51 protein-coding genes and 5 pseudogenes (2 of these 56 cut by a window edge) are annotated in these 55,631 nt (G+C 70.4%); 26 read left to right on the top strand and 30 right to left on the bottom strand.

Features of this window, described 5'->3' with window-relative positions:
* On the bottom strand, positions 1 to 435 hold the 5' portion of the coding sequence (locus tag AB0946_RS13970) for a TetR/AcrR family transcriptional regulator (RefSeq protein ID WP_366760808.1). The gene continues 132 nt to the left of window position 1, outside the view; the window shows 435 of its 567 coding nt (coding positions 1–435); the start codon lies at positions 433 to 435; its stop codon lies off the left edge, out of view.
* A 110-nt stretch (positions 436 to 545) separates the two neighbouring features.
* Here AB0946_RS13970 and AB0946_RS13965 point away from each other — a divergent pair, with 110 nt between their 5' ends.
* From AB0946_RS13965 to AB0946_RS13950, 4 genes and pseudogenes are all read left to right on the top strand, one after another.
* Complete coding sequence (locus AB0946_RS13965) at positions 546 to 1,559, top strand: NADP-dependent oxidoreductase (protein WP_366760807.1); 1,014 nt, start codon at positions 546 to 548, stop codon at positions 1,557 to 1,559.
* Between the two features lie 239 nt (positions 1,560 to 1,798).
* Positions 1,799 to 2,480, top strand: a pseudogene (locus tag AB0946_RS13960) (alpha/beta hydrolase).
* Positions 2,480 to 2,722 (top strand): annotated as a pseudogene (locus AB0946_RS13955) (PAS domain-containing protein); the annotation flags it as partial. The pseudogenes AB0946_RS13960 and AB0946_RS13955, both read left to right, overlap by 1 nt.
* A 4-nt stretch (positions 2,723 to 2,726) precedes the next feature.
* Positions 2,727 to 2,870: pseudogene (locus AB0946_RS13950) on the top strand (anti-anti-sigma factor); the annotation flags it as partial.
* 50 nt (positions 2,871 to 2,920) lie between these two features.
* Here the strand turns inward: AB0946_RS13950 and AB0946_RS13945 are convergent.
* The 3 genes from AB0946_RS13945 to AB0946_RS13935 are packed head-to-tail and all read right to left on the bottom strand — an operon-like array spanning position 2,921 to position 5,498.
* Positions 2,921 to 3,559, bottom strand: coding sequence for a 3-oxoacid CoA-transferase subunit B (locus AB0946_RS13945; protein WP_366761088.1), 639 nt, complete (start codon positions 3,557 to 3,559; stop codon positions 2,921 to 2,923).
* A 50-nt stretch (positions 3,560 to 3,609) separates the two neighbouring features.
* Positions 3,610 to 4,305 (bottom strand): 3-oxoacid CoA-transferase subunit A, encoded by a 696-nt coding sequence (locus AB0946_RS13940; RefSeq protein WP_366760806.1) that lies wholly within the window; start codon positions 4,303 to 4,305, stop codon positions 3,610 to 3,612.
* A complete protein-coding gene (locus AB0946_RS13935) occupies positions 4,302 to 5,498 on the bottom strand; it encodes a thiolase family protein (RefSeq protein WP_366760805.1) in 1,197 nt (398 codons plus the stop codon). The genes AB0946_RS13940 and AB0946_RS13935 overlap by 4 nt, the downstream gene beginning before the upstream one ends.
* Positions 5,499 to 5,569: 71 nt before the next feature.
* Between AB0946_RS13935 and AB0946_RS13930 the strand changes: the two genes are divergently transcribed.
* Positions 5,570 to 6,451 (top strand): LysR substrate-binding domain-containing protein, encoded by an 882-nt coding sequence (locus AB0946_RS13930; protein WP_366760804.1) that lies wholly within the window; start codon positions 5,570 to 5,572, stop codon positions 6,449 to 6,451.
* Between the two features lie 72 nt (positions 6,452 to 6,523).
* Here the strand turns inward: AB0946_RS13930 and AB0946_RS13925 are convergent, their stop codons facing one another.
* The 6 genes from AB0946_RS13925 to AB0946_RS13900 all read right to left on the bottom strand — a co-directional run bounded on the left by AB0946_RS13925 (position 6,524) and on the right by AB0946_RS13900 (position 12,814).
* Complete coding sequence (locus tag AB0946_RS13925) at positions 6,524 to 7,423, bottom strand: PfkB family carbohydrate kinase (protein ID WP_366760803.1); 900 nt, start codon at positions 7,421 to 7,423, stop codon at positions 6,524 to 6,526.
* A 114-nt stretch (positions 7,424 to 7,537) separates the two neighbouring features.
* Entirely contained in the window at positions 7,538 to 8,539 is a 1,002-nt protein-coding gene (locus AB0946_RS13920) for an SIS domain-containing protein (protein ID WP_366760802.1), read from the bottom strand.
* Between the two features lie 73 nt (positions 8,540 to 8,612).
* Positions 8,613 to 9,458 carry an ABC transporter permease gene (locus tag AB0946_RS13915; RefSeq protein WP_366760801.1) on the bottom strand — a complete coding sequence of 282 codons (846 nt, stop codon included), beginning with the start codon at positions 9,456 to 9,458 and terminating at the stop codon, positions 8,613 to 8,615.
* Positions 9,455 to 10,363: an ABC transporter permease gene (locus AB0946_RS13910; RefSeq protein WP_366760800.1), complete on the bottom strand. Its 909-nt coding sequence runs from the start codon at positions 10,361 to 10,363 to the stop codon at positions 9,455 to 9,457. The genes AB0946_RS13915 and AB0946_RS13910 overlap by 4 nt, the downstream gene beginning before the upstream one ends.
* Entirely contained in the window at positions 10,327 to 11,601 is a 1,275-nt protein-coding gene (locus tag AB0946_RS13905) for a spermidine/putrescine ABC transporter substrate-binding protein (protein ID WP_366760799.1), read from the bottom strand. The genes AB0946_RS13910 and AB0946_RS13905 overlap by 37 nt, the downstream gene beginning before the upstream one ends.
* Before the next feature lie 13 nt (positions 11,602 to 11,614).
* On the bottom strand, positions 11,615 to 12,814 hold the full coding sequence (locus AB0946_RS13900; protein ID WP_366760798.1) for an ABC transporter ATP-binding protein: 1,200 nt from the start codon (positions 12,812 to 12,814) through the stop codon (positions 11,615 to 11,617).
* Positions 12,815 to 13,048: 234 nt separating this feature from the next.
* Here AB0946_RS13900 and AB0946_RS13895 point away from each other — a divergent pair, with 234 nt between their 5' ends.
* Positions 13,049 to 14,152 carry a LacI family DNA-binding transcriptional regulator gene (locus tag AB0946_RS13895; RefSeq protein ID WP_366760796.1) on the top strand — a complete coding sequence of 368 codons (1,104 nt, stop codon included), beginning with the start codon at positions 13,049 to 13,051 and terminating at the stop codon, positions 14,150 to 14,152.
* Positions 14,153 to 14,588: 436 nt separating this feature from the next.
* Here the strand turns inward: AB0946_RS13895 and AB0946_RS13890 are convergent, their stop codons facing one another.
* Complete coding sequence (locus AB0946_RS13890) at positions 14,589 to 15,500, bottom strand: hypothetical protein (protein WP_366760795.1); 912 nt, start codon at positions 15,498 to 15,500, stop codon at positions 14,589 to 14,591.
* Between the two features lie 185 nt (positions 15,501 to 15,685).
* Here AB0946_RS13890 and AB0946_RS13885 point away from each other — a divergent pair, with 185 nt between their 5' ends.
* From AB0946_RS13885 to AB0946_RS13875, 3 genes are all read left to right on the top strand, one after another.
* Positions 15,686 to 17,644 (top strand): AAA family ATPase, encoded by a 1,959-nt coding sequence (locus AB0946_RS13885; RefSeq protein WP_366760794.1) that lies wholly within the window; start codon positions 15,686 to 15,688, stop codon positions 17,642 to 17,644.
* Entirely contained in the window at positions 17,566 to 17,940 is a 375-nt protein-coding gene (locus AB0946_RS13880; protein WP_366760792.1) for a helix-turn-helix transcriptional regulator, read from the top strand. Before AB0946_RS13885 ends, AB0946_RS13880 begins: the two co-directional genes overlap by 79 nt.
* A 209-nt stretch (positions 17,941 to 18,149) precedes the next feature.
* Positions 18,150 to 18,923: an HAD family hydrolase gene (locus tag AB0946_RS13875; protein ID WP_366760791.1), complete on the top strand. Its 774-nt coding sequence runs from the start codon at positions 18,150 to 18,152 to the stop codon at positions 18,921 to 18,923.
* 12 nt (positions 18,924 to 18,935) lie between these two features.
* Here AB0946_RS13875 and AB0946_RS13870 read toward each other — a convergent pair whose 3' ends face one another.
* Positions 18,936 to 20,369 (bottom strand): hypothetical protein, encoded by a 1,434-nt coding sequence (locus AB0946_RS13870; RefSeq protein WP_366760789.1) that lies wholly within the window; start codon positions 20,367 to 20,369, stop codon positions 18,936 to 18,938.
* A gap of 306 nt (positions 20,370 to 20,675) precedes the next feature.
* On the opposite strand from AB0946_RS13870, the pseudogene AB0946_RS13865 reads away from it, so the two are divergent.
* Positions 20,676 to 20,991: pseudogene (locus AB0946_RS13865) on the top strand (hypothetical protein); the annotation flags it as partial.
* 273 nt (positions 20,992 to 21,264) lie between these two features.
* On the opposite strand, the gene AB0946_RS13860 reads toward AB0946_RS13865, so the two are convergent.
* Positions 21,265 to 21,588 (bottom strand): WhiB family transcriptional regulator, encoded by a 324-nt coding sequence (locus tag AB0946_RS13860; RefSeq protein ID WP_366760788.1) that lies wholly within the window; start codon positions 21,586 to 21,588, stop codon positions 21,265 to 21,267.
* Between the two features lie 417 nt (positions 21,589 to 22,005).
* Between AB0946_RS13860 and AB0946_RS13855 the strand changes: the two genes are divergently transcribed.
* The 4 genes from AB0946_RS13855 (at position 22,006) to AB0946_RS13840 (ending at position 26,454) form a co-directional block, all read left to right on the top strand.
* Entirely contained in the window at positions 22,006 to 23,091 is a 1,086-nt protein-coding gene (locus AB0946_RS13855; protein ID WP_366760787.1) for an alkene reductase, read from the top strand.
* 169 nt (positions 23,092 to 23,260) lie between these two features.
* Entirely contained in the window at positions 23,261 to 23,773 is a 513-nt protein-coding gene (locus AB0946_RS13850) for a MarR family transcriptional regulator (RefSeq protein ID WP_366760786.1), read from the top strand.
* Between the two features lie 285 nt (positions 23,774 to 24,058).
* Positions 24,059 to 25,351 (top strand): hypothetical protein, encoded by a 1,293-nt coding sequence (locus AB0946_RS13845; protein ID WP_366760785.1) that lies wholly within the window; start codon positions 24,059 to 24,061, stop codon positions 25,349 to 25,351.
* A 182-nt stretch (positions 25,352 to 25,533) separates the two neighbouring features.
* Entirely contained in the window at positions 25,534 to 26,454 is a 921-nt protein-coding gene (locus AB0946_RS13840; RefSeq protein WP_366760784.1) for a Ku protein, read from the top strand.
* A gap of 322 nt (positions 26,455 to 26,776) precedes the next feature.
* On the opposite strand, the gene AB0946_RS13835 is transcribed toward AB0946_RS13840, so the two are convergent.
* Positions 26,777 to 27,259: a helix-turn-helix domain-containing protein gene (locus tag AB0946_RS13835; protein WP_366760783.1), complete on the bottom strand. Its 483-nt coding sequence runs from the start codon at positions 27,257 to 27,259 to the stop codon at positions 26,777 to 26,779.
* Positions 27,260 to 27,357: 98 nt separating this feature from the next.
* Here AB0946_RS13835 and AB0946_RS13830 point away from each other — a divergent pair, with 98 nt between their 5' ends.
* Positions 27,358 to 28,569 carry an MFS transporter gene (locus AB0946_RS13830; RefSeq protein ID WP_366760782.1) on the top strand — a complete coding sequence of 404 codons (1,212 nt, stop codon included), beginning with the start codon at positions 27,358 to 27,360 and terminating at the stop codon, positions 28,567 to 28,569.
* A gap of 101 nt (positions 28,570 to 28,670) precedes the next feature.
* Here the strand turns inward: AB0946_RS13830 and AB0946_RS13825 are convergent, their stop codons facing one another.
* Both AB0946_RS13825 and AB0946_RS13820 read right to left on the bottom strand, forming a co-directional pair.
* Complete coding sequence (locus tag AB0946_RS13825; protein ID WP_366760781.1) at positions 28,671 to 29,222, bottom strand: DUF4142 domain-containing protein; 552 nt, start codon at positions 29,220 to 29,222, stop codon at positions 28,671 to 28,673.
* A 649-nt stretch (positions 29,223 to 29,871) separates the two neighbouring features.
* The gene (locus AB0946_RS13820) at positions 29,872 to 30,510 is read right to left on the bottom strand and encodes a TetR/AcrR family transcriptional regulator (RefSeq protein ID WP_366760780.1); all 639 of its coding nucleotides are present in this window, start codon (positions 30,508 to 30,510) and stop codon (positions 29,872 to 29,874) included.
* 121 nt (positions 30,511 to 30,631) lie between these two features.
* On the opposite strand from AB0946_RS13820, the gene AB0946_RS13815 reads away from it, so the two are divergent.
* Positions 30,632 to 31,420, top strand: coding sequence for an SDR family NAD(P)-dependent oxidoreductase (locus tag AB0946_RS13815; RefSeq protein WP_366760779.1), 789 nt, complete (start codon positions 30,632 to 30,634; stop codon positions 31,418 to 31,420).
* A gap of 530 nt (positions 31,421 to 31,950) precedes the next feature.
* Positions 31,951 to 32,181 (top strand): 4-oxalocrotonate tautomerase family protein, encoded by a 231-nt coding sequence (locus tag AB0946_RS13810; protein WP_366760777.1) that lies wholly within the window; start codon positions 31,951 to 31,953, stop codon positions 32,179 to 32,181.
* A 12-nt stretch (positions 32,182 to 32,193) separates the two neighbouring features.
* Here the strand turns inward: AB0946_RS13810 and AB0946_RS13805 are convergent, their stop codons facing one another.
* Positions 32,194 to 32,571, bottom strand: a complete 378-nt coding sequence (locus AB0946_RS13805; RefSeq protein ID WP_366760776.1) for a Tn3 family transposase — start codon at positions 32,569 to 32,571, stop codon at positions 32,194 to 32,196.
* Between the two features lie 174 nt (positions 32,572 to 32,745).
* On the opposite strand from AB0946_RS13805, the gene AB0946_RS13800 reads away from it, so the two are divergent.
* Positions 32,746 to 33,636, top strand: coding sequence for an SDR family NAD(P)-dependent oxidoreductase (locus AB0946_RS13800; RefSeq protein ID WP_366760775.1), 891 nt, complete (start codon positions 32,746 to 32,748; stop codon positions 33,634 to 33,636).
* Between the two features lie 82 nt (positions 33,637 to 33,718).
* Entirely contained in the window at positions 33,719 to 34,297 is a 579-nt protein-coding gene (locus AB0946_RS13795; protein ID WP_366760774.1) for a TetR/AcrR family transcriptional regulator, read from the top strand.
* A gap of 73 nt (positions 34,298 to 34,370) precedes the next feature.
* On the opposite strand, the gene AB0946_RS13790 is transcribed toward AB0946_RS13795, so the two are convergent.
* Positions 34,371 to 34,547, bottom strand: coding sequence for a hypothetical protein (locus AB0946_RS13790; RefSeq protein WP_366761087.1), 177 nt, complete (start codon positions 34,545 to 34,547; stop codon positions 34,371 to 34,373).
* Between the two features lie 382 nt (positions 34,548 to 34,929).
* Here AB0946_RS13790 and AB0946_RS13785 point away from each other — a divergent pair, with 382 nt between their 5' ends.
* Positions 34,930 to 35,256, top strand: a complete 327-nt coding sequence (locus tag AB0946_RS13785; RefSeq protein ID WP_366760773.1) for a hypothetical protein — start codon at positions 34,930 to 34,932, stop codon at positions 35,254 to 35,256.
* A 545-nt stretch (positions 35,257 to 35,801) separates the two neighbouring features.
* Here the strand turns inward: AB0946_RS13785 and AB0946_RS13780 are convergent.
* Entirely contained in the window at positions 35,802 to 36,425 is a 624-nt protein-coding gene (locus tag AB0946_RS13780) for an NAD(P)-binding domain-containing protein (RefSeq protein ID WP_366760772.1), read from the bottom strand.
* Positions 36,426 to 36,458: 33 nt separating this feature from the next.
* Positions 36,459 to 37,193, bottom strand: a complete 735-nt coding sequence (locus AB0946_RS13775) for an SDR family oxidoreductase (protein ID WP_366760771.1) — start codon at positions 37,191 to 37,193, stop codon at positions 36,459 to 36,461.
* A gap of 144 nt (positions 37,194 to 37,337) precedes the next feature.
* On the opposite strand from AB0946_RS13775, the gene AB0946_RS13770 reads away from it, so the two are divergent.
* Positions 37,338 to 37,949 (top strand): helix-turn-helix domain-containing protein, encoded by a 612-nt coding sequence (locus AB0946_RS13770; RefSeq protein WP_366760770.1) that lies wholly within the window; start codon positions 37,338 to 37,340, stop codon positions 37,947 to 37,949.
* 811 nt (positions 37,950 to 38,760) lie between these two features.
* Here the strand turns inward: AB0946_RS13770 and AB0946_RS13765 are convergent.
* Positions 38,761 to 40,191 (bottom strand): selenium-binding protein SBP56-related protein, encoded by a 1,431-nt coding sequence (locus AB0946_RS13765; protein WP_366760769.1) that lies wholly within the window; start codon positions 40,189 to 40,191, stop codon positions 38,761 to 38,763.
* Between the two features lie 648 nt (positions 40,192 to 40,839).
* On the opposite strand from AB0946_RS13765, the pseudogene AB0946_RS13760 reads away from it, so the two are divergent.
* Positions 40,840 to 41,195: pseudogene (locus AB0946_RS13760) on the top strand (lamin tail domain-containing protein); the annotation flags it as partial.
* A 111-nt stretch (positions 41,196 to 41,306) separates the two neighbouring features.
* Here AB0946_RS13760 and AB0946_RS13755 read toward each other — a convergent pair.
* Together AB0946_RS13755 and AB0946_RS13750 are read right to left on the bottom strand one after the other, a co-directional pair.
* Positions 41,307 to 41,678, bottom strand: a complete 372-nt coding sequence (locus AB0946_RS13755; protein ID WP_366760768.1) for a nuclear transport factor 2 family protein — start codon at positions 41,676 to 41,678, stop codon at positions 41,307 to 41,309.
* 689 nt (positions 41,679 to 42,367) lie between these two features.
* Positions 42,368 to 43,345: an AraC family transcriptional regulator gene (locus AB0946_RS13750; protein ID WP_366760767.1), complete on the bottom strand. Its 978-nt coding sequence runs from the start codon at positions 43,343 to 43,345 to the stop codon at positions 42,368 to 42,370.
* Positions 43,346 to 43,408: 63 nt separating this feature from the next.
* On the opposite strand from AB0946_RS13750, the gene AB0946_RS13745 reads away from it, so the two are divergent.
* The gene (locus AB0946_RS13745) at positions 43,409 to 44,023 is read left to right on the top strand and encodes a type 1 glutamine amidotransferase domain-containing protein (RefSeq protein WP_366760766.1); all 615 of its coding nucleotides are present in this window, start codon (positions 43,409 to 43,411) and stop codon (positions 44,021 to 44,023) included.
* Positions 44,024 to 44,362: 339 nt separating this feature from the next.
* Positions 44,363 to 45,109, top strand: coding sequence for a response regulator transcription factor (locus tag AB0946_RS13740; protein ID WP_366760765.1), 747 nt, complete (start codon positions 44,363 to 44,365; stop codon positions 45,107 to 45,109).
* 284 nt (positions 45,110 to 45,393) lie between these two features.
* On the opposite strand, the gene AB0946_RS13735 is transcribed toward AB0946_RS13740, so the two are convergent.
* Positions 45,394 to 45,942, bottom strand: a complete 549-nt coding sequence (locus tag AB0946_RS13735) for a hypothetical protein (protein ID WP_366760764.1) — start codon at positions 45,940 to 45,942, stop codon at positions 45,394 to 45,396.
* Positions 45,943 to 46,504: 562 nt separating this feature from the next.
* On the opposite strand from AB0946_RS13735, the gene AB0946_RS13730 reads away from it, so the two are divergent.
* Positions 46,505 to 47,125, top strand: a complete 621-nt coding sequence (locus AB0946_RS13730) for a TetR family transcriptional regulator (protein WP_366760763.1) — start codon at positions 46,505 to 46,507, stop codon at positions 47,123 to 47,125.
* Between the two features lie 6 nt (positions 47,126 to 47,131).
* Here the strand turns inward: AB0946_RS13730 and AB0946_RS13725 are convergent, their stop codons facing one another.
* From AB0946_RS13725 to AB0946_RS13710, 4 genes are all read right to left on the bottom strand, one after another.
* Entirely contained in the window at positions 47,132 to 47,983 is an 852-nt protein-coding gene (locus AB0946_RS13725) for an LLM class flavin-dependent oxidoreductase (RefSeq protein ID WP_366760762.1), read from the bottom strand.
* 4 nt (positions 47,984 to 47,987) lie between these two features.
* A complete protein-coding gene (locus AB0946_RS13720; RefSeq protein WP_366760761.1) occupies positions 47,988 to 48,347 on the bottom strand; it encodes a hypothetical protein in 360 nt (119 codons plus the stop codon).
* Positions 48,348 to 48,611: 264 nt separating this feature from the next.
* Positions 48,612 to 50,507: a Na+/H+ antiporter NhaA gene (nhaA, locus tag AB0946_RS13715; RefSeq protein ID WP_366760759.1), complete on the bottom strand. Its 1,896-nt coding sequence runs from the start codon at positions 50,505 to 50,507 to the stop codon at positions 48,612 to 48,614.
* 1,061 nt (positions 50,508 to 51,568) lie between these two features.
* On the bottom strand, positions 51,569 to 52,033 hold the full coding sequence (locus tag AB0946_RS13710) for a MarR family transcriptional regulator (protein WP_366760758.1): 465 nt from the start codon (positions 52,031 to 52,033) through the stop codon (positions 51,569 to 51,571).
* 686 nt (positions 52,034 to 52,719) lie between these two features.
* Here AB0946_RS13710 and AB0946_RS13705 point away from each other — a divergent pair.
* Positions 52,720 to 53,700 (top strand): DJ-1/PfpI family protein, encoded by a 981-nt coding sequence (locus AB0946_RS13705; protein ID WP_366760757.1) that lies wholly within the window; start codon positions 52,720 to 52,722, stop codon positions 53,698 to 53,700.
* Positions 53,701 to 54,157: 457 nt separating this feature from the next.
* Here AB0946_RS13705 and AB0946_RS13700 read toward each other — a convergent pair whose 3' ends face one another.
* Both AB0946_RS13700 and AB0946_RS13695 read right to left on the bottom strand, forming a co-directional pair.
* Positions 54,158 to 55,048 carry an NAD(P)H-binding protein gene (locus tag AB0946_RS13700; RefSeq protein ID WP_366760756.1) on the bottom strand — a complete coding sequence of 297 codons (891 nt, stop codon included), beginning with the start codon at positions 55,046 to 55,048 and terminating at the stop codon, positions 54,158 to 54,160.
* A 169-nt stretch (positions 55,049 to 55,217) separates the two neighbouring features.
* A protein-coding gene (locus AB0946_RS13695; RefSeq protein WP_366760755.1) for a xanthine dehydrogenase family protein molybdopterin-binding subunit crosses the window boundary here: on the bottom strand, positions 55,218 to 55,631 show its 3' end. The gene runs 1,704 nt beyond the window's last position; 414 of the gene's 2,118 nt are visible here — the last part of the coding sequence; the start codon falls outside the window, past its right edge; the stop codon is at positions 55,218 to 55,220.

Raw genomic sequence — 55,631 nt, 5'->3', positions numbered from 1 at the left:
GGCACCGTCGACATCGGTCCGTGCCGCGCCTGCGGCCTGGGCGCGTGCGAGGAGCCGCGCCCCGGCCGCGCGCAGGGTGACGCACGAAGCATGGAGCGCGGACTCGGTGTCCTCGATGGCGGCTGCCATCAGCACGGTCACGCCACGGTACTCGGTGGTCCACGCGACGCAGTCGCGCAGCCACGAAAGGAGCGCGTCCCGGGGCGAGGCGGAGGCCTTGAGCGCGTCCGCCCGCGCCGTCAGCTCGTCGAAACTCGTGCGCAGCAGGGCGTCGAGCAGCGCCTCGCGCGTCGGGAAGTGCCGCAACAGCGTCGCGAGTCCGACATCGGCCCTGCGCGCGATGTCGCGCAGTGACACGTCGACACCGTGCTCGGCGATGGCGGTGCCCGCTGTCGCGAGCAGGTGGTCGCGGTTCTTCCTGGCGTCGGCCCGCATGTGTCCCTCTTGACTATCCGGATCAGTGGTCCATATATTCGGATCAGTGGTCCGTTTATGTGGACCGCTGATCCGGATAGCCTATCCCGCAGCGCGGGCAGGAGAAGACGATGCCGACACACACGATGAGGGCCGTCCGGCTCCACGAGCACGGCGGCCCCGAGGTGCTGCGTTACGACGAGGTGCCGATCCCCGTACCGGGGCCGGGCGAGGTGCTGGTCCGCGTGATCGCGGCCGGCGTCAATCCTCCGGACTGGTACCTGCGCGGCGGGCTGACCACGATGCCCGGCGAGACGGAGCCGTCGGTGAGCCTGCCGGTAATTCCGGGAACGGACGTCTCGGGCGTGGTGGAGGCCGTCGCCGCGGACGTGGACGGCCTCGCCGTGGGTGACGAGGTCTTCGGTCTCCTGCGCTTTCCCAGCTTCCGCGGCAGCGCGTACGCCGAGTACGTGGCCGCTCCCGCGTCGGACCTCGCACGCAAGCCGGCCGGCATCGACCACGTGCACGCCGCCGGGGCGCCCATGGCCGGGCTGACGGCGTGGCAGTTCCTGATCGAGGTGGGCCACGACCACCCCTCGCCCTTCCAGGCCGCACGGCACCGCCCGACGGCGCTCGACGCCGGCACGACGGTGCTCCTCAACGGCGCCGCGGGCGGTGTGGGCCACTTCGGCCTGCAGCTGGCGAAGTGGAAGGGCGCACGGGTCATCGCGGTGGCGTCGGGCGCACATGAGCCGTTCCTGCGAGAACTCGGCGCCGACCGGTTCATCGACTACACCAAGAGCCGTGCCGAGGAACTCGTGCACGACGTCGATCTCGTCCTCGACACCGTCGGCGGCCCCGGCAGCAGGCGTCTGCTGCGCACCCTCAGGCGCGGCGGCGCCCACTTCCCCGTGCTCCCCGGGGACTTCGACGAAGAGGAGACCGCGAAGCTGGGCGTCACGGTCTCCAGCGCCCAGGTCCGTTCCAACGGTGCGCAGCTCGCCGAACTGGGGCGCCTGCTCGACGAGGGCACGGTCCGCGTGGCGATCGACAGCACGTACGCTCTGGCGGACGCGCGGGCGGCGCACGAACGCGCCGCCCGGGGGCACATCCAGGGCAAGATCGTGCTCACGGTCGCTCGGTAGCGAGGGGCCCGCGGCAGAGGGCGGCTGCCCGGCGACCGGGGCACCCGTCCGGACGGCGAGCAGCGCCGCGCGACGCACCGCCGCCCCACAGGCCGGCCGGCCGCCCTCGGGCACCCCAGCGCCGAGCACGACCCGGTCGGATGGCCGGCCAAGTCCGACGAGTCGGGGGCTGGACGGGCCCGCCGAGCCCCTGTCGGAGACGTGGTGGAGGGGGCCGGGCCCGGGGCCGTGCGGGAGGGGTGGTCCGGCCCTGGGAGACTGAGGGGCGTGCCGTGGTGCCGGCCCACGGGTCCGGCTGTGACCAGAACATGTGGCGACTGACGCTGCCTGCCCTGGTCGAAGACTACCGGGTGGTGCTCTTCGACTACGTCGGTTCGGGCCGCTCGGACCTGTCCGCGTTCTCGGAGAACCGTTACGGCTCTCTGCACGGCTACGCCCGGGACGTGGTGGAGGTGTGCGAGGAACTCGACCTGCGGGACGCGGTGTTCGTGGGTCACTCGGTCAGCGCCATGATCGGGGTGCTGGCCGCGGACGCGGCTCCGGAGCGTATCGGGGCACTGGCGATGGTCGCTCCGTCTCCGCGGTACATCGACGACGGGAGTTACCGGGGCGGGTTCAGCGCGCAGGACATCGACGTAGGAACAGTTTCTGCGCCACCGACCCGGACATGGCGCGAGTCTTCGCCCGCACCACGTTCCTGTCGGACTCGCGGGACGACCCGAAAAGCGTGAGGGTGCCGACCCTGGTGCTCGAATGCAGCGAGGACGCCATCGCCCCCCCCGGGAGGTCGGTGCCTTCGTCCACCGGGCGATCCCGGGGTCGACGCTGGTGACCCTGGAGGCGACCGGGCACTGCCCCCACCTGTCCGCACCCGAAGCCACCAACGAGGCGATCCGGAGCTTCCTGGCCGGCCTGCGGTGATGTGCCGCACCGGGCAGCAGCCCGACCCCCACGACGCCGACGACGAGAGGGCGGCGGACGCGGCCTTCGCCGCATTGCTGGCGGACAGCGCCGAGGAGTTGTACGAGAAGGCGCCGTGCGGATACCTCTCCACACTGATGGACGGCACCATCGCCAAGATCAACGGCACCCTGCTGCGCTGGCTGGGCCTGGAGCGGGAGGCGGTGGTGGGCCGGACGCGCTACGCCGACCTGCTGACCGTCGACCGCCGCCCGCAGCCACGCCCAGGCCGCCCGGGCGGACATCGCGCTGGCGGCGGTACCCGCCAACACTCTGCGGGTGCTGCGGATCGTCGGCCTCGACCAGATCTTCGCTCTCCACCCCGACAGCGACACCGCCATCCGTTCCTGAGATCCCGGGCGGAGGGCACGGCCGGATGAGCGGCCGGCCGGTCGAGGAGATCAGTGCAGTTCGACGTCGAGGCGTGAGCGCAGCTCGTCGAGGGTGATGCCGTAGGTCTCCCGCACGTGGACGCCCCCGGGCCCGAGGTCGAAGGTGGCGACCTCGGTGTAGACCCGGCTGACGCAGCCGGTGCCGGTGAGCGGGTAGGTGCACCGCCGGACCAGTTTGGGCGCGCCGGACTTCGTGAAGAGCGACATCATCACGTAGACGTCCTTGGCGCCGATGGCGAGGTCCATCGCGCCGCCGACCGCGGGAATGTCGCCGGGCTCGCCGGTGTGCCAGTTGGCCAGGTCACCGTGCTCGGAGACCTGGTAGGCGCCCAGGACGCAGACGTCGAGGTGGCCGCCGCGCATCATGGCGAAGGAGTCGGCGTGGTGGAAGTACGCCGCTCCCGGAAGCTCGGTGACCGGGACCTTGCCGGCGTTGGTGAGGTCGGGGTCGATCCGGGCGCCCTCCGCTCTCGGGCCCATGCCGAGCATGCCGTTCTCGGTGTGCAGGACGACGCCGAGTTCCTCGGGCAGGTGGTCGGCGATCGCGGTGGGCCGGCCGATGCCGAGGTTGACGAACGCGCCGGCCGGGATGTCCCGTGCGATCACGGCGGCCACCTCGTCCATGCCGAGCGGACGGTCGGCGGTCATCGGTGCCCCGCCCGGGGACGCCGAGCCTGCCGCGGCGGTGGTGTCGGTGGTCATCGTGCCCCCTGGACGGTGTAGTGGCGGGTCCGGACCGGGACGACGCGGTCGACGTATATCGACGGCGTGACGACCGCCTCCGGATCGAGCGCGCCGAGCGGGACGACCTCGTCGACCTGGACGACCGTGGTGGTGGCGGCGGTCGCCATCACCGGGCCGAAGTTGCGGGCGGTCTTGCGGTAGACGAGGTTGCCCATCGGGTCGGACCGGTGCGCTGAGATGAGGGCGTAGTCGCCCTTGATCGGATACTCCAGCAGGTAGTCGCGTCCGTCGATGGTGCGCACCTCCTTGCCCTCGGCGAGCGGGGTGCCGACCGCGGTCGGACAGTAGAACGCGCCGATCCCGGCGCCGGCGGCCCGCATCCGCTCGGCCAGATTGCCCTGGGGAACCACCTCCAGTTCGATCTTCCCCTCGCGGTAGAGCGCGTCGAAGACGTAGGAGTCCGCCTGCCGCGGGAAGGAGCACACCACCTTGCGGACCCGGCCGGCCGCGAGCAGCGCCGCCAGCCCGACGTCGCCGTTCCCGGCGTTGTTGGAGACGATCGTGAGGTCCTTCGCGCCCTGCCGGACGAGGGCGTCGATGAGGTCGAACGGCATTCCGGCCAGGCCGAAGCCGCCGACCAGGACGGTGGAACCGTCCTCGATCCCGGCCACGGCCTCGTCGGTCGAGTCCAGCACGGTCGCGCGGCTCACTTCGACACCTCCGGGTTCTCCAGGACGACGGCCAGACCCTGGCCGACGCCGATGCAGATCGCGGCCACGCCGTACCGCTCGCGGCGTTCCCTCAGGACCGCGGCCAGGGTCCCGAGGATCCGGCCGCCGGAGGCGCCCAGCGGGTGCCCGAGCGCGATGGCCCCGCCGCGCTGGTTGACGATCCCGGGGTCGCGCAGGCCGTCCTTGAGCCAGGCGTCGACGCAGGCCAGCGACTGGACCGCGAAGGCCTCGTTGAGTTCCACCGCACCGACCTGGTCCCAGGTGATCCCGGCGCGGGCGAGCGCCCGGTTGGCGGCCTCGACCGGGGCGTAGCCGAATTCCCGGGGGTCCAGTGCCATCGCGCCCCTGCCGGCGATCCGGCCGAGCGGGTCGGTGCCGAGGGCCGCCGCCGCTGCCTCGCTGCCGAGGAGCAGCGCGGAGGCGCCGTCGGAGAGCGGGGAGGAGTTGCCCGCGGTGATGGTGCCGTCCGGCCGGAACGACGGCTTCAGCGCGGCCAGCTTCCCGGTGTCCGAGTCCGGGCGGATGCCCTCGTCGCGGACCACGTCGCCGACCGGGGTGACCAGCGCGTCGTAGAAACCGTCCTCCCACGCCCGGTGCGCGAGGCGGTGGGAGCGGACGGCGAACTCGTCCTGGCGTTCGCGGGAGATGCCGAAGCGCTCCTGGAGCTGCTCGTTGCACTCGCCCAGCGAGACGGTCCACTCCTTCGGCATCCGCGGGTTGACCAGCCGCCAGCCCAGGGTCGTCGACACCGCGGTGACGTCGCCCGCCGGGAAGGCACGCGACGGCTTGGGCAGCACCCACGGCGCCCGTGTCATCGACTCGACACCGCCCACGAGCACGACCTCGGCGTCGCCCGTCTCGATCGTGCGGGAGCCGGCCATCGCCGCGTCCAGGCTCGACCCGCACAGCCGGTTGACCGTCGTGCCGGGCACGCCGGCCGGCAGACCGGCCAGCAGCGCGGCCATCCGGCCGACGTTGCGGTTGTCCTCGCCCGCGCCGTTGGCGTTGCCCCACACGACCTCGTCGATCGCGGCGGGATCCAGCGCCGGTGCCCGCCCGAGCACACCGCCGATCGCCGTGGCGGCCAGGTCGTCGGGCCGGACGCCGGCCAGTGCTCCGTTGAACTTGCCGAACGGTGTCCGCGTGGCGGCGTAGAGGAATGCGCTCTTCATGGCTCGAAGGCTAGACGGCAGCTTCGATACCGTGAAGTATCGATATCACCCTCGATTGATATCCTGAACATATGGATCTGCGTCAGCTCCGCTATTTCCTCGCCGTCGCGGAGGAGCGCCACTTCGGGCGTGCGGCCGAGCGGCTCCACATGGCACAGCCACCGCTCTCGCAGGCGATCCGGCAGCTGGAGGGCGAGCTCGGCATCGCTCTGTTCCACCGCACCACACGCCGGGTCGACCTCACCGAGGCCGGCCGCGTCTACCTCGAACGGGTACGAGCGATCCTCACCGAGGTCGACCAGGCCGCCGACCACGCCCGCCGGGTCGCCGCCGGTTCGGTCGGCCACCTCACCCTGGGCTGCGTCGGCTCGGCGACGTACAGCCTGCTGCCGACGCTCTCGCGTCACCTCGCCACCGAACTGCCGGGCATCGACTTCTCCTTCCGCGGGGAGATGCTCGCCCCCGATCAGGTGGAGGCACTGCGCGGCGGCGCCATCGACGTGGCCCTGCTGCGCCCGCCGGCGGCCGACCCGTCCCTCGTCGTCCACACCCTGCGCCGGGACCGCCTCGTGGTGGCCCTCCCGGCCGAGCACCCCCTCGCGGCGAAGACCAGGGTGCGGGCCGCAGACCTCGCCGGCCTCGACATGATCATGCACTCGGCGGACCGCCGCTCGGTGATGCACGGCGTCGTGCTCGGTGTCCTCCACGACGCCGGCATCGAGCCGCGGATCCGGCACGAGGTCGGGGAGACCTCGACGCTCATCACCCTCGTCGCCGGCGGCCTCGGAGTCGCGGTCGCACCCGAACCGGTGACCGCGCTCGCGCTCGACGGCGTCGTCTACCGGCCCCTGGTGCGCCCGACGGCGTCGGTCGAACTGGCCGTCGCCCACCGCGCCGACCGCGACGAGCCCCACCTGGCGCGCGCGGTCGAGGTCATTCGCCGGCTCTTCTGAACCGAGGGCTCCGCGGCGAGCCCGGCGCGGGCGGTGTCCGGCGTACACACCGGCGCGTTCGCGCGTCGGTGTTCAGGCACCAGCCGGTGAAGACGGCGCCCCCTTGTGTTCCGCGGCGGGCCGGCCGTGGCCGAAGGCGGCCTCGACGAAGCACTGGTCGTGGGCCGACCGCGCGCCCTGCCGCAGGGCGCGTTCCAGAGAAGTGCGGGACGGCGGATCGTGGCGCGACCAGCCGTCGTGGAGCAGGGACACCGCGAAACCGGCGAGGAACGCGTCACCGCAGCCCATGGTGTCGGCCATGGTCCGTGCGTCCGCGGCGAGGGCCGGTGCCGTCGCCACGGTGTGGCCGTCGTACACGGTGGCGCCCGCGAGGCCCCGGGTCGCCAGGACCATGCGCGCGCCCCGCGCCACCACGGCTTCCAGCAACCGTCGCGTGGCCGCCTCGTCCAGGTCCGAGCAGGACAGCAGGGCCAGGTCGAGGTGGGGGCAGACCCGGTCGAGGTAGGCGGGGGAGCGGAACTCGTCGTCGTCGGAGAGGTCGAAGCTGACCAGCGGACCGGCCGCGGCCAGCTTGGGCAGTTCGCTCTCGGTGCGCGAATAGACGCTGGAGTGCACGAGCGAGAACGACGCCGCGTACGCCAGCAGCGCGTCGTCCAGGACGAGCGGCTCGCGCACGGTGACACCGCCGCCGTTGTAGCCGAGGAACACCCGGTCGCCGCCCTGCACATGGAGGGTGGAGACGCCGGACTCGCCGTGGCGCACCACGCTGCGCTCGACCGCGACGCCCTCGGCCGCCACGGCCGTACGGAGGAAGGCGCCGAGGTCGTCGTCGCCGAACACCCCCAGATAGGCGGTGTCGAGACCGAGACGGCGGGCGTACACGGCGACGTTGACGCAGTTGCCGCCCGGGTAGTCGATGCCGCGGTCCACGAAACGGTCCACGACGTTGTCGCCGAAACCGAGGATGTTCATCAGGGTCTCCAGGAGGGCGGGCGCCGCGTCGGTGCGCGGCGCCCGCTCGGGGCGTGCCGGTGCGCGGGCACGGGCACGCCGGGGCGGATGGAGGCGGGGTGGGACGGACCGCGGTCAGTAGTCCATGACGCGGTAGTAGCGGCGCAGGTCCAGGGAGTGGTCGCGCACCCGCTCCAGGTGCTTGCTGACCCGGTCCATCACGGTGTCGAGCACCAGCGGCGCCAGCAGTCCCCGGAACTCGGGGCTGATGCCGGTCAGGGGGTAGTCACGGGTGTCGAAGACGGTGACGTCCTTGGAGACGCGCCGGGCGAACGCCTCGGCCCGGTCGGTGAGCGCGCGGGTCTCGTCCTCGCCCTGGAAGACGATGACGCTGGTGTCCTCCTCCAGCAGTTCCAGCGAGCCGTGGAAGAACTCGGCGCTGTGCACCCGGGTGGTGCGCAGCCACTGCATCTCCTCGAGGATGCACATGGAGTACAGGTAGGTGAACCCCCACAGGTTCCCGCCGCCGATGAGGAAGTGGTAGTCGGTGTCCTTGTGCGCCTCGGCGAAGTCGGACGCCACCGGCTCCGCCTGACGGGCCACGTCCACCAGGACGCGCGGCAGGCCGGCGAGTTCGTCGGCCAGACGGTCGTAGCCGGTGAACTCACCCCGCCGGGACAGCAGCCGGCCCATGAACAGCAGCATCTGGACGTCGAACGGCCAGGCCTTGGGCGCCGAGACCAGCGCGGTGTCCACCCGCCGGGCGACGGGGGAGTCGGGATGGCCGGTGAAGCCGATCGTGTACGCGCCCCGCTCCTTGCAGTGGTCGATGGCCTTGAGGCTGTCCTCGGTGGTGCCGGAGACGGAGGTGAACACGGCGGCGGTCCGCTCGCCCAGGCGGGCGTCACCAGAGACGACCAGCTCCGCCGCGATGGCCGCCCGCACCGGCAGCACCGAGGTGCGCCGGGCCAGGTGCTCGTAGGGCCACATCTGCGCGTAGGTGCCGCCGGCGCCCACCAGGAGGACGTTGTCGTACCCCTCGTCCACGAGGCGGTCGACGACCTCCTCGATCCGGGGGCGCAGCGCCACGAGGCTTTCCGTCTGGGCGACGAACTCGGCTTCGTTGAAAGAGAGCACGGTGATGGTTCCTTCGAGGGTTGTTTCCGACCGGCCGCGACAGGGCCGGTGTTCTGGCGGCGCGGGAAAGGTGTCAGGCCGCGCGGCGCCGGGAGAACAGCACGTTCGCACCGGCGATGACGAGGCCGCCGACGAAGATCAGCGTTCCCATGACGTTGACCTGCGGGGGCACGCCGGTACGGCTGGCGCTGTACACCCACAGTGGGAACGTGACCGTCCGGCCGGCGTTGAAGCTGGTGATGACGTAGTCGTCGATGGACAGGGCGAAGCACAGCAGGGCACCGGAGGCCACACCGGGCAGCAGGGCCGGCAGGGTGACCAGCCGGAACGCCGTCCACGGCCCGGCTCCGAGGTCCCGGGCGGCCTCCTCCAGCGTCGGGTCGTGACCCGCCATGCGGGCCCGTACGGTGATGGCGACGTAGGGGATGCAGAACGCCACGTGCGCGATGACGACGGTCCAGTAGCCGCGCGGCACACCGAGGACGATGAACAGCGACAGCAGGGCGGCGCCCAGGGCGATCTCGGGGGCGGCGATGGCGGCGAACAGCAGCAGGTCCACGGAGCCGCGGCCGCGGAAGCGGTGGCGGCCCAGGGCCAGGCCGATCGGGGTGCCCAGCAGGGTGGCGACCACCGTCACGACCAGCGCGACGGTGAGGCTGTTGACCAGCGCCGAGGTCAGGTTGGGGATGGCGAACAGGTGCCGGTACCAGGTGAGCGTGAAGCCCTGCCAGGTGAAGTTCACCTTGCTGTGGGTGTCGTTGAAGCCGAACAGGACCATGACGGCGATCGGCAGCAGCAGCCAGGCCAGCACCACCCAGGTGTACAGGGTGAGCGTGGGACGGCGGCGCGGGCGGCGGGCGGTGCGCGGCCGGGGCGCCGACACGGTGTCCCCGGCGGGGGCGAGGGTGCCGGTGGTCATCGCGCGGCCACCTCCAGCACGTCGTCGGTGCCCAGGGCGCGGGCGTAGGCGAACACGGCCAGCAGCAGGGCGCCCATGAGGACGAAGGACAGGGCGGCGGCGGCCGGGTAGTCGAGGTTGGTGAAGTACTCGGTCTGGATGATGTTCCCGATCATGGTGGTCGAGGGGCCGCCGAGGATGCCGGCGTTGACGTAGTCGGCGGAGGCGGGCACGAAGGTCAGCAGGACGCCCGCGAAGACTCCGGGCAGGGACAGCGGCAGCACCACGCGCCAGAAGGTCTGCGCCCGGGAGGCGTACAGGTCGGTGGAGGCCTCCAGCACCTTGGCGTCCACCCGCTCCAGCGCCACGTACACGGGCAGCACCATGAACGGCAGGAAGTTGTAGGTCAGTCCGCCGATCACCGCGTACGGGGTGGCCAGGACGTGGAAGCCTTCGGGCAGCAGCCCCAGGTGCTTGAGCGGGCCGAGCAGGACGCCGTTGTCGGCGAGCACCACGTTCCAGGACTGGGTGCGGATGACGAAGGAGACGAAGAACGGCAGCAGGAGCAGGAAGAGGAAGACCGACTTGTGCCGGCCGGCCCGGAAGGCGATCCAGTAAGCCACCGGGTAGCCCACCAGGGCACAGCCGGCGGTGGCCGCGGCACCGTAGAGGAGGGAGCGGACCAGCTGTACGTGGTAGGTCTCCACCACGTCGGCGTAGGTGCCGAAGTGGAAGGTCTGGCGGAAACCGTCGATGAAGTCGCCGGTCTGCAGGGACAGCGACACCATGACGATCACCGGCGTCACGAAGAAGGCGGCCAGCCACAGCCAGCCCGGCAGCACCAGCAGATAGGGAGCCAGGACCGCGCCGGGGCGCCGCCGGCGGCGCGTCAGGACTGGTAGATCGGTTCGAACAGCGCGTTCCACTGCTTCTCCTCCGTTTCGTCGAGCACCCGCAGGTGGCGCAGCTTGGCTTCGTCGGCCTTGGTCGGGAACACCAGGGGGCTGCTGCTCAGGGAGCCGAGCAGGGACCTGCGCGTGCCGGTGGCGGCGGCCGCGTCACGGGCGATCACCGGCTGGGCGTCCGGGACGGGACAGACGAACTGCACGGTCTCGCTGATCCTCGCGGCGACCTCGGGCCGGTAGGCGTAGTCCATGTACGTCAGGGCGTCGACGGGGTGCGCGGCCGTCGAGGGGATGCACAGGTTGTCGGTCCACAGCAGTCCGCCCTCCTCGGGGATGACGAACTCCAGCCGGGAGCCGCTGCGGTTGGCCTGGAAGACGTCGCCGGAGTACACCAACGAGGCGTACAGGTCCCCGCGTTGGAGCGAGGACTGGTAGGTGGTGGTGCTGTAGGAGCGGACCAGGCCGGCGTCGCGCTGCTTGCGCAGCCAGGCGGCGGCCTTGCGCCAGTCGGCGTGCGTGGAGGTCTCCGGGTCGACGCCTACGGCGAGCAGGGCGATGTTGCCCAGCTGCACCGCGTCGTTCCACATGCCGACCTTGCCGTGCAGCTTCGGGTCGAGCAGGTCCTGCCAACTGGTGATCTTCCGGCCGACCTTGGCCGGGTCGTAGCCGATGCCGGTCATGCCGGACTGCCAGGGGACGGTGTAGACGTTGCCGCGGTCGAAGGAGGAGTTCTTGAACGCGGCGCCGCCGTACCGGGCGAAGTTGGGCAGCCGGGCGTGGTCGAGCGGGGCGAGGTAGCCGAGTTCGACGTACTTGGGCAGGTAGCTGTCGCCGCCCAGCACCATCAGGTCGTAGCCGATGCCCTGCCCGGAGGCGAACTCCGGCTGGATCTTGCCGAACCAGGAGGCGCTGTCGTCGATCACCTCGTCGTAGGAGACCTTGATGCCGGTCTCGCGGGTGAACGCCTCCAGGGTGGGGTGCCGGCTCTGGTCGCCGGGGTCGGTGTCGATGTACTGGGTGTAGTTGGCGAAGCTGAGCCGGCCCTTCTTCTTCCGTCCGGTCCAGAAGTCGCTGACGGCGGCGGCGATCTCGGCGGCCGTGCCGGGAACGGGCTTGCGGGCGCCGGGCACGCTGCACGCGGCGAGCGGGGCCAGGGCGGCGGCACCGAGGGCGGCACGCAGCAGACCGCGCCGGGAACAGCGGCGCTCGGTCAGTCCGCGCAGCCAGGGCGCGGGAGGTGTGGGCTGCAGGGGCATCATGGTCGACCTGTCGTCAGCGCGGGGTGAGGGAACCGGAGTCGGGGACCGCACGGCCGGCGGCGCCGGAGGCGGCCGGGGCGGCGGGCGTGCTGCCGAGCGGGTAGGAGTGGACGGTGGCCCAGGACAGCCAGACGGTGTCGCCGCGGGCGGGTACGACGGAGGCGGTGCCGTCGTTGGGCTGGAAGACGGTCATCTCCGCGCCGGTGCTCGTGGCCACGGTGTAACTGGTGGAGGTGCCCAGGTAGACCACCTCGCTGACGGTGCCGCGGACCCGGCTCGCGTCCCCGGCCGGGCCGGTGGTCAGGGTGATCTTCTCGGGCCGTACCGTGAGCTGGACGTCCGATCCGGCGGTGGGCGCGGCCGCGGACGGCGGGACGGTGATGCGCTGTCCGTTGCCGAGGTCGATCACCCCGCCCTCCGGCCCGGCGGTGGTCAGGCGGCCGCTGATCAGGTTCGAGGTGCCGATGAAGCCGGCGACGAACGCGGTGGCGGGGCGCTCGTACACCTCCTGCGGGCAGGCGACCTGCTCGATCAGGCCGCCGTTCATCACCGCGATCCGGTCCGACATCGTCAGCGCCTCGGCCTGGTCGTGCGTGACGTAGATGAAGGTGATGCCCACCTCGCGCTGGATGCGCTTGAGCTCCAGTTGCATGGACTGCCGCAGCTTCAGGTCGAGTGCGCCCAGTGGCTCGTCGAGGAGCAGGGCGCGCGGGCGGTTGACCAGGGCCCGCGCCAGGGCCACGCGTTGCTGCTGGCCGCCGGAGAGCTGCCGGGGCCGGTGGTCGGCCTTCTCGGCGAGTTCCACGGTGCGCAGGATGCGGTCGACCCGGTCGTGGATCTCCCCCTTGGGGACACGGCGGCGGCGCAGTCCGAACGCCACGTTGTCGGCGACGCTCAGGTGCGGGAAGAGCGCGTAGGACTGGAACACCATGTTGATGTCCCGCTTGTTGGCCGGTACGCCGACCATGTTCCGGCCGTGCAGGAGGATCCGCCCGCCGCTCGGCTCCTCGAATCCTGCGATCATCCGCAAGGTGGTGGTCTTCCCGCAGCCGGACGGTCCCAGCAGGGAGAAGAACTCCCCTTCGGCGATGGTGAGGTTCACCCCGCGTACCGCCGCTCCGCCGCGGACGCCGCCGAAGTCCTTGACCACGTCGACGAGGGTGATGGCCGGATCTGTGCCGACCGGCGGCGGCGAAAGGGTGTCGGTTGCCATCGCGGAGACCTCCGGGGTTCGGATAGGGGAGAGCGGGCGGTCGTCGGGCAGGGCGCGGGGACGGCCGTCCGGGAGAGGGCAGGAGGATGCGTTCTGACCGGACAGGATTGATAACGTTACCAACGCGGTCGTACCTTACCCACGCCCCGACGCCCCGCGTCAATGGTTGAATGGCGCTGAATCCCACCGTCCCGTTCCCCGGTGTTCGCCGGGCCGACACGAAGAGATCCGCACATGCCCCCTGGAGCACAGCCGAGGCGCCGCGTCACCATCCCCGACGTCGCCCGGCACGCCGGTGTGGGACAGGCGACGGCCGCACGCGTCCTCGGCGGGTACGGATCGGCGAGCGCGGCCACCCGGGAGCGGGTGCTCGCCGCCGCCGCCGAGCTGGGCTACAGCACCAACGCGGTGGCCCGCAGCATGATCAGCGGCCGGACCGACACCCTCGGAGTGGTCGTCGCCGACGTGGAGAACGCCTACTTCGCCCGGGCGGTGCGCGGCATCGCCGACGTCGCGGCCAAGGCGGGACTGCAGGCCATCCTCGCCAACAGCGACGAGGACAGCGAGAAGGAGAAGGCCGCGGTCCAGCTGTTCATCGAGCGGCGCGTGGACGGTCTCGTGGTGGCGCCGGCCGCCACCGACGACGCGCACCTCGCCCGGGCCGTCTCCGCCGGCATCCCGGTGGTGCTCCTCGACCGCGTGCTGACCGGGGCCGCCCTGGACACGGTGGTCGTCGACAACCGGGGGGCGGTGAAGGCGGCGGTCACCCGGTTCACCGAGGCGGGACACACCCGGATCGCGGTGATCACCTCGGCCATGCCGGGCGACGACGGCACCCGTCTGGCGCCGGGCGCGGACATCTGGACCACCACGGAACGTGTCGCCGGCTACCGCCAGGCCCTGCGTGCGGCCGGCATCCCGCGTTCCGCGGAGCTGATCCGGCACACCGGGTACGAGCGGGCCTGGGCACGGTCGGCCGTACTGGAGCTGATGACCTCCCGCGACCGCCCCACCGCCCTGTTCACCACCGACAACGTGGCGACGCTCGGCACCCTCGACGCCCTGCTCGACCTCGACGCCCGCATCCCCGACGACGTCTCGGTGATCGGCTTCGACGACGCGGAGTGGACCACGCTCATCCGGCCGCGGCTGAGCGTGGTCAGCCAGCCCGTGCAGGAACTGGGCGGCCTCGCCGCGGACATCCTCGTCCGCCGCATCAACGGGGCCGCCGCCCGCCCCCGCCGGCACACCCTGAACACGACGTACGTCGCCCGTGAGTCGACCGGCCCGGTGCCCGCCCGGACACGACGCCTGCGAGCGCCCACGGGCGGCTCCTGATCCCGGACACGACGCCTGCCGGCGCCGACGGGCGGCTCCTGATCCCGGACCGCCACATGTACGGCGCCGAGCCAGCTGGAGACCGGCGCCGCCACCCCGCCTGCCCGGGCCCTCACGGCGCCGGGACGACGACGATCGCGGCGCGCAGGTGTGCCGGGGTGCGGGCAACTGCTCCTCAGCGTCCGCTCCGCTGGACAGGCTCCCGCGTCCGTGCCGGCGGCCCGACCTGCCCCTTCCCCACCGGGGCTACGACCAGCACACGTGCCGCCGACTCCCGCGCGGGCGCGGCACCCGGCCCGCGATCGCCGGACCGGGGCAGCCATGTGCCGCTTCCACCACTGCCGCCCATCGGGCGGGACCGCCCGGTTGCCTCACAGGAATCCTCCGCAGCTGACCTCCTGATCCTGCGCGGCATGCGACCACGACCCGCGTTCCGTCATGCCTCGCGTTCGCCCTGTCGCTCACCGCGCAGGGCGGGGGCGCCGGCGATCAGGATGCTCAACGCCAGGTAGTCCGAGCCGGGTCGATGGGCGGGCATGAACACCTCCAACCGGTCTCCCTCGGTGCGGTAGCCCGCCTTCGTCGCGCGGGCCGGAAGGGCCCGGCTGCCGACGTGCTCGGCCAGCCCCCGTACGTCGAACCGGACGCCGCCGCCCGGGCGGGCGGAGACGAGGGCGACCCGGGACCAGGGCACCACCCCGGGGAAGGGGTCGAGCGTCAGCCCTTCACCGGTGAAGGTCAAGGCACCCCAGCGGAACGCGCCGCCCGCGCCGAGCTCGTCCAGATGACGCCGGGCGAGGGCCGCGGCGACGGCTCGCGTCGCGGTCGTGACGAAGCGTTCACCGGTGTCGGGGGTCGCCGACGAGAAGAGCCGCCAGAAGCCGGATTCCTCGCGGACCTTGACATAGTCCAGGCCCCTGATACGGATCCGGCCGCCGGCGTACGGACGGAGCACGGTCTTGAGCACGTCGTGCGAGTGCCCCAGGTTGATGTGGACGGACACCCGGGCCGACCCGACGGACGCGATCTCCTGCCACGCGTACCGCAGCGTGCGGCGCCCGGGGCGGCGCAGCTCGAAGCCGTGCTCGTACTCACGGATCCGGATACGGGTGTGCCGGACGCAGAGGGCGACGCACACCGCGCCCGCCCCGAGTACCGACCAGAACGCGAGGCGGAACGAGGCCTCTGCGTCGTAGTGGTCACCGACGAGGGTGCACAGCACGATGAAGGAGATGACGAGCGGAACCAGCAGGGTCAGGGGCCTGCGCGGGAACGTTCCCTGATAGGTCCACACCCGCTCTCCCAGCTGCCTGGCCCGCTCCCGCCCCGCCGCCACGCCTGCCGACAACGCACACCTCACAAGATCGCCCGATACCGCGTCGTCGAGTCTGGGGCGGGTGCGCGCGCAGGGGAACGGGAGAACTACTCAATTCCCGTGCGGATGCGGATGCGGATGCCGGCGCGGACGGGGAGCCGTACCGGTGCCGCCGCCGCGCGTCCGTAAGATGGCCGCTCATGGAAAGGGGGCCAGCCATGGGAGCGTTCGCCGGCGCCGGCGGCGAACTGACCTCGCTGATCGGGCGGCGTACGGAGACGGCCCGGATCGCACGACTGCTCTCCGGCGCGCGCCTGGTCACGCTCACCGGCGCCGGCGGCGTGGGCAAGACCCGGCTGGCGCTGCGCGTGGCGGCGGACGCCCCTCACTCCGCCTTCCCCGACGGTGTGTACGTCGCCGAACTCGCCGACCTGCGGGACTCCGAGCTGCTCGCACCGAGCGTCCTGGGCACCCTCGGCGTGGCGAACCCGGGACGCCACGGCGCCGACGCGACGGCCGCCCTCGTCGCCCGGCTCTGCGAGCGCCGCGCCCTGCTGGTCCTGGACAACTGCGAACACCTGGTCGAGGCGTGCGCCCGCCTCACCGACGCGCTGCTGCGGGCCGCGCCCGGGTTACGTGTCCTGGCGACCAGCCGGCAGCCGCTGGGTATCGCGGGCGAAGAGGTCTTCCCCGTGGAGCCGTTGCCGGTGCCGGACGCGGACGCGGGGCACAGCCTGCGCACCCTGCGCGACTATCCGGCCGTCGCCCTGTTCGCCGACCGGGCCGCCGCCGTGCTGCCCGGCTTCACCGTGACCGAGTCCGACGCCGCCGCCGTCACCGAGCTCGTACGCCGTCTGGACGGGCTGCCCTTCGCGATCGAACTGGCCGCGGCCCGCATCCGGACCCTGACACCGCAAGAGATTCTGGAGCGGCTCACGGACCGGTTCGCACTGCTGACCGGGGGCAGCCGCGTCGCCGCCGACCGGCAGCGCACCCTGCGCGCGCTGATCGACTGGAGCCACGAGCTGTGCACGGACCGCGAACGGCTGCTGTGGGCGCGGGCCTCGGTGTTCCGCGGCGGCTTCGACCTGGAGAGCGTCGAACGGGTCTGCGCGGACACCGAACTGCCGCCCGCCGCCCTGCTCGACACCCTCGACGCGCTCGTGGTCAAGTCGATCGTCACCTGCCGCCGGGAACGCGGGCGTGCGCGCTACCACATGCTGGAGACGGTGCGGGAGTACGGCCACGAGCGGCTCGTCGCCTCCGGCACGCTCGACGCGGTCCGCGGCCGCCACCGGGACCGGTACGCCGAACTGACCGCACGAGCCGGGCAGGACTGGTTCGGTCCCCGGCAGGTCGAGTGGTTCACGCGGCTGCGCCTGGAGCACCCGAATCTCCGCACGGCTCTGGAGTTCTGCCTGGAACGGCCCGGCCAGGCACGGGCCGGTCTGGCCCTGGCGGTGTCGCCCCGGCACTACTGGATCACCGCGGGTCTGCTGTCCGAGGGCCGCCGCCGGCTGTCGCAGCTGCTCGTCGCCGACGCCGCGCAGGACGACGGCGGCGACGCGGCCGGCCCGGAGGCCCGCGTCCGTGTGCAGGCGCAGGTCACCGACACGTACCTGGGCATGCTCCAGGGCGACCCGGAGGCCGACGTGCGGCGCGCGCTCGCCGCGTGCGAGGCGGCGGCACGGCGCGGCGGCCACCGGCGGGAGTCGGCGTGGGTTTGGCACCATCACGGGATCCTCGCCATCTGGAACGAGGACTTCGCCGGCGCCGCCGCACTGTTCGCGCGGGCACGCGGCGAGTTCCGCGCGCAGGGCTGCCTCGACGCGGCCCTCGAATGCCGGGTCAAGTTCGCCATCGCGCACGCCTACGGAGGTGACGTCGCCGCGGCCGGCGAAGCGTGCGACGAGGTCGAGGCGGCCGCCCGCGCGCACGACGAGTCGTGGCTGCACGGCATGGCCCTGCTCGCCCGCGCCCTGCTGGCCCGGCGCGCGGACGCGCCCGCCGACGCGATCGCGCACGCCAGGGCGGCCATCGCCCGGCTGCGCCCGTTCCAGGACTGGTGGGACGTGGCCATGTGCGTGGAGGTCATCGGGTGGAGCACCCAGGACGCCCCGCGGCGCGCGGTCGCGCACAGCACTCGCGCTTCGAGGCCGCGGTACGGGAGGCGCTGACCGCCGCCGCGTTCGACCGCGAGTTCCGCCGCGGTGCGCGGGCCACCGTGGACGAGGCGATGGCCCACGTCCTGGACGACGCGGCCGGAGTGCCGGGGCTGACGCGGCGCGAGAGCCAGGTCGCGGAGCTGGTCGCCGAGGGCCTCACCAACAAGGACATCGCGGCGCGCCTGACCATCGCCCAGCGCACCGCGGAGAACCACGTGGAACGCATCCTCGGCAAACTGGGCCTCACCTCGCGCACACAGCTGGCGGTGTGGGCGTACGAGCGGCGCGCCGAACACGCCGGGAGCTGACGGCGTAGCCTCGGCGTCACCTGGGCGGCCACCGTGCGCGCATCGGACGGAGCCGGCCGGCCTGGCCATCCGCACGCTCCTGACCGGCGCGTCACCGGGTCGGACGGGGCCACGATGAGCGACCCGGCGCAGGTCCCCGGGTACAGCAGCAGGACCTCTCACCCGGGTGGGCCCGACTCGGATGCGGCCGTCGTGGGGAGGCACTGCACATGCCTGTGATCTTCTTCGACGTCGGGGCGACCCTGGCGGACGCCCGTGTGGAACCCGACGGCTCCCTGACCCTGCGTCCCCGACCGCGCGTCATGGCCGTGCTCGACGCCCTCCACGACGTACGCACCGGCATCATCTCCGACCCCGGGCCGGGCGCCGGTGCCGCGGCACGTGCCACCGCCGCGCTGCGTGAGGCGTTCCCCGGCCGGTTCACGGACGAGGCGCTGGTGCACTGGGGCGCGAAGGACGGCCGCGGGATCTTCGACCGGGCGGTCGCCGGCGCGGGGGAGGCCACGGCCGGCGACTGCGTCTTCGTGGGCGATGACGCCGGCGAGCGGGCGTTCGCCCGCGAGGCGGGGATGCGCACGGCGGCCGATCCGGTGTTCGCGCGCGCCGCGACGGAGAACCGTCCCGTGCACCAGGCGTGGATCGAGCTGCCGGACGGCCGGGACCTGCCCGAGCTGACCACGGCCGTGGACGACACGGAGGCCGTCATCGTTCGCGGCGTCTCCGACCGTCTCGTGCTCGCGAGGGTGACCACGCGGGGCGCCGAAGCACTGGAGCGCGCCGGTTTCCCGGTGGACCCGCGGGAACTCGTGGACGCCGGACCGACGGACGACGCCGAGCGCCGGGCCTCCGAGAAGTTCATCAGCGATCTGCTGGCCCGGGGCGAGGCGGTGTACGAGGGCGAGGAGCCGACGCCGCGTACGACGCACGTCGTCCGGAGCGAGGACGACGGACGGCTCACCGTCCGCCGTCTGCGCTTCCGCTGATCCGGCCAACGCTCAGTCGAAGCACCGCCGGACCAGGGCGAGTCCCTCACCGGCCGTGCTCCGGGTGACCTCGTGGGTCTTCAGCCGGGAGGGGCTGTCGTCGACGAACGCCTCGGCGGTCCGGTGCTCCTCGGGCACGTGGACGCGGCCCCGCCGGAAGAGGTCCTCGAGGTACGACGTGGCGACCTGCTCGGGGTCGGCGGGCCGGACCGAGCCGCCCGCGGGGTCGGAGCCGGCGATGCCGAACCGCCGTTCCTGCGCCGGGGCGGACAGGGTGAGGGGCTGGGTGATGCCGTACGTCGCACCGTGCACCGTGACGGCCGTCAGCCCCTCCTCCTCGCTGCCGCCCGGTGTCGCCTCCGCCATGCCGGCGCCCCGGCGAGCCACCTCCGGCTCGGTGATGGCCGTGGCGGCCTCCAGGGAGAGGATGCCGTGCCGGGTGAACGCCGAGCGCAGGGCCGGGCCGTAGGTGCCGCCGTTGCGGCGCTGGTCCGCGGCGATCATGTGCCCCGCGACCTGCGCGTAGTACGCGGACACCACGGGCGCGGCCACGACGGCGTCCACCAGCAGCTGTCCCGCGATCTCGGCCGCCCTCGCCAGACCGGCCTGGTCCTGGAGGTCCTGCTGGCGGAAGATTCCGGCGACGATCTTCAGGAACGCGCCGCTGAACACCCGGGAGAACGAGTGCGACTCGCTGCACAGCGTGTTCGCGGGCCCGCTGGGCGGCAGGTGGACCGGGTCGCGGTAGAAGAAGCTGTTCGACATGTTGCGCAGGCAGTCCGGGTCCACCGCGTTGGGGTGGCCCTGCCGGATCGCGGCGCCCAGTTGCTCGGCCATCCTGGACACCCGGGAGGACAGCTCCAGGTCGCTCTGCGTCTCGGCCAGCACGGCGATCCGCAGCTGTTCCAGCCGGAGCGAGGTCAGCAGTGCGCTGATGTCGCCGAAGGCCTCGTGCAGGGCGGCCGTCTCCGCGCTCGCCGTGTTGAACAACTGGGGGCGCAGGGCGTCGAGGACGGCGTGCCCCGTCTCGTGCGCCACGACCTCGGGGCTCTCGCAGGCGGCGACGGTGACCCCTGCCACCGTGCTGCGGAAGAACCACAGGCCCTTGCGGTCGTAGTAGGCGTTGAGGTCGATCCCGGCGTTGAGGTGCGCGGTCAGGGCGCGGCCGACCGTCGGGTGCCACTGGGTTCCGGTGGGAACCAGCGGACCCCAGGTCTGGGCGGCCCTGCTGAGGGCGTCGGCCGCCACCCAGTAGCGGAACGCCTCGGTGCCCGGCCCGGCACCGTCCGGGTGTGGCGCGGTGTCCGCGATGGCCGTCGGGAACGGCTGCGTGTCGAGCTGGGGAACGGGATGCGGTACGGGCATGTTGACCCGGGGAGGAAATCCGGGGTCGTCCTCGTACACCAGGACCGTCGGGCTCGTGGCTGTCTGTTGCTGCACCGTCATGGTGGCTCCCTGAGAGGGGAGAGGCTGCAGATGATGGAAGGTGACGGGGCACCTTTGACAGGAGCCCGTCGTGTTCAGTACGAGGCCGCGGCAGCCCGGCGTCAATTCGAACAAGGCGGGTGGGTCCCCCGGTCCGGTGGGCCCCGTCGGCGCGACAGGGCTGTTGTCCCCGCCTCCTGGAGGGTCCGCGCCGCCACAGGACCGGGCGAACGACGTGACGGCCGGACGAGTGACGCCGCCGGCATGAGCCGCGCACCGCCACCAGGTGAGCGAAGGCCCTCAGCCGCTCCCGGCATCCACGGCGCGAGCGCGCTCGCCCGGCAGATCAAGGACGTTCACGGCGACGCCTGGCACACCACCGCCCTGCGGGCGGCCCTGTTCGCGCCGGCCGCGCTGATCACCGGCGTGGTCGTGCCGGCCCGGCCCGCGCTCGGCACGCCCGGCCGCCCGCAGGGCCGTGTGGACCAGGTCGGTCGCCTGGCCGGGCGTCTCGCTCGGCGTCAGCACACCCGCCCGGCCGGCGCCGGCTCACCGCAGCGGCCCACCGCCGGATCGAGCCGATCGACGGCATGAGCCCGACGGACCTGGAGCGCCGCGCCCGGTTCGCGGAGACGACGAGTGATGGACGTGTCCGGGACCGGGTCGTGGCCGCGCTGCGCGCAGCCGTCAAGCAACGCGAACGCCTCGCCCGGGAGAGCCGGGCCCTGCGCGAGGCCGTCGCCTCATCGGCAGGCCTGTTCGCTCCCCGGGCGGCATCGCCACCCCGGAAGACCTGTGGCGGGTTGGCACCGACGGCGTGGACGCCACCGGCGGTACGGCGTGTCCCCCCGTACCGCCTCCCAGGCTCCGCACCGAGCCGCACCTGCGCGCGCGTCTCCGCATCACCGTTGCGGTGCTAATCGGCAAGCGCTTCCTCTTCGGCCCCGTCACCGCGCCGCCTGACCACGGGGACGGGCTCGGTCATCGCGCGCCGGATGGCGCGGCGCTGGGCTGCCGTCGTGGCCCCCCAGATGCCGTCGTCCTCTCCGTGATCGAGCGCCCAGGTACGGCACGCGATGATGACCGGGCAGCGGCGGCATATCGCCCGGGCCAGGGCGGCTTCCGTGCCGGGAGCCGCCAGGTCGGAGAGAGGGAAGAAGATGTCGGGATCCTCTCCGACGCATGATGCTTGATCGCGCCAGTCGGAAGCTGCCGGTTGCCCACTGGACGAACAGGTCATGACGCACCTCTTCATGGCCGCGTGCGGCCAAGCGGAACGGCTGCGGCACGTCACTCTGCGCGCCGCAGTCCCGGCAGAGGTTCGTTGGATTTTATGCCTGTTCGCGGCATTCGCGGTAGGTCGCCGACGCGCCATTCGTGACGGGGCCGGGGGCAAGCCCCACGCCGTCCTCCCGCCCTCCTCAATCGAGGCCCTCGATTTTGTTCGGGCAAGTAATGACCGCAACCGCCCCTGGCATCCGATTCCCCTGCACTCCAGCAAGTCGCAAACCTTGCAGGAAGGGGCCGAACGAGAGCAGTGATGCGGCTCACATATGCACCAGGGAAGATAGGCCGAGTACTTTCCTGTTCGGACAAGTAATGGCGCGACAAGCCATCGCGTCCGTTGGACACCCCTTCCCCCAGGAAAGAGACGACGATGTCCAAGGCCTTCGAGCCGTACGAGCTGGGCGGCAAGCGCCTGGCCAACCGCCTGGTGATGGCGCCCATGACCCGTAGCCGTGCCTATGGCCCCGGTCAGAGCCCCACGCCGTTGACGGCCGACTACTACGCGCAGCGCGCCTCGGCCGGGCTGATCGTCACCGAGGGCGTCCAGCCCTCCAGGGTCGGCCAGGGCTATCCCGACACCCCCGGCATCCACACCGCCGGGCAGGTCGCCGCCTGGCATCATGTGACCGAAGCCGTGCACGCCCAGGGCGGTGTGATCTACCTGCAGATCATGCACACCGGGCGGGTCGGACACCCCGCACTGACGGGCCTGCAGCCCGTCGGCCCCTCCGGCGTCGCGGCCAAGGGGCAGGTGTACACCCACGAAGGCCCCCAGGACTTCGTCACCCCGCGCGAGCTGACCGACGCCGAGATCCGCGCCACCATCACCGACTACGCCACCGCCGCCCGCAACGCCGTCGAGGCCGGCTTCGACGGCGTCGAGCTGCACGGCGCCAACGGATACCTCGTCCACCAGTTCCTCGCCCCGAACAGCAATCAGCGCACCGACGCCTGGGGCGGCAGCCCCGAGAAGCGCATCCGGTTCGCCGTGGAGACCACCGAGGCCGTCGTCGAAGCCATCGGCGCGGACAAGGTCGGCTTCCGCCTCTCACCGGGCAACCCCTACAACGACATCGACGAGTCCGACACCGCCGACCTGGAGGCCACCTACACCGCGCTGGTCGAGGCCCTCGCCCCGCTGAACCTCGCCTACCTGCACCAGCTCGAGGCGCCCGGCGTACGCGACCTGATGCTCCGGCTGCGCAAGGCGTGGCCCACGACCTTCATCCTCAACCCCTTCACCGGGCGGGAACCCACCGGGCCGGCCGACCTGGAACTCGTCGAGAACGGCACCGCCGACCTGCTGGCCTTCGGGGCTCTCTTCCTCGCCAACCCCGACCTGCCCGCCCGCCTGGCCCAGGGCGGACCGTTCAACACCCCCGACCCGGCCACCTTCTACGGCGGCGGTGAGAAGGGCTTCACCGACTACCCCGCGCTGCGGGGGGCCCACGCCTGACGGGTGTGCGGACGACCCGGACCCGCCGGGCCTGCCGCACCTGAGCAGGACATACCCTGCCCGCAGGACGCGGACCCGAGGGCCCGCACGCGGCGGCCGGCGCCGGCACCGGCCGCCGCGTGCGGTGCCGGCAAGGACGGCCGCACGGGAGAAAGCAGAAGGAAACACCATGGAATCCGAGGCAACGCCCCAGGCCCCCGAGACAGGGGAACTCCCTGAGGCCGCACGCCGTGGACCGATCAGCCATGCGATCTTCCGGGTGGCCCGCCTGCACCGCACGCTCGCCGGGCAACTGCTGCGCGAGGTCGGTCTGCACCCCGCCCAGGAGCTGGTCATGATGCAGCTGTGGGAGCGCGGCCGGATGCGCCAGACCGACCTGGCCCGGCATGTCGGTGCCGACGCCGCCACCATGACCCGGACCATCCAGCGCCTGGAGAAGGCCGGCTTCGTGCGCCGTGTGCGCTCCACCAGCGACAAGCGTTCCGTCCTGGTCGAACCCACCGCCGCAAGCCAGGCACTGCGCCGACAGGTCGAGGACCTCTGGGCCCGCCTCGAGGACTACGCCGCCGGCGACCTCACCCCCGCCGAACGCGGCGAGACCCTCACCGCCCTCGAACGCGTCGAGACCAACCTCGCTGCCCATGTCGGCGACCCCGAACCGGCTTCGCGCCCCGACGCCTGACCGGCGATCGGCGGACGGCCACGCACCCGCCGGTCCGGACCGGAAGCCGACCCGGCAACCGGTGGGCACCGCGCCCTGTGGACGACTGCCCGTCCGCGGTGTCTGATCTCGCCGCTCACCGCCCTACCGCACGAACCGATCCGCGAACCAGGCCGGTCCCGACCTCGCACCCCCCTCGCGCTTCAGCCGCTTGACGTGGCGGCAGACGCCCTGCCTCCTACTCCGGCCCGGCAGGCCACCCCATTCCGACTGTGTACGACGGCTGCTGATGTAGCGTCAGCGCGCATGAACAGATTCCTGTGTGGGACGAACCACCGGTGGGCCGGGGCGGTCGGCGCGGTGCTGGCCCTGCTGCTCTCGGCGGTCACCCTGTCCGTGGCGCATCCGGCGGCAGCCGCCTCCGTCCTGGCCCCGATCGACACCGGCGGGTTCAAGATGCGGGCGGGGGACTTCACGAACCGCGGCGCCGCGATCCAGCAGATCGAGGCATCGGGAAGCGTCTCGGTGCGCACCTCCCCCGACCAGATACTCGCCGACGGAGGCCACGCCGGGCGGGCGGCACTGTGCCACAACACCAACCTCGACGGCTCACTGCAGTACGACGGCTTCTGCTGGGACCAGGCCGACGACACCTCCGCCGTCTGGACGCCCCAGGGACTGACCGGTTCGCACGACGCCCAGCCGAGCGGCACCTGGAACGGCCACTACCTCTACATCGCCTCCTGGCACTACACCGACAACGACTACGCGCGGATCACCATCGCGGAGTCGACCGGCACGTCGGTCACCTACCAGCACGTGCTGCTGGTCGACCCGTACTCCACCGGCGACGGCTCCACGTTCCGCCCGGTGGGCGGGGCCGGCGACCGGTCCGGGGCGGACGTGCTGAGCGGCCATGCGGACGGTGTCACCTGGTACGGCAACAAGCTCTTCGTCGCCACCGGCCACCAGATACAGGTCTACGACCTGCGGCACCTGTGGAAGATGAGCGACACCTCCACCGACCAGGTCGGCGTCCTGGGCAACGGCAAGTCCTCGGCCCGCTACCACAACTGGGCGCTGCCCATGGTCGGCGTCTACTTCACCGGCAACACGGGTGATCCCTGTGACGCCACGCGGCCGTGCCTGACCTCGCTCAGCCTGGACCGGACGTCCTCACCGGACGCCCTGGTCACCTCGCAGATCGCCACCCAGGGCGGCGGACCGCTGATCCGCTGGCCGCTGAACGCGAGCACGGCGCTCCCGGACACCGACACCGCCAACGACTACACCGGGACGGTCACGGCGACCGGTGCCTACACCGTGCCGATCTGGAAGGTGCAGGGCGCCGCCACGGACGGCACCTACTACTACTTCAGCGGCGAGTGCCCCGAGACGGCGGGCACCACCGACTCCGACGTGCCGTACTGCATCCACCGCGCGCTGCCGGGCGCCGCGCCGCACGTCCTCACCCATGCCCCGCCGCTGACCCAGAACCTCTCCTACGCCCCGTCGTCCGGGCGCCTGTGGGGGCTCAACGAGCGGCAGAACACCACCACCGGTAAGCGGGTGGTCTTCTCCCTGGTGCCGTCCGCCTGAGCCCGGACGCGGCCAGGAGCCCGACTGGTCCGCCGCATGGCCGACTCCTCGCCCGCGACGATGCGCACCGGCCCGCCCCGTCCGCGTACCCCGCGCGGGCCGGGCGCGGCCGTACGGACACATGCGAGCCGCCCGTGATGTTCCTAGGCTGAAGGTGCTCGGGGTGAGTAGGAAGGTGTGCCATGCCCCGAGCGATCTGGTCCGGCGCGATCTCCTTCGGCCTGGTCACGGTGCCGATCCAGGTGGTCAGCGCCACCGAGGACCACAGCATCCACTTCCACCAGTACCACGTGACCGACCAGGGGCGGGTCCGCTACCGCAAGGTGTGCGAGCTGGAGGACCGCGAGGTCTCCCAGGACGAGATCGGCAGGGGATACGAGCTGACCAGGACGCAGGTCATCCCGATCACCGACGAGGACCTCGGCAACCTGCCTCTGCCGACCGCCAGGGCGATCGAGATCGACGCGTTCGTCCCCCTGGAGTCGGTCGACCCGATCCGCATCGCCGACGGCTACTACCTCCAGCCCGCCGGCCAGGTCGCGGCCAAGCCGTACAAACTCCTGGTCAAGGCCCTGTCGCGGTCGTCGAAGGTGGCCGTCGCCAAGTACGCCTGGTCCGGCCGGGAGAGACTCGGCCTGCTGCGGGTGCGCGACGACGTCCTGGTCCTGCACGCCATGCGCTGGCCCGACGAGATCCGCGACCCCACCGAGCTGCTCCCGCCGCCGACCGAGGTGTCCGAGGCGGAGATCGAGGGCGCACTCGCGCTCATGGACACCATGACGGTGGACGAGCTGGAAGGCCCCGAGTTCCAGGACCGCTACACCGAGGCCGTCGCACAGCTCATCGAGGCGAAACGGGAGTCCAGGCCGCTGCCGGAGGTGCCCGAGCCGGAAGAGCCGGCCGCGGTACTGGATCTGATGGCCGCGCTGCGGGAATCGGTGTCGAAGGCGAAGGCATCCCGCGGTGACCACGCCGGCCCGGCCGAGGTGCACGAGCTGCCGCAGCCGAAGAAGGCCGCCGCGAAGAAACAGCCGGCCAAGAAGACCCCGGCGAAGAAGCCGGCCGCGAAGAAGACAGCGGGCCGCCGCCCGCGCAGCGCCTAGGCTCTGACGTTCGGACCAGGCCGTCCCCCCGTCGGACACGGTTCGCCCAGCCGCCGCCGCACCAGCGCCATCGGGAAGGGTTCCGGACCGCCTCGCCCGGGCCGGGCGAGGCACCGTCTGTCCGAACAGCCGGTCACGGTCCCGCACGGGACGCCGTCATGCGTGCGGTTCGGCTGCGCCGGGCGCCCCTGGCCCGTCGGTCGTCCTCACGGGAGGGCGGCGGGGCCGGCGCGCTGGGCGTGGAGCCGTGGATCTCCGTCGACCGGCGCCGATCGAGGCGGAGCAGAGGGTCCCACAGCCGGGGGACCGCAGGCAGCGCTCCCTACTTGCTGGGGCGCGACGAGGCATTCTCCGTCTTCTGCACGTGGGTGGTATCGGCGTCGACGGGGGCGCCGTCGGCGCCGGTCGGGCTGAGGTCCGGCACACGGGCGCCGTGCTCGTCGACCAGTGTCGAGTGGGGCTCACCGGGCTCGAAGGCGTGGCGTTCCCCCCACTGGCGCATGGTGAGCAGGACCGGGAAGAGGTCGCGGCCGGCGTCGGTGAGCACGTACTGCAGACGGCGGCCCGAGGGCGCGGTCTCCTGGGCGAGGACTCCATGGGCGATCAGCTTGCGCAGGCGGTCGGTGAGGATGTTGCGCGCGACGCCGGTCCGTCGCTGGAACTCGGTGAAGGACCGCGCACCGTCCATCGCGTCCCGGATGACCAGCAGGCTCCACCGGTCACCGACGAGGTCGAGCGTGCGGGCCACGGGGCAGTCGGGATCCGTCCAGGCGGGCTTCGGGGCGGCCGTGGAGGGGCGCGGCATGACACCTCCCGATGAGTTGCGAATCGAGACCATCATGCCCTACGGTCGAATCAGTTTCATTCTGCTACTTATTCGCCGCTCATTTCGTCGGGAGTGCGATGGACGTCTGGCAACGGTTACTCCTCGCGACCGTGTGCGGTGTCGCGGTAGCGAGCATCTACGCCGCACAAACGGTGCTGGGACCCATGGGGGACAGCCTCGGCGTGCCGGCCGAGCACGCCGGGTGGATCGTCTCGACGGGCCAGTTCGGCTATCTGGCCGGCCTGGTGCTGCTGGTGCCGCTCGGCGACGTCGTCTCCCACAGGCGTCGGCTCATCGCGGTCCACCTGGTGATCACCGCGGCGGGCCTGGCCCTGACGGCCGCGGCCCCCGCCGCGTGGACCGCCTTCGCGGGGCTCACACTGGCAGGGATGTTCGCGGTCGTGGTGCAGACCACGGTGGCCTACGCGGCGTCGGTCTCCCCGCCCGCTGAACGTGGGCGGACCATCGGAGTCGTCACCTCGGGCGTCGTCGTGGGCATCCTGGGCGCCCGGGTCGTCACCGGCGTGCTCGCACAAGCCTGGGGCTGGCGCAGCATGTACACCGTGCTCGCCGCGCTCGCGCTCGCACTCGCCGCTCTCGTCCTGCGCGCGCTGCCCCCCGAAGACACCTCCCGCCCATCTGCCGACTATCGCCAGGCCCTCGTCTCGCTCGGCGCACTGTTCGGGCAGCGACTCCTTCTCACACGCGGCCTCATCGCGTTCTTCCTGTTCGCGTCGTTCGGCACCCTGTGGAGCGGTCTGTCCCTGCCGCTGGCGGACGCACCATGGCACCTGAGTGAGAGCCGGATCGGCCTGTTCGGAGCCGCCGGACTCGCCGGCGCACTGGGTGCGGCGCGTGCGGGACGGTGGGCGGACACAGGACGAGCCGTCCCGATCAGCGGCTCCGCGCTGACGCTGCTGATCCTCTCCTGGGCCGCGACCGCGCAACTGCCCTGGTCGCTGTGGCTGCTCACCGTCGGCATCGTGGTGCTCGACTTCACGGTCCAGGTCGTACACGTGAGCAACCAGCACCTGCTCACCAGCGCGCATCCGGAACGCACCAGCAGCGTGATCGGCGGCTACATGGTCTTCTACTCCCTGGGATCCGCCCTCGGCGCAGCGGCCACCACCTCCGTCTTCACCTCTCACGGCTGGGCCGGCTCCAGTCTCCTCGGAGCCGGATTCGCGACCTGCGCGCTGATCGTGTGGGCTACCGACGCACGTCGGCGCTCGAAGACTTCGGACGTCGAACAGCCCGGCCGAGCGGCGGAGCGCTCCCGGGTCGCCTGAGAACGCTCCACCCGGCACCGACCCGGCCGGCGGCGGACAGCTCGCTGCCGGCCGGGCCCGCGGTGCCTACCGCTGTGGTGTCCGTTCCAGCTGTGGTCGGATCACTGTTGCCCGGCCCCGGTCATGCCGGTGTGAGCGGACATGTGACAGGTGCCTCCGCGGACCATGTCCAGGTGCATCGCCACGACCGGACGGGCGTTGCGTGCAGCGGCCACGACCTGGCTGTTCTTCCCCGTTTTGATCTCCTGGTCGATCAACGCGAGCGTCTGGCGGTGTCCGGCTTCCTGAACTCGGAGCCAGGCCGTGTCGTAGGCCGACGTTCCGGCTTTGGCCTGTACGGCGGCCAGGTCCTTCTGCTGCTGCGCGGACGGGGAGGCGGGCAGCCGCACGTTCAGCTTGCCGGCCAGGGTCTTCACATCCGCGTCCAGCTTGGTGTGGTCACGTACCAGTACGGCGCCGACCTGCTTGACGCACTCGCTGCGGGCATGCCTGCCGGCGTCCTGTCCCGCCGCGATCTCGGCGAGGTTCCCCTGGTGCACCTGCACCAGGAACGTCGCGTCCTGGCCGGCGAGCTGCTGGGCGAATGCGTGGGGTGCGGCCGTACCGCACAGTGCTACCGCCGCGAGCGCGGCGGCCACCGATCGTTTGCGCATTGGTCTTGCTCCCTTCGCGTCGGCTCGGCACAGGTGCGCCGCTCCGGCGATCGGAACAGGGCGCGCGATGGAGCGCCCCCATGGATCTGTACCGGGAAGCCGCCCGTCCTTACCGGATCGGCCCGCACTTCACCCGAGTGGCCCACATGGAACAGCCCCGAGGTGTACACGGATGTACGCTGCACGCTTCGGTCGCCCCGAGGAGCTCCACCGCCGTTCCCGCACTACGCCCGGACCAGCCTGCGATGACGCGGTGATCGCCACCGACCACCCGGACGCCCCGGCACCCACCTCCTCCACAGGTCGATCGGCCGCCCCGTGCTCCGCGCTCCTCCTCACCGCCGCGCAGCCCGGACCGGCGTCGTCCGTCCGCACGCCTGCCCGTCATGCCACTGCGCCCCCGGACACGCACTTGACCACCGCGCATCCGCTTCACCAGCCTCCGGGACCGCACAAGCCACGAAGTCGCGGGTTCGAGGCCGCGCGCCGACCGGTTACCGGCCGGCGCGGACGGCTTGGACGCCGGTGCCGGCGCACGCCTTCGGCGTCAGGGTGGGCAGGCACCGGGCGCTCGGGTGGGTGGGGGAGGGCCGGGCCGCGTGGATGGCGTGGACGGTGGCCCAGGAGTGTCCGAAGCGAGCCTGGTGTCTCAGGTGCCGTCGGTCCCCGGCGCGCCGTATCGGGCGATCATGGTCAGCACCGCTTGGTCGACCGCGTTGGTGATGGCGGCGTCGTCGGGCTCCCAGTGTGCGAGCAGCATCCGCGGCCAGAACACGTAGTTGGAGATCATCCCGAGGAATTGGGTCGCCGCCGTCTCCGGATCGTCGAGCCGGGCTGTACCAGCGGCGTTCTCCGCGGCCAGGTAGCGGCGGACCGACTCGAAGTAGGGCATCTTGCCGAGCCTGAACTGGGTCTCGCCGAGCTCGGGGAAGCGTGGTACCTCGGCGATGACGATGCGGAAGAGGGCGGCCATGCCGGGCTGGGTCAGAAGGGCCACGTATCGGCGTCCGATGGTCTCAAGCCCTGCGCGGAGGTTCCCCGGCTCGGGGAGGGGCGCCTCCTCGTCGTCGACCTTCCAGTATTCGGTGACGATCGCCTCGAACAGGGCCGCCTTGGTGGTGAACTGCTTGAACAGAGTCGCCCTCGACACCCCGGCCGCCTCGGCGATGCGGGCCAGCGAGGTGCCGTCGTAACCGGAGTCGAGGAACAGCTTCGTCGCTGCCTCGACGATGGACGTCCGCTTCTGCGCTGCCACGCGCCGGTGGTATTCCGAAGGCTGTGCCGTCATGCCCTCCAGTATGCCCCTCACTGCGAGGTGAGTCACTTGACTCACTCCTGATCCTGCTCCTACCTTGAGAGCGGAGGTGAGTCACTCGGCTCACCATTATGTGCGCCTGGAAGGATGCACCATGGGACGCTTCGAGGGCCAGACCGTCATCGTCACCGGCGGCAGCGGGGGGATGGGCAGCAGCCATGTGCGGGGCTACCACGCCGAGGGGGCGAACGTCGTCATCGCCGGCCGCGACGACGACGCCGGCCGTGCTCTCGCCGCTCAGCTCGGCCATCGGGCTCTGTCCGTGCGCCTGGATGTCGCCAGCGAGGACGACTGGGCGGCACTGATGCGAGAAGTCGAAGGCCACTTCGGGCCGGTCACCATCCTGGTGAACAACGCGGGAGTCCAGAACCCGGCCGCCCCTATCGAGCACACCGAACTCCGCACCTGGGAGCACACCTTCAGCGTCAACGTCACCGGCCAGTTTCTCGGCATCAGGGCCGTGGCTCCGTCGATGCGCAAGGGCGGTGGCGGAACCATCGTCAACATCGCCTCGACCATGGCCCACGTCGGCACGGCCTTCTACGCCCCCTACACCGCCAGCAAGTGGGCCGTGCGCGGGCTGACCAAGACGGCCGCGCTGGAGCTGGGGCGGGACAACATCCGGGTCAACTCCATCCACCCCGGCGTCGTCTCCACACCGCTGATCAACGAACCCACCGTCGCAGGCCAGCCGGCCATCGCCGACTTCTACTCGCCCGATCCCTTCGCCATCCCCCGCCTCGCCGAACCCTCTGACATCACCCGCCTGTTGCTCTTCATCACCTCCCAGGACGCGTCTTTCGCCACGGGCTCGGAATTCGTCCTGGACGGGGGCCTGCTGCTCGGCCCTGCACTCAAACCCGAACCCGACATAGCGGCTTGAGCCGGCAGTGCAGTACGGAGCGTGCAGTCGGGGGCGCCCATCTTGTCAAAGGCCAAGCCATCTTGCCTTGCGATGATGACGGGCTGTGGCAGTTGTGATCACGGCGTCGGAGCCGTGTCCCGGACAGCCCATTCACCGGGCTGAGCCGGCGCTGCTTCGGCAGGCCGGTGGCCGCGCTGCGACAGCAGGACGCGGATGGCGGGGCCGTCCCTTTGGTTCCGGAAGCGCCCGCCCTACTGCGCCCCGGCCAACTCGGCGGGAGGCAACCCTCCCTCCGCGGCGCGGGTCAGCGCTGCGATCCGGATTCCACCGCCGACAACCCCTCCGGTGCCGTGCCCTCGGTGACACTCAGGTCCTGCCCCGTACTTCGCCGCCAAAGCCGCGATCCCTTCGGACGCCAAGGTGACCGAGGTCGCCGCAGCCGTCGCGCGACTGGTCGCGACGAGGCATGGCACCCGGCCGCTGCGCACCCACATAGACCCCGCAGGCAGCTCCCTGTAACGCCCCGCTGAGAAAAGGAACAACCAGCCATGCCTTTCGCGAACTTCAAGGTCCCCGAGAAAACCCTCACCCCGAAGCAGAAGGAGGAGATCGTCAAGCGCACCACCGAGCTGTACGTCGAGCTCTACGGCGAGCGCGCCCGCGCCAACACCATGGTGCTGGTCGAAGAGGTCGCCGACGGCGGCTGGGGCATCTCCGGCAGTGTGCTGACCCTCGCCATGCTCGGCGAGGCGACACCGACCGACACCAGCGGCGCCTGACCACCCCGGCCGTCATTCGGCCAGGACGGCACTTCGAAACCGAGGGCCCCCGGGTGGAGCGTCCGCCCACACGGACTCGTTCATCCGGGGGCCGATGAGATCGGCGAAGCCCCTGCACGGCAGAGGTCGCCCCCAGGTGGGGCCGCTTGTCCATGTCGTGCACGGCTGGAGCAGGTGCAGCGGGAGCATGGATGTCTCGGCGTGCTCCTTGTCGGGGCCGGTCAGGGCTCCGCCCTCGCCGTAGTGCAGCACGGTGTTCGCACTGTTCCAGGTCTCCACCGCCTGGAGCCCGCCGTGGATCTCGCGGCGCAGGCCGGGGCTGGCAAGGCCTTGGGCTCTGCGGGGCCCCTCCCGTCCTCGTCCGGCGGCAGCAGGAACAGGCGTCGGCATCGCAGGGAGTCGCCCAGCCGTGGCGGCGGGGTCGGCTGGCGCGCCGCGCACATGGTCTCTCCCGGCGCTGAGCGGCCCGCCGAAGCCTCAACCGGATAGTTCATCCGCATGTGTGCTACCGTCCGGGACTAAGCGGATGAACTATCCGATTGGCTGCCCGGGGTGGAGGAGCGCATGAAGAAGACAGCAGTGGTCACGGCCGGAACAGGGGGCATCGGACTGGAGACGGCACTGGGGCTGGCCGTCGCCGGGTTCGCGGTCACAGTGATCGGGCGCGACGCCGAACGGGGAGCCAAGGCCGTCGAGCGGATCAACGCGACGGGCCCGGTGCACCCGGCCCGCTTCCTGTCCGCGGACCTCGCCTCGCTCGACCAGGTGCGTGCGCTCGCCCGTAGGATCGCGGCCGACCACGCCGCCTCGGGGGAACCGCTGACGGTGCTGGTCAACAACGTCGGAGCGATGTTCGCCGAGCGCCAGACCCGCGGCGGTGTCGAGGCGTCGTTCGTCGTCAACCACCTCTCGCCCTACCTGCTGACCGAACTGCTGCTGCCCACGCTCACGGCCGGTGCGCCGAGCAGGATCGTGAACGTGACGTCGGGCGCAGTCGCCCTGGCCAAGCGAGTGTTCGACGCCATCGAGCCGCCGGGCGGCTACTACGGCTTCCACTGGTACGGTCGCGCCAAGCTCGCCAACCTGGCCTACACCCTGGACCTGGCGGCCCGGCTGGACGGCACGGGTGTCTCGGTCTTCGCCGCCGATCCCGGAGGGGCCGCGACCGACATGACCAACGGCACCATGGCCGACCCGAAGATCGTCTCACCCGCCCTGCGGCTGCTGTGGCCCCTGGTGCGCCGCACGTTCGCACGCTCGACCTCGGGTCCGGCATCCGCGGCGGCCCGGTCCTCCATCATGGCCGCCACCGACGACACACTGACCGGCCGAACCGGCATCGTCATCGGCGCCCAGGGGCACCCGGTCGCCCCGCACCGGGCTGCGGCCGACCCCCGCGTCGCCGAAGCCGTACGCCGACTCAGCGAACGGCACGCACCGCTCGCCCCGGCCTGAGCGTCGTACGCACGGCGCGGCGCTGCCGGTACCGGGCGGGCGACGGAACTATCCGGATGAACCATCCGATTAACATGGGCTCATGACGACGCCTCTACGCAAGGACGCGGCCCGCAACTGGCAGCGGATCGTCTCCGTCGCCCGCGACCTGGTCGACGAGGGCACACCACTGCAGCTCAACGACGTCGCACGCCGGGCGGGACTCGGGGTCGGCACCGTCTACCGGCACTTCGCCACGCCCGAGGCGCTGCTGGAGACCGTCGCCGCCCCATGCCTGGAGGCCCTGGCCGCCCACGGCCGGCAGGCGCTGACCGATGCCGACCCCTGGCGCGGCCTGACGGGCTTCCTCTTCCGCATCGTCGAGGCGCAGGTCACCGACGCCGCCCTGCCCCCCGTGGCCGCCGCGGCCACGAACGCCGTGCCGCGCACCACGGAACTCAAGGAGTCACTCGCGTCGGCCGGCGCCACCCTGCTCGCCCGGGCCCGCGATGCCGGAGTGGTCCGCCCCGACCTCGCCGCCACCGACCTCGTCCCGCTCATGTGCGGCATCGCCCACGCCGTGAGCGTCCACGGCGGCACCCCCGCCGACCGGGTCGACACCGCGCACCGCTACCTCGCCGCCCTCCTCGAAGGCTTGCGCACGACACCACCGACTGCGTAAGCGAACGACGCGGGCGCTGCAACGGCGACCGGAACGCAACGGCCGACGGCGCCACTGCCACCCGCCCGGCCGTTCAGCTCCTGTCACCGTGGCACACGCCGCACCAACCGGAGAAATGCCTGACCAGCCAGGCGCTGACGAGCCCGAGGGCGGCGCCGGCTGCGACGTCGCTGGGATAGTGGGCGCCTGACTGCAGTCCTCTCACCCGGCACGTCTGGTGGTCATGGTCGACCATCGCCCCGGGGTACAGGGCGCACAGATGACAGTTGGTGCCGAGCGCGTCGACCAGCGCGGCACGCAGACCTGGCCCGCTCCCACCCCGACGCGATCGAATGCGTAGACCACGAGAAGCGGCTGAGGCGCCGGGTCGATCCGCCGGCCGGCGTGGGAGCGCTTGGCGCCGGTGGCGTTCGTGTCCGCGGACACCAACGGTTCATTGGTATGCATCGGGTTGAACTGCACATCGGCACGGTGCCTTGAGCGAGCCCCGTGTCAATGCCGGCCTGCTGCCCTTTCATTCAGGTCATTCCTCACGCCGGGTCCCGAGGGAGCGGGAATGGAACATGCGTTGGGCAGGCTGAAGTACCGATGGCTCGTTATCACCGTTGTTACGCCTTGCGCACTGTGCAAGCGTGATCAGGACCAAGTCGCCCATCAGGTCCATGGGGGAGATCATGCACAAACGTCGCGTCATTGCGTCCTTCGGTGTGGCCGTAGGAATCGCGCTCGGCACTCTGGCCGGAGCGGCCACTGAAGCGTCTGCGGAATCGGCCCCCCAGAGCACCGCACACCCGGCGGCCTGCAGTCACATCACTTCGCGGGCCGGGGACACCTTCTCCCAGTACGCGGCGAGGTTTGGAATCAACGTCTACAAGCTGCTCTACGACAACAGTAGCTGGTTCCACGGAGGCCCCGACGACCTCGTTCCGCCGGGCAACTTTGTTTACATCTGCCCCTGAGTAGATGTCGTGCTGGCCACCTGGCCCGGCAACCGGTAGACGGTCGGGCCGGCTATGGGCCGGCGGGTCATCCCTTCGCCACGACTGTGTCGTCCGTGGCGATCCCGGCCGCGAACTCTCCGAGACCCGCCGCGGGTGTCCCGGCTTGTGCTAGCCGCACAGCCAGTCGGCCAGATCGTCTGGGCGTGCAGCTGGGGTCGACGGCGTGCGGCCGCGCGGCGACGTCGGGCAGGCCGGCGGCGAATGCCTCGGCCTCTTGACGTCCCCGGAGCCCGGCTCGGGGGCCGCACCGTCCAAAGACGCTGCGGCCCCTGCGTCATGTGGTGACCGGCTGTGGAATCTCCAGAACTTCGGCGATTCTCCGTGCGAGCGCCGCTACGCGCGGTGGCAGGTAGCTGTCCAGTGCGTCGACGTCGTCACACAGTCGGGGCGATGAGCGTCGTGACCCACTCGACCAGGGTGTGTGGGAGGTCGGGTGCGGCAGGACGGGGAACCGACACGGCTCCTGCGACGCTGAGTTGAGAGGGGCTCAGTCAATCGTTCGTTCAGGCGGGAAGTTCGGTGATGCTGAGGGCGAAGTTCACGTTCCCCACCCCGTGGTTGGCGAGGCCCACCGTGACCACGCCCGCTCCTTCCAGCCAGTGCGCCATTCTCAGGCCGCCGACGTCCAGCGGGCGCAGCCCGAGGCTCTCGATGAACGCCTTCACACTTGACTTGGCCTGCGCATGGTCGCCGGCGAGGAAGACGTCGGGCCGACCCCTCTCCAGGACATGGCGGAAGACGGTGTTGAACGCCTTTACCACGCTGGCGCCGGCCGGGGCGGCCGTGGCTACTTCCTGCGCGATCGAGGTCTCCTCGCGGTGGGCCAGCCCGTCGAACGTGGAATTGAAGGGGTTGCTGATGTCGACGATGACCTTGCCCGCGAGAGCGTCTCCGTACTGGGCGACGGCCGGCACGACACCGTTGTACAACAGCGCCACGATGACGATGTCCCCGGCCGGGACGGTGCCCCATTCTCCGGTCGTGGCGCCGTCGCCGAGAGCCTTTGCCAGGTCGGCGGCCTTGGACTGATCGCGGCCCATGACCTCGACGGTATTGCCGCCCGCTATCGCCCGCGCGCCGATGGTGCGGGCCATGTTTCCGGTGCCGATGATGCTGATACTGCTCATGAGATGTCCTGCCCTGGTTGTGGGTTGTTCGGTTCAGATGGCGGTGGTGCCGCCGTCTGCGACCAGTTCCATGCCGTTGACGTAGCTGGAGTCGTCGGAGGCGAGGAAGAGCGCGGCGGTGGCGATCTCGTCGGGGCTGCCCATCCGGCCGCGGGGGATGAGCGACTCGAACTGGCGCTTGGTGGCCTCGTCGAAGAGTTCTTCCTGCTTGGCGGTGGCGACCTGGCCAGGGGTCAGGACGTTGACGCGGATGCGGCGGTCCTTGAGCTCGTTGAGCCAGATGCGGGCCCAGGCCTGCTGGACGGCCTTGCTGCCGGCGTAGACGCTCCAGCCGGGGAAGGCGCCGAGGGAGGCGTTGGAGCCGGTCATGAGGATGGAGCCGCCGTCGTTGAAGAGCGGAAGGGCCTTCTGGACGGTGAACAGGGTGCCGCGGGCGTTGAGCCCGAACCAGGTGTCGAACTGGGCCTCGGTGATCTCGCCGAGCGGGGCGGGCTCACCCCCGCCGGCGCTGGCCCACAGCACGTCGATGCTGCCCTTCTCCCGCTTCACGGTGTCGTAGAGGCGGTCCAGGTCGTCCAGGTCGGCGGCGTCGCCCTGGACGCCGGTGACGTTGCGGCCGATCTGCTTCACGGCCTCGTCCAGGACATCCTGGCGGCGGCCGGTGATGAAGACGTGCGCTCCCTCGTCGACGAACAGCTTCGCGCCTGCCAGCGCCATGCCGGTGGTGCCGCCGGTGATGACCGCGACCTTGCCGTCGAGCTTTCCCATAGTCATTCCCTTGGGTCGGTGGTGCCGTGTGTACCTGGGACGACGATGTTATGTACACCGCCCTGTGTACGTACCGTACGGGGCGGGCGGCCGGGACGCAATCTATGTACACCGGTCGTTACCCTGCCGGGGTACCATGGACCCATGACGGAGTTGGAGAAGGGCCCCACGGGCCGCCGCCGCGGCCGGGGCGCCCGTGAGCGCATCCTCAGCGCGTCCCAGCAGCTGTTCCGCGAGCAGGGCATCAACCGCACCGGCATGGACCAGCTCTGCGCCGCGGCCGAGGTCTCGAAGCGCACGGCCTACCAGCACTTCACCAGCAAGGACGAACTCGTCGCCGAGTACCTGCGGCGGTTCGACCCCTCCGTTCTGCCCGGCGTGTTCGACCGCACCGACCTCACGCCCCGCGAACGCCTCCTCGCCGCCTTCGACATCCCCCCCACCACCCCCCTGTGTCCCTACATCGCCGCCGCCGTCGAACTGAACGACCCCCAGCACCCCGCATCCCAGTACGCACGCGACTACAAGAAGGCCGTCGCCGCGCGGCTCGCCGACACCGCCCGCGAAGCCGGCGCCGCCGACCCTGAACAACTCGGCGAGCAGCTCGCGCTGCTCCTCGACGGCGCCGCGGCCCGCACCCGGGTCCTCGACGCCGACGCGTTCCCCACAGCCGCCGCCATCGCCGCCGTCCTCATCGACAACGCCATCCCCGCCACAGCCGGCGATGACCGGCGACGAGAGGAAGTGCCGAGCTGACTCGGCACTTTGCGACCGGGCCGCACGCGCTGCCGGTCGCGCAGCCGTACCCGCTGGTACGCGACACCAGCCGCCCGGCAGCCAGTCGCGCCTCGTCGTCGTGACAGGGGAGTGGTCGAGCCGTCAGGGAACCCGGCCCCGGGCGAGGGCGACTGGTCGATCTTGGTTGACCCCACCCCGTTCCCCCGTTTCTCGGCGCTGACCTACAACGGTCACCGCATGCACTACGACCGCGCGTACGCGCGGGAGGTCGAGGGCTACGCAGGCCTCGTCACGCACGGACCGCACGGACCGCTTCAGGTGAAGGTGATGGCGGAGGCGGCCCGTGCTCGCGGTGCCCCGGGGGCCGCTGACGATCGACTACCGGCTCCTGTCACCCAGCTTGACCACCAAGCCTGGTCGGGCGGGCGGCGGGGCCGACGGCTGGGACGTGAGCACGCGGGACCTCACCGGTCGCGCCACGACGCAGGGGCGGGTCGCCCGGCATAGGACGCCACACCTCCACGACCCCGTCGGGCGTGGAGGGCGATGTGCAGCGGTCCTTGGTGACACCGGCATCCAGGGTGGCGCAGTGGTCGCGGATCAAGTCGGCGCCGACCCGCTTGACGCAGGCGGTGGTCGCCGCGCTCCGGGCTTGCCGACTGCTGGTGATCTTGCCCAGGTTTCCCTGATGGGCCGCGGTCGGGAACTGCCTGTCGAGCGCGGAGACGATTCCTCAACCCGGCGCCGTTCAGGCGGCGGGCCGCGCCGGCCGCGCGGACGGCGCCCTGGCGCACCGGCGCCGGCCCGGACGTAGTCACCGGCCCTGGGGTCAGCGGCGGTAGCAGTAGGAGTCGGAGGAGGCGTCGCCACCTTGCAGGCGTGTCTGGTGCACGCGCAGGCCGGCGAAGTCCTCGCCGTGGGGGAAGAAGCGGGCGTCCACCGACAGCCCGCCGCGTGAGGTATCGGCGTCCAGCTTGACCATCCACGGTTCGATGCCCGCGGGATAGAACTGCTCGTCCCAGGCGGCGTAGAGAGAGTTCGTCAGGTAGACGCGCTGCCCGTCGCGGCTGACCTCGACCATCTGGGCCCCGCCCGTCAGCGGCACGGCGGGCGCTGCGGGGTGCGGCCGGCGGGCGGTGATGCCGCCGAGCCGCACGGCCGCGGTCCGCCGGGGGTGCCGCGGGTCGCTCACGTCGTACTGGATGAGGTCGCCGGTGCCCCACGCAGAGACGTACAGCCACCGGTCGTCCACCGAGAGGTCGATGTCGGTGATCAGCGGGGGCACGGCACCGAACGGCTTGAGCGCCGGGGGCAGGTCCTCGGCCGGGGCGGGCTCGGCCGGGAGGGTGATCACCTTGGTGACGTGGAAGTCCTCGCCGTCGCGGTGCCACCGCCACACCGAGGCCGACAGGTCTTCGACGTCGACCACGGTGTTGGTGAACCCCCAGGTGGCCTCGGGGTCGTGCGCGGGACGCAGTTCCAGCACCATCTGGTGGGTGTCGCCCAGGTCGACCTGCTGCAGGTGCCGGCCGGTGTCGAGTTCCCAGAAGTGCAGGCAGTGGCCGTAACGGCGTCCCAGCAGCAGGTCAGGGACGAGACCGTCCTCGATCATGGAAGGGGTTCCCCACTCGCTGGTCACTGCGATGTTCTGGGTCAGATGCCACCAGACGTCATAGGCGAGATGCTGCGGCCCGCGCTCGCTCTCCCAACCGCGCAGCACCTCGAAGCTCTCGTGGTCCAGCAGCGCCACGCCGCCGGGCCCGTCCGCGCCGTCCGCGCCGCCCAGGCACGACAGGAAGACGCCGTCGGGACCGCAGTGCAGGGTGTGGGGGCGCGAGTACCCGGCCCGGGCGGCCAGTTCACCTGGCTCGACCGTCTTGACCAGGCGGGGGCGGGCCGGATCGGGGACGGTGTCAAAGACGTGCAGCCTGGAGGAGCGCAGTCCGGGGACGATGAGATAGCGGCGCGCGGCGTGGTGGTGACCGGCATGGGCCAGCGCGCTCGAGCAGGCGTTCCAGCCGAAGTGGTGCAGTTCGTTGCCCACGCCGGGCACCTCGGCGTGGGCGATCACGCGGCCATACGCCGCTGAGCCGGGGTCGGTGCCGACGGTGAACAGCCCGTCCGGGCGCGCTCCGGCCGGGTCGAACCCGACGACGTAGGCGAGTCCCTCCCCGGGCGCGGCGGCGGCGTCCGCCGGGGTGCGGTACAGGGTCGGATCCTGGTGGCCGTCGTGGTCGTGCGGGTGTTCGGTCGTCGTCATCGGGTGTTCCCACTCGGCGAACACAGGGCCCGGGACCGGGTGGGCCCCCGTCAAGGACGGGCCGGGCCTCTCGTCCGCCGTCGACGTGCGGTGAAGGACGGATATGCGACTGCTTCCGAGCCTTTCACAGTCCCCGGGGCCCTGCCACGGCGCCCGGCCTGTGCTGCCGTGTCCCGCGTCGTGAGGCCGTCTCGGCCCGTGTCCCCGGCCGTCGGGTAGTCCCCGCCGTGCCGGGTGGAGTCGCCCGGCCCTTCTCCGTGGAGGGCACCATGCCGTGCCACCGCCCGGCCCGCTGGATTCCCGCTGCCGGCCGCTCCCCTTTGGGCCTGGGTGCCCGAGGTCGCCGGCCCGGTGCCGTGCCGTTGGCCGCCGCCTTTGCCTCATTCTTCGCCCTGAGTTCTCACCGGGCCGTCCCGTCTGCCTGCGCCGCCCGTACCGCCGCGCGTCTGCGCCGGGCCGCGGCAGCCGGCCGCCGTCGCCCCGGCCCCGCTCGCACTATCGGCCACCGGCCACATGCCGCTGCGGGTCGGCCGCCACGTCGCCCGCGCGCCCGCGCTGGCCCCCGTCCCTCACGCCTCGGGGCCGACTGCCCATCCGGCTCCCGTGCCTCCGGTCTGACCACCGTCGCCGGCGTGGTATCGCCCGGCGGTGTACATCAGCGACGTGCAGTACGACGCCCCGGCCCGCGACGACCGTTCCAACCGTTCCCTGAACGCTGCGTGGGTGGAGATCATCCACGACTCGCGGCGGGCGGTGCGCTTGGACGGCTGGACCCTCGCGGACGAGGACCGCCACTCCTACCCCTTCGACCACTACCGGCTGAGCAGCCGCGCCACGGTCCGCGTCCACACCGGCATCGGCCGTGACAGCCGGACGAACGTGTACCAGGACCGGCGGGCGTACGTGTGGGACACCACTCCGACTCCGCTATCCTGCGCAACCACCGCGACCGGCTCGTCGACGAGGTCCCCTGGGGCTACGACCGAGACCACCGCGGCAACGACGACGGCGGTGACGGCTGGCGACGGTTGCTCAACCGAACCAGGCCCCGGCTCATCAGGCGCTATGCGCTTTCTACCAGATTTCGCAAGCCGGCCTGTCGGCGACAGGCTCCCTCACGATGATTCCGGCTGTGTGTCGATCAAGGTGTGGAGGATGGCGATACGGCCGTTCTCCACGATCGAAATATCCAGGCCCCGGACGACGGGCTCCTCCCCCTCCGGCCCGAACTGCCATGCCAACACCGCGAGGTTGTGACTCACCTGAACGTCGCCCGCAGTTTTGAATACGAAACCAGGAGATTCGGCGAGGATTTTCTGCGCTTTCTCGTTCAGCGCGTCCCAGCCCGTGACCACTTCGTCGGGGTCATAAAATTTGATGTTTTCGTCGTACGTTTCCCTGATGGCTTCCATGCGTGCCTCGGAGTCACGCTGACCGAACACCTCCAGCAGGTTCCGATATGCCAGCTCTTTCATCTTCTCAGTCACTTCTTCTCCCTTGCCGTAACAAAAGGCCGTTTCGGTCGCCGTATGGCGCTTCGTGTAAGTGAGGGATCATGATGTGCGCGGGGTCACGCTCACCGCCTTCGGCACGCCTTGCGTCAACGCGGCACAGCTGGTGAGGACCTGTTTCAGTGGTCAACAACGCCGTCGCAACCATGCTGCACGCCCGCGCCGTCCCACGCACCACAGATCAAGGCAACGACCCCACACATCAAGACCGACCCACTGTGACACCCGCAGGATCCGATGCGGTGACACCTCGGCGGCCTGCGTCGGCAGCCATGCCGGCGGTCGCGACGTGTCCACGGTGAGCCCCTGCGGTACCGGGCTCAGGCTCTCGGCAAGGTCGCCGGATGTCGAGGTCTTCCGTCCTCCGGTACGAATGAGGAAGGCGCCGCCCGGCAGGTGTGCCCTGGCGACGCCCTCGCGGCTGTTGCAGTGCTACCGCGACATGGCGCGGAGACGAACCACGACCCACGCCGCTTCAGCAGTGTGCCCACCGTACGCCGCACGGTGATGGCAACGGGTGCCCCGAGGGGGCACACCGACCGCCACCGCGCCGTTGCGGAACGGTGCTCACCGGCCCACGAGGGCTATCGGAGCCTGCCCATCCCGGTACACCGCCCGTACAGGGACGGAGTGTCATCAACTCCGGTGGCGACCGACGCTGGCGGCTACCGTGGGGCAGCGGCGCTGTCCGCCTTGCGGGCCTCCCGCCGGTAGCTGCCCGGCGGAACGCCGAGCTCGCGCTTGAAGGCGAGCGCGAACGCGGCCTCGGAGCCGTAGCCGACGGCATCGGCGATGGTGGCGATCGTCTGGTCGGTGGCCGTCAACCGGTGTGCCCCCAGCTCGAGGCGCCACCGGGTGAGGTACTCGAGCGGACCCTGACCGACGACCGCCTTGAAACGTGCGGCCAGGGTCGAGCGGGACACATGGGCGACGTCTGCCAGCAGTCGCACGGTCCAGCGTCTTGCCGGATCGGCGTGAATGGCGTGCAGGGCGACGGAGACCACAGGGTCGCTCAGGCCCTGCAGCCAACCGGCTCGGCTCGGCTGCTGGTTGAGGTGGTAGCGGACGACATCGACGAGCAGGACTACCGCTAGATGCTCGGTGACCACACTGGAGGCGAGACCGCCGGTACGAGCTTCCCGGTCGATCCGGGTCAGCAGATGCGGCAGCATGGCCGCGCCCTCGGCATGGGCGGGCAGGTAGATCAGCGGCGGGAGAGCGTCGAGCAGCAGTTCGCGGGCGCGGCGGCCGAAGGTGAAGCTGCCGCCGACCAGTTGCGCGGTCACCGGCTCATCGAGAGGACCTGCCTCGGCGCTACTACCACCTGTCGCCCGGAACAGGGGCGAGGCCGGCTGCACGTCGGCATCCAGTGAGGTGGCGAGGACGAACTCCTGGGGACGGGTGAGGAGGAAGGAGTCGCCCGCACGCAAGGTGACCGGCTGCGGCAGTCCGGCGGTGTCGACGATGCACGACCCGGTGAGCACGGAGTTGAACTTCGCCCCCTCCGGGGCGGGCAAGCGCAAGGCCCAGTCCCCGTGGCCCGTCAGGGTGGATGCGCGCTCGGCGCGGACTTCGGCGAGCGCGAGCACTTCTTCGAGAGGATCCGAAGCGGATGGACGATCTATAGGCTTTGCACGACTCATTATGCTCCCGAGTCTAGCTCGCGACTCCTACTGTGTGAGCAGGAAACCTCAGAAGGAGTGGCTGTGGCTGACACCACCACCGACCGACCCGCCGACAACCGCGTCGCGCTACCGACCGGCGAACCGTCCCGGGGCCGCATCGCCGTCCTGACAGCCGACCAGGTCGAGGACGTCGAGTTCTTCTACCCCTACTACCGTTTCACCGAGGCCGGCTACGACGTCGACGTGATCACCCCCGGCGGCGGCGCTCTCACCGGCTACCGCGGCATGGGCATCCAGGAGACCGTCGCACTCGTCGATGTCGACCCGGCCGACTACGACATGCTCTACGTGCCCGGCGGTCTCGCCCCCACCGAGCTGCGCACTCTGCCCGCCGCGCTCGACTTCGTGCGCGCTTTCGCCGCGGCCGACAAGCCGGTGGGCCTGGTCTGCCACGGCCCGCAGATGCTCGTCTCCGCGGGACTGGCCAACGGCCGGCGGATGACCTCCTGGTACGAGGTACGCCCGGAGGTCGAGGACGCCGGCGGTATCTGGATCAACGAGCCGGTGGTGCAGGACGGTCCGTTCATCACGGCCCGCAAGCCCGGTGACCTGCCCGCAGAACTGCACACGATCATGCAGCGCCTCGAAGAGCGTCGTGCTCGGCAGACCGAGGACGAGCGCGAACCGGCGCGTTGAACATGACGAGATCGCGTTCTGCCGCGCACCGCGCGTGCGAAGGGCCGGCCAGGACACCTGCCTTTGGCCGGCCCAACGCTGGGCAGGCTCCGCCACCGCCCGACTCGGCGGTGAGGGGGGCGCGATCAGGCGGGGCGGACGTTCTCAGCCGCCGCCACCAGCGGTGAAGACCCTTGTCACCCCGTGCTAACGCCGAAGACCCGACGCTGCCCGCGCGGGGAGGAATCGACCGAACGAGAGGACTTCGTGGGCCCCGTGCCGTCGCCACCGCCTCGCCCAAAGGGCCGGCGATGGCGTCGTGGGGCGGGCCTACGCCGAGCACACGCAATGAGGACGACGATGGCAGCAGCGGATCACATGCTCACGGGTGTTTCCGACCGCACCCAGTTGATGAGCGTGCCGGACATCGATACGACATGGCGCACAGGGCCCGCAATGACACGCCGAGCGGACGCGGCACCGCGCAGCGCACCCCTCAGGGTCACGATCCGGGCAAGTGACATGCTGACCGCGGACGGCGCGCAGGCCTGGCTCGAAGCCGTAGCCGGTGTGCAGGTGGTCTCCTGGGCCGAGCGCCAGCACGCTCACGCCGCTGTCATCCTCGCGCACGAGGTGACCGTGCAGGTTCTCTCGTCGATCGACGAGGCATCCAAGTCCCCGGGCGGCGGCAGCCTGCCCGTCGTTCTCGTCACCGACACCCTCAACGAGCGCCAGCTGTTTGCCGCGGTTGACCGCGGAACCGTAGGAGTTCTGCTGCGCCCTGAAGTGACGTACCCCGACGTCGTCGACGCGGTCCGGCAGTGCCTGAACGGCGCGTCTGCCATGCCTGCCCCGATGGTGCGCTCTCTGATCGAGCGGCTTCAGTCCCTCCGGGCCAAGCCCCACCCTCAGACCTGGCCGTTCACACCTCGCGAGGTGGACGTCCTGAGGCACATGGCCGAGGGGATGAGCACCGCGGAAGTCGCGGATCGCCTCAACTATTCGGAACGCACCATCAAGAACATCCTGCACGAGATCGTTCTGCGCCTGAACCTGCGCAACCGCACCCATGCCGTGGCCTACGCCATCCGCAGCGGCGTGGTGTGACCCCCCAACGGTCACATGCGGACATGCACTGCTGCGCCGGCACGGCCGCCGGGGTCGGCCTTCCGCGCCGCCAGGCCCAAGGCGTCCCCGCTCGCCGCTGCCGGACGCGCCCTCCGCGCAGGCGAAAGTCCTTCTGCTGCCGTCAGTTGGTCGATGACATCCTGCTGCTGCGGATCATTCTCCATGACCAACCCGCACGCCCGTAGTTCCGCGCTGGCCCGTGCGGCGTGCTTTTGCCGGAGCCTGGAGCACCGAGAGCGACAAGCAAAAAAGGAGGATGTCATTCAGCCCTTCTGGGCGAACGAATACATGACTGTGTGCTTCTGCTTGTGCCGGGCAACCACCCCACGGGCGACCAACCCCTCGAGGCTGTTGCGGACCACCTGGTTGCTCGGAGAACGATCCGGATGTTTCTGCAGGCACTCCTGCCACACCTCCCTCGCCGCTCGCGGCTCGCTGTGCGCACTCAGGAGCTCCAGGAGGATCTCTTTGAGGAGAGGTTGTTGGCCTGCGCCTCTGCGTTCCCCGGCTTTGCGCGGCACATCCGGCTCGCCAGGCGGCGTCTCGGGTGACGCCTCCTGCGACGCCGGCGCGTCAGGCCCCGATGCCGGCGGGCCCATAGACTCCCGCTGCGAAGGCGCAGGCGTCGAGGGCGATGCCGTTGCCGCAGACCCCGTGAGGTTGATGATGTCCAGCAGCAGCACCTCTTCCTCCTGCAGCACCTCCAGGTGGCTCAGCAGCTCCGCCTGCCGACGACGGTTCTCCTCCAAATCGGCCACCGCTTGTTCGGTGTAGCGGCTCCTGAGCGTGACGGGATCGCGTTTGATAGCCATGGCCGTCCACTTCCTCGTGTGTGGATAGATGCTGGGTATGTTACTCAGAGCCCACGATTTCCCCGCCTAAAGGCCGCGGCTGTACTCGGGTCGGCCTCTACACCCCAGGCGGCGCACGCGGTACTCCCCGACAGCCTGCACTGCAAGCCGAGCCCACGTTTACGCCGACGGAAGCGGCCACAACACACGCACCAACGTCTGGGCCGCCGTCCCGGCAGGGCCGCTCGATCATACGTGTGAAACTCACTGTCACGGATCCGGAAGACCGGCCAGAAGTCCCAGACCGGCGCGGACTGGCTCGACGCACGTGGAAGCCCCGAGGCATCGTCGAGCGGCCGTACCGGTTCGATCCCGCAGGGCCTCGTCATCCAGCGTAATGCGCTGCCGGTTTGGATTTATCGAGCGAAGGGCAAGGTGAGTCGGCCGGATGGGCGCCCCGCTGCCGATGCCGTCGTCGCCGCATAGCCACTCCACCGGCTGGAGCGCTTGGCCCGGTCGCGCAGCGCAGAGGAGAGGTAAGGTACGGCATCCAAGGTGTTTGGCCAGGCAGGGTGAGGAGCAGATGACCACCAGGAGGTATCGATCGCCTCGCCGCGAGCAGGGGGCTGCAGACACACGGACGGCAATCCTGAATGCCGCACACGAGCTGTTCATCGCAGAGGGTTACTCGGCGGTGACGGTCGCGAACATCGCGGCGGCCGCAGAGGTGGCCTTGCAGACCGTCTACGCCAGCACTGGCGGGAAGGCGGACATCCTCAAAGATCTCCTCGCGCCCGCCATCAAGGATCCGAGTGTCGCAGAGACGATGCGGAGCATTTTCGAAACGGACGATCCGCGGGAGGTCATCAACATCACGGCCCGGGGGACCCGGCAGGTGCATGAACGGCATTGGCGTTCCCTGGCGGCGCTGGTGCCGCAGTGCCACGCCGAACCGGCCGCCGCAGCGGTGCTCGCCGCCGGCAACGCCGAATACATCAAGGAGCTCACGGCCGTCGTCGATCGTCTTGAGCAGATGAACGCACTCGCCCCCGGCGGCAATACCAGCAAGGCGGTCGACCTGCTGTGGTTCCACGTCGGCCAGGATGCCTGGTTCAGCCTGGTGGGCCACAGACATTGGAGCTTCGACGACGCCGAGGAGTGGCTCGCCGGGGCTGCAAGGCGGGCCTTGCTCGCAGCTCCGTGAGCAATCTCAGCCGGCGAGGGCGGCCAGGCGGTCGATCTGCCCGATGTCATCGGACCAGCAGCCGAGCATGACTTCGTCCACGCCGAGCTCGCGGTAGGCGTCGATGGCCTGTCGGATGCCGTCCTCGGTGGTGATCATCTCCATTGCGCTGAGCTCGGCGAACGCCGGCGCGAAGCCGTAGTAGCGCAGCATGTTCGCCCGCGCCTGATCCACGGTCGCCTCCGGTCCGAGAGCGACGTTGATCTGTCCGATCAGCAGCGGCTTGCCGATCCTCCCTGCCTCCTGCCACTGCCGGCGGACGAGCTGCAGCATCCCGCCGGCCTGCTCGGGCAGCGCGGCGCACAAAAGCCCCTCACCCCAGCGGGCGATGCGAGCGAGAGCGTTCGGCGTGAAGGCATCGAAGAGCAGCTGCGGCCCCCGGGCATCGAGCGGGCTTGGCCCCACGACCCCGGCGTCCGCCGTGACGGGAAGACCTGACCAAACCCGGCGCATCACCGCCAACTGTTCGTCCAAGCGCTGACCGCGACGGGAGAAGTCCGCGCCCACAGCGCGGAAATCTTCCTCACGGGCGCCGATGCCCACACCGAGAGTGAAGCGGCCGCCGGAGAGGCGGTCGAGCGTGGCGCACTGCTTGGCCAGCATCACAGGCTCCCGCACAGGAGCCAGCAGGATCTCCGACTGCAGCCGGATACGAGTAGTCACCGCCGCCATGGCCGCAAGCATCACCAGGGTCTCCGGATTGTCGTCAACGACCCGGTCGGGAAGCCCGATGCGGCGGTACGGACCCTGATCCGCGCGCTGCGCCCACGACAGCAACAACTCGTGATCGATGAAGGGCACTGCCAGGCCGAGGTCCACGCGATCAGCTCCCCACCGTGCCCGACAGGACCGTCAGAGCCGCCTGCGCCTGTTCGCGGATCATGGGCACGAACTGCGCCGACTCGGAGAGCCTGGCCAGGACCTGAGACACCTCCTCCGGCGTGCCCACGTCGAAGAAGCCCTCGGCCAGACACGCGGCCTCCATCGACGTGGCGATGACCTCCTGGGAGAGGGCAGCCCAGCTCTCGGGCGACACATGCTCGGAGAGAGCCGGGAACGCGTCCAGGCGCACCGACGGGCGCGGAGCGGCCTGTGAGAGCAGCGTGGTGGCACGGCGGTGAAGATCGCGGGTCAGTCGCGTCTCGGCGACGCCGACAACCTCCATACCGGAGCGGCGGGTCATGCAACACACCCTAATGGATAGAGGACACTTTACCCACACCTTCAGTGGCTCAGGGTTTGAACCTCATGGCGGCTCGGGTTTTGCAGACTGCTGGGAAGGCTTCGCGGTCACCTCCGCACGACTCTTGACGGACATGTATGTTCGCTGTCATACGCGTATCAGTTCCGCGACCCACTTTGGAACGGCAGTAAACGCGGTGGCATCCACAGGAAGGGGCTCCCCGGTCTGGAGCCGGCATCGGACGGCCACCGACGTGATGGGACGTCACCGATGCAGGGATCTGTTCGTGGACGCCAGCGCTGCCTGCACCCGGGCGGTGCGTACGGCTGCCGAGAGGGTGCCGATGTCGTAGGCCCCGTAATGGCGGCGGCCGTTGACGAAGAACGTCGGCGTCCCCGAGACACCGCTCAGGTCTGCGGACTGCACGTCCTCGGCAACGCGCTCGGAGCCCGCACGGTTGCGGAGGTCGTTGCGGAACGTGTCGCCGTCGAGCCCGATCTGTTCTGCGTAGACCAGTAGGTGCTTGACCTGCAGGGCACCTTGGTGCGTCAGCAGCATGTCGTGCATCTGCCAGTACTGGCCCTGCAGTGAGGCGGCTTCAGCCGCCTCGGCGGCCAGCTGCGCGTTGGGGTGTACATCCGACAGAGGAAGGTGTCGCCAGACGTAGCGCACCTCGTCGCCGAAGGAGGCGAGCAGTTCGCGCACCACTGGCTCCGCCAGGCCGCAGTAGGGGCATTCGAAGTCGCCGTATTCGACGAGCGTGACCGGCGCGTTGAGGGATCCGCGGATGTGGTCACGTCTGGCGTCCACCGGCTCACCGAGGTCGACGATGGTCTGCTCCTGGCCGAGCAGTGCGCGGGCTCGCCGTTGCGCGGGCAGCAGGGCCAGCAGCCGGGTGGCCAGCCACGTGAGAAGGAACGAGCAGAGGACGGCGGCCAGGATGCCGATTTTGGCGTCTTCGAGTTGAGCGCCGGTGAAGGCGAGGTCGGCGATGAGGAGCGATACGGTGAAGCCGACGCCCGCCAGGCTGCCACCGGCGGCGACGGCTCCCCAGCCGACCGGTGGGCGCAGACGCCCCCCGCTGGCGTGCACCGCGAGCCAGGCGGCGGAGGTGATTCCGAGTGGCTTGCCCGCTACATAGCCGAGCACGATACCCAGGGTCAGGGGCGAGGTGGCCGCGTCGGCGAGTTGGCCGGCGCTGATGGTGATGCCGGCGTTGGCCAGCGCGAACACTGGCACAATGACGAAGCTCGTCCAGGGATGGAACATCCGCTGGAGGCGTTCGTTGGGGGACATGGTCGAGGACAGTCCCCGGCGCAGGGTGCGTTCCAGTTCCGGTGTCGGCTGCTCGCGAAAGCGCCGGAAGAGGCCGCTGACGCTTTCCAGTGCCTGCCGGTCGGCCGAGCGCGCGTAGATCAGCAAGCCCATGATGAGGCCACTGACCACGGGGTCCACCCCAGACTGCAGGAGCGCTGCCCACAGCACCAGGGACAAGAGCGCGTAGACCGCCGAGATGCGCACGCCGGCCAGCCGCAAGGCCAGGAGGGCGGCGAGCACTGCGCATGCGACGGCCAGGGCGGGAAGCTGCAAGGTCCCGCTGTAGGCGACCGCGATCACCACGAGGGCGAGGAAGTCGTCGGCGACGGCGACTGTGAGCAGGAAGACGCGCAGGCGGCTGGGCAGCCGGTCGCCGAAGACGGCGAGGATGCCGAGCGCGAACGCTGTATCGGTGGACATGGCGGTGCCCCAGCCGTGCACGGAGGACTCGCCGGCGTTGACGGCGATGAAGAGGGCGACGGGGACGAGCATGCCGCTGAGCCCTGCGATCACCGGCAGGGCTAGCCGTCGGCGTTCGCGGAGCTCCCCCAGGTCGAACTCGCGTCGGGCTTCGAGGCCGACGACGAAGAAGAACAGGGCCATCAGCCCGCTGTTCACCCAGTCGCGCAGGTCCAGGGAGATGCCGGCCGGACCGAATCGCAGGGACACTCGAGTGTGCCACCAGGAGTCATACGTGCCTGGCGCCGTGTTCGCCCACACCAGCGCCGCGAGGGTAGCTGTCAACAGGGCGGCGGCGCTGCTGGTCTCGGTACGCATGAAGGTGCGCAGCGGGCTGCGGTTCTCGGCTCCGCAGGCAGTTTGCCCGGTCATCGGCGTGCTCATGGGCGACACGTTCACTCCTCACCATGCGGGTAAAGATCGTGGTGAGTGGGTTGACGGGTAATGTTCATGGCAGCCTTGCGAGTTGTCGGCCTCCGCACGAGTCAGTCCGTTCTGGGGCATGCATTTCTTGTTCTCCCACTTGTCATGACACTCGTGGTGCCCGGGCCCTACCGGCTGGGGCGAGGCCAACTGTTAGGTCTCCCGGCTCGTGGCCACTTCGCGGTCCGGCTTCAACCAGCGTGCCTGCCTTCGGTTGGCGATGCTCCTCAAGAATGGGCAGGTACCCCTCAGATCGGGACGACCGTACATGTCACCTCACGGTGGATCGCGCCCTGCCGGACCCCGGACCATCCGATGGGGCATGCCGGAGGAGTCCAGGTCAGGTGCAGCCTGGCCGACCAGCCGCTGAAGGTGGCGGTTGAGCTCCGTGATTTCGTCGTCGGGCTGTTGGTAACGGTGGGCGATGGACTTCATCGCCAGTTCGGTGACCGTCAACAAGGTGTTCGGTTCGGATGCCGGGCGCCAGCGTGTGACAGTGCGGATGAGTTCCGCTCGTAGCCGACCCATGTCATCCCGGAGGCTGTGGCGGTCCCCGCCTGCACTGCCCGTGCGGCGGCTTCGGCAGCCACGGCATAAGACCTGCCACGACGGCGCCGTGTAGCAGCCGGTGCCTTCCAGACCCGCACGGCGGTCCACCGGTGCAGCCGCATGTGCTCTTCCGCCCGGCCGACACATCGGCAACAAGGCACGGACGGCCAGTTCCAACGGCGGTTTCGTCGGGCAGATCTTCGGAAAACGGGGGGGAGTCAGGTTTGACCAATGTACTTGGTGACACACCTTCGAGGTAGCGCCGGCCCTCGAGGGTATGGGCCGCCGGCCCACTGCAACGGCGTTCGCGTAGCCGAGGACGCAACGTCCTCGGAGTGCGGCCCCCGCGTTGCAGCGTCACAGCGGAACTGGGCGTGCCCCGGCGCAGCATCCCAAGGATCTGTGCACCCCTCTGCTGGTCTGGGGATGCACGGCGGACAAAGCCGCCCGGAAGACCGGACGGACGGCGATGCTCAGTCGTCGGTGCGGAGCTTCTCCAGCACGAGATCGGTCATTTCCGCCAATAGCGTGATCTGCCCCGGAGTGAGGTGATCAAGGAACAGAGCTCGGACGTCCTCCACATGACGCGGGGCTGCGGCGGTGATCGCTTCGCGCCCCTCCCAGGTGACCGCGACGTAGGCCCCGCGTCGATCGTCAGTGCACTCTTCCCGCTCGACCAGCCCTCGCTTCGCCATACGGGCAACATGATGCGACAGCCGGCTCTTCTCCCATCCGAGGGTCCTGGCGAGTTCCACCATCCTCAGCCGGCCGTCGGGCACGCGCGTGAGCTCCGCCAGGACCGTGTAATCGGTGCCCGACAGACCGAACTCACTCTGCAGGGACCGGCCCGTGCGGTGTACCAGCACGTCGTGCATGCGCAGCAGGCCACGCCAGGCCCGCATCTCGGTTGCTGAGAGCCAACGCGGAGAATCACTCATCCCTCCACTTTACAAGGTCGACGTATCACGTATCAGTGCCCTTCAGGGCACCACTATCCCTGGGCTCCCGACTCGTCCGGCAGGGCATCCGTTTGGGTGCGCTCACCTACTCGCGGATTCGAAACCTGCCCTATGAGGCAGCTCGAAACCGGTCCGCCCGTCATGTTCATTCACACAGCGTGGCTGAAAACGCTCTGACTTCTCGGGGCCGAACGGGGTGAAAAGGGCCAGCTATGGCTGACAACCTGGCTATGGGAGTCGTTGACGATTGAAATAGTTCGCCTCAAGCGCCCCCGGTACGTCGCCCCATGTACGTTGCCTCAGGCATGGGTTGAACGCACCCCGCAGGCCCTGTGCGGTCGAAGTGAGGGTGCACAGAGCACCGCCTCAGGGCAGGGGGGAGCCCTTGCCGATCGGCCGGATCGATGACTGTGTGTACAGAGGAGAACTGCCTCTTGCATAGGAGAGCTGCGAAATGACCAGGTCACCGCTCTCATTCAGGTAAGAGCCGGCGAGTTCTCCAGTCACTCTGCGAAGCGAGTGTGGTTGCACAGCTTCCTTGTGACGTGCCGTCACTCTCTTCTGCGCCGTGCGTCGGGTAGGGGTCGGCGCTGCCAACCGTGAAGCAGATGCCTGCCATTACCTACACGTGGAAGATGCCTCTAAACAATTGACACATCTACAAGATGATTCTTACGATCAGCCCCATGACCGGATCAAATCCGGACACTGCTGTCACGCGTAGGGTTGCTCTACTCGTCGTCGACGGCGTGTCCATGCTCGATGTCGCTGCACCCTCAGAGGTCTTCGCCGAGTCCCGTCACGCCAGCAGGAACTACGAGTTCGTCGTCTGCTCGCCGGACGGCAAGAACGTGACCACCAGTAGTGGGCTCCCCTTGTACGCCGACTGCAATGCTCACGACGAAGGGCCTCTCGACACCGTCATCATCGCCGGCGGCCGCAGCCTGCCCAACCGTACGCTGGCCCCCGAGCACATCTCCGCGGCACGCCACCTCGCCAGTCGTGCCAGGCGGGTCGCCAGTGTCTGCACCGGCGTGTTCGTCCTGGGTGCCGCCGGCCTCCTCGACGGCCGGAAGGCGACAACGCACTGGCATCACACGCAGCGTCTGCAGGAGCTCTACCCGCGGGCCGAGGTCATCCACGACAGCGAACTCGTCTGTGACGGCGATCTGATCACCTCTGCCGGTGAGGGCGCCGGGATCGCCCTCACCCTGCACCTCCTCAAGGAGGACCAAGGTGAGAGGGTGCACAGCATCGTCGCCCGTGACCTGGTGGTGTACCAACCCCGCTCCTCGCAGGCCGCAGACAGGACGAGCGTGCCCCGCAACCCCCTCGTGCGCAAGCTGACCGAGGACATCGTGGCGGACCCCTCGGCTCAGTACACCCTCACCGACCTGGCCAGCCGCGCTGCCGTCAGTCCCCGCCACCTCTGCCGACTCTTTCAGGAAGAGCTGCAGACCACCCCCGCCAAGTTCGTGGAACAGGTGCGTTTCGACACCGCCCGATCCCTGCTCGACCGCGGCGAGTCCGTCACCGACACCGCCTACATGTCCGGCTTCGGCAGCATGGAGACACTCCGACGGGCCTTCATCACCCGCCTGGGGGTTTCTCCGCGCGCCTACCAGCACCGCTTCAAGACCGCATAGCTGCCACCCGGCATCCCCGGAAGAAACCCCCCTGCTGCAAGCCGGCGCCAGCTCGCACCCAAGGCTGCTCAACGCTGCTGCGCCCAGTCCCCCTCCTGCTGCGGCCTGTTGTCGACATCGCCGCCGGTCACCACCCCGCCGGGCCCGGTACCAACCTGCCTGCCATCACCCCCGGTCGCTGTCCTGGTGCGGTGGGCGAAGATGATGTAGCGGACCGAGCACGACTACCGCGGGCTTGAACACGGTCTGGGGTTGGACCAGTTCACGCAGAGCCGCACGTCTTGCCCGTCGCGACGTACCACTCCCCGGGGCGCGACGCCCGCACGACGCAGGTCGTGCCTGACCATGGAGACCAGTCACCGCCGCAAACCGACAGCGCGGCGAACGACGGCTGTGGACCGTGCGGCAGCGCTGACCCGGGGATGCGAGCACCGCCGCACGAGGCTGTGTCGGGCGGTCAGCTCCCTGTGGCCCCGGTGGGGGAGAAGTCCGCGGCGTGGTCGCGGGCGAAGTCGTCGATGCTGCGCGGTGAGGAGCCCGTCGTCTTCTCGACTGTGTCGGTGATGGCCGCGCCGTAGCCCGGACGCAGGATGCCGTCGTAGAGGGTGGCGATGTCCTCCGCATACTCCGGCGTGGCGCCCGCCTCGATGTACCGGCGCAGGAACTCCTCTCGGGTGGAGTCGACGTGGCTGAGCTGCCGGCCCACGACCTGCCCCACACGGTGGAGAGCCTGGCCGATGGTGAGCGCCTCCGGACCGGTCAGGGCCAGGTCGCGGTTGCCGGTGAGTTCCGAGGTGAGTTCCACTGCCGCGACATCGGCGATGTCCTGCGCGTGGATCATCGCCATCGCCCCGTCGCCCGTCGGCAGCGGAAGCTGCCCGGAGGAGTCGATCCAGGGGACGTACTGCAGCAGATTGTCCATGAAGAACGCAGGCCGCAGCACCGTGTAGGCAAGGCCGCTGGATGCCAGTTCCTGCTCCGCGGCATAGTGCACACGAGCCAGGGTCAGCGGTGCGTCAGGCGAGGCGCCGCCGACGCTGAGTTTGACCAGCCGCCGCACCCCCGCGGCGGCTGCGGCCCGAATGACCTGCTGCTCCTGCGTCAGCTGATCAGCGGTATTGCCCGTGGCCAGGAAGACCGCGTCGATGCCGTCCAACAGGGCGGGAACGGCCTTCTCATCTGCGAGATCGGCGACCACGACCTCCACGCCCGGCAGATCCCGTGCGCGCAGCGCCGCGGCGCTCTTCTCGCGGCGTACGACCCCGCGCACCGCGACCTTCCGCTCGGAGAGTGTGCGTACCACAAGACTGCCCACATTACCCGAAGCACCTGTTACAAGAACCTTCATACTTTTACTCCTTATTTGTGCCGTTATCGAAGCAGGATACGATCTGCTCGACGCAGCCGTTCATGGGGTCGGCGACGTGTCGGCCAGAAGATGGCGGGGTCGCCTTCGGAGGGGGAGCGGACCAGTCAGGGCCTTGGGGCGAAGATGTACCGGCGGCCTGTCCGCTCCATCACTCGACGGCCGCCATCGCTGGAAGGGACGCCCTGACGTCCTCCAGGTGCAGTGGCAGATCGCGGAAGCGCGTGCCCGTTGCGTGGTACACGGCGTTGGCGATCGCCGCGGCCGCTCCGACGATGCCGATCTCACCGATGCCCTTGCCGCCGACGGGGCTCAGCTGGGAGTCGGCCTCGGACAGCATGACGACGTCGATGTCACGGACATCGGCGTGCGCGGGGAAGTGGTAGCCGGCGAGATCGGACTGAACGAAGTCGCCGAACGTGGTGTCGATGTCAGCAGCTTCCATCAACGCGCCCCCGATACCCATGATCATGCCGCCGCGTAGCTGGGAGCGGGCGGTTCGCGGGTTGATGATGCGTCCGGCAGCGAACACGCCGAGCATGCGCGGCACCTGGATCTGACCCGT

It is taken from the genome of Streptomyces sp. NPDC046870, assembly GCF_040704595.1.
Taxonomy (GTDB): Bacteria; Actinomycetota; Actinomycetes; order Streptomycetales; family Streptomycetaceae; genus Streptomyces; species Streptomyces argyrophylli.
The sequence above is the reverse complement of the archived record's forward strand: the minus strand, read 5'-3'. Positions and strand labels throughout refer to the sequence as shown.

Excerpts from the sequence above, each read along its gene's own strand:
- AB0946_RS13820 (WP_366760780.1), bottom strand. The coding sequence starts at position 30,510 with ATGACGGCACAGCCTTCGGAATACCACCGGCGCGTGGCAGCGCAGAAG.
- AB0946_RS13765 (WP_366760769.1), bottom strand. The coding sequence starts at position 40,191 with ATGACGACGACCGAACACCCGCACGACCACGACGGCCACCAGGATCCG.
- AB0946_RS13925 (WP_366760803.1), bottom strand. The coding sequence starts at position 7,423 with ATGAACATCCTCGGTTTCGGCGACAACGTCGTGGACCGTTTCGTGGAC.
- AB0946_RS13930 (WP_366760804.1), top strand. The coding sequence starts at position 5,570 with ATGGATCTGCGTCAGCTCCGCTATTTCCTCGCCGTCGCGGAGGAGCGC.
- AB0946_RS13740 (WP_366760765.1), top strand. The coding sequence starts at position 44,363 with ATGGCAGCAGCGGATCACATGCTCACGGGTGTTTCCGACCGCACCCAG.
- AB0946_RS13705 (WP_366760757.1), top strand. The coding sequence starts at position 52,720 with ATGATTCTTACGATCAGCCCCATGACCGGATCAAATCCGGACACTGCT.
- AB0946_RS13730 (WP_366760763.1), top strand. The coding sequence starts at position 46,505 with ATGACCACCAGGAGGTATCGATCGCCTCGCCGCGAGCAGGGGGCTGCA.
- AB0946_RS13805 (WP_366760776.1), bottom strand. The coding sequence starts at position 32,571 with ATGCCGACGCCTGTTCCTGCTGCCGCCGGACGAGGACGGGAGGGGCCC.
- AB0946_RS13875 (WP_366760791.1), top strand. The coding sequence starts at position 18,150 with ATGCCTGTGATCTTCTTCGACGTCGGGGCGACCCTGGCGGACGCCCGT.
- AB0946_RS13825 (WP_366760781.1), bottom strand. The coding sequence starts at position 29,222 with ATGCGCAAACGATCGGTGGCCGCCGCGCTCGCGGCGGTAGCACTGTGC.
- AB0946_RS13795 (WP_366760774.1), top strand. The coding sequence starts at position 33,719 with ATGACGACGCCTCTACGCAAGGACGCGGCCCGCAACTGGCAGCGGATC.
- AB0946_RS13810 (WP_366760777.1), top strand. The coding sequence starts at position 31,951 with ATGCCTTTCGCGAACTTCAAGGTCCCCGAGAAAACCCTCACCCCGAAG.
- AB0946_RS13775 (WP_366760771.1), bottom strand. The coding sequence starts at position 37,193 with ATGGGAAAGCTCGACGGCAAGGTCGCGGTCATCACCGGCGGCACCACC.
- AB0946_RS13815 (WP_366760779.1), top strand. The coding sequence starts at position 30,632 with ATGGGACGCTTCGAGGGCCAGACCGTCATCGTCACCGGCGGCAGCGGG.
- AB0946_RS13720 (WP_366760761.1), bottom strand. The coding sequence starts at position 48,347 with ATGACCCGCCGCTCCGGTATGGAGGTTGTCGGCGTCGCCGAGACGCGA.
- AB0946_RS13780 (WP_366760772.1), bottom strand. The coding sequence starts at position 36,425 with ATGAGCAGTATCAGCATCATCGGCACCGGAAACATGGCCCGCACCATC.
- AB0946_RS13710 (WP_366760758.1), bottom strand. The coding sequence starts at position 52,033 with ATGAGTGATTCTCCGCGTTGGCTCTCAGCAACCGAGATGCGGGCCTGG.
- AB0946_RS13905 (WP_366760799.1), bottom strand. The coding sequence starts at position 11,601 with ATGATGCCCCTGCAGCCCACACCTCCCGCGCCCTGGCTGCGCGGACTG.
- AB0946_RS13800 (WP_366760775.1), top strand. The coding sequence starts at position 32,746 with ATGAAGAAGACAGCAGTGGTCACGGCCGGAACAGGGGGCATCGGACTG.
- AB0946_RS13870 (WP_366760789.1), bottom strand. The coding sequence starts at position 20,369 with ATGACGGTGCAGCAACAGACAGCCACGAGCCCGACGGTCCTGGTGTAC.
- AB0946_RS13700 (WP_366760756.1), bottom strand. The coding sequence starts at position 55,048 with ATGAAGGTTCTTGTAACAGGTGCTTCGGGTAATGTGGGCAGTCTTGTG.
- AB0946_RS13860 (WP_366760788.1), bottom strand. The coding sequence starts at position 21,588 with ATGACCTGTTCGTCCAGTGGGCAACCGGCAGCTTCCGACTGGCGCGAT.
- AB0946_RS13935 (WP_366760805.1), bottom strand. The coding sequence starts at position 5,498 with ATGAAGAGCGCATTCCTCTACGCCGCCACGCGGACACCGTTCGGCAAG.
- AB0946_RS13840 (WP_366760784.1), top strand. The coding sequence starts at position 25,534 with ATGCCCCGAGCGATCTGGTCCGGCGCGATCTCCTTCGGCCTGGTCACG.
- AB0946_RS13850 (WP_366760786.1), top strand. The coding sequence starts at position 23,261 with ATGGAATCCGAGGCAACGCCCCAGGCCCCCGAGACAGGGGAACTCCCT.
- AB0946_RS13965 (WP_366760807.1), top strand. The coding sequence starts at position 546 with ATGCCGACACACACGATGAGGGCCGTCCGGCTCCACGAGCACGGCGGC.
- AB0946_RS13835 (WP_366760783.1), bottom strand. The coding sequence starts at position 27,259 with ATGCCGCGCCCCTCCACGGCCGCCCCGAAGCCCGCCTGGACGGATCCC.
- AB0946_RS13895 (WP_366760796.1), top strand. The coding sequence starts at position 13,049 with ATGCCCCCTGGAGCACAGCCGAGGCGCCGCGTCACCATCCCCGACGTC.
- AB0946_RS13830 (WP_366760782.1), top strand. The coding sequence starts at position 27,358 with ATGGACGTCTGGCAACGGTTACTCCTCGCGACCGTGTGCGGTGTCGCG.
- AB0946_RS13945 (WP_366761088.1), bottom strand. The coding sequence starts at position 3,559 with ATGACCGCCGACCGTCCGCTCGGCATGGACGAGGTGGCCGCCGTGATC.
- AB0946_RS13885 (WP_366760794.1), top strand. The coding sequence starts at position 15,686 with ATGGGAGCGTTCGCCGGCGCCGGCGGCGAACTGACCTCGCTGATCGGG.
- AB0946_RS13750 (WP_366760767.1), bottom strand. The coding sequence starts at position 43,345 with ATGAGTCGTGCAAAGCCTATAGATCGTCCATCCGCTTCGGATCCTCTC.
- AB0946_RS13845 (WP_366760785.1), top strand. The coding sequence starts at position 24,059 with ATGAACAGATTCCTGTGTGGGACGAACCACCGGTGGGCCGGGGCGGTC.
- AB0946_RS13900 (WP_366760798.1), bottom strand. The coding sequence starts at position 12,814 with ATGGCAACCGACACCCTTTCGCCGCCGCCGGTCGGCACAGATCCGGCC.
- AB0946_RS13735 (WP_366760764.1), bottom strand. The coding sequence starts at position 45,942 with ATGGCTATCAAACGCGATCCCGTCACGCTCAGGAGCCGCTACACCGAA.
- AB0946_RS13770 (WP_366760770.1), top strand. The coding sequence starts at position 37,338 with ATGACGGAGTTGGAGAAGGGCCCCACGGGCCGCCGCCGCGGCCGGGGC.
- nhaA (WP_366760759.1), bottom strand. The coding sequence starts at position 50,507 with ATGAGCACGCCGATGACCGGGCAAACTGCCTGCGGAGCCGAGAACCGC.
- AB0946_RS13915 (WP_366760801.1), bottom strand. The coding sequence starts at position 9,458 with ATGACCACCGGCACCCTCGCCCCCGCCGGGGACACCGTGTCGGCGCCC.
- AB0946_RS13855 (WP_366760787.1), top strand. The coding sequence starts at position 22,006 with ATGTCCAAGGCCTTCGAGCCGTACGAGCTGGGCGGCAAGCGCCTGGCC.